The organism is Ottowia pentelensis, assembly GCF_964341695.1.
Genome location: NZ_OZ224513.1, coordinates 1,827,665 through 1,882,589, shown reverse-complemented (window position 1 = coordinate 1,882,589; position 54,925 = coordinate 1,827,665). Strand labels below are relative to the sequence as shown.

52 protein-coding genes, 1 pseudogene and 1 riboswitch (2 of these 54 cut by a window edge) are annotated in these 54,925 nt (G+C 70.1%); of the genes and pseudogenes, 18 read left to right on the top strand and 35 right to left on the bottom strand.

All coding sequences use genetic code 11. The features are described 5' to 3' along the window. Positions 1-1,321, top strand: the 3' portion of a protein-coding gene (lysS, locus tag ACWHMB_RS09160) for a lysine--tRNA ligase (protein ID WP_447648513.1). The gene continues 242 nt to the left of window position 1, outside the view; only the last 1,321 of its 1,563 coding nucleotides appear in the window; the start codon falls outside the window, past its left edge; it ends in the stop codon at positions 1,319-1,321. 72 nt (positions 1,322-1,393) lie between these two features. Here lysS and ACWHMB_RS09155 read toward each other — a convergent pair whose 3' ends face one another. The 3 genes from ACWHMB_RS09155 to acnA all read right to left on the bottom strand — a co-directional run bounded on the left by ACWHMB_RS09155 (position 1,394) and on the right by acnA (position 6,702). Beyond that, complete coding sequence (locus ACWHMB_RS09155) at positions 1,394-2,389, bottom strand: 2-hydroxyacid dehydrogenase (protein ID WP_377479584.1); 996 nt, start codon at positions 2,387-2,389, stop codon at positions 1,394-1,396. Between the two features lie 200 nt (positions 2,390-2,589). Continuing rightward, the gene (locus tag ACWHMB_RS09150; protein ID WP_377479587.1) at positions 2,590-3,801 is read right to left on the bottom strand and encodes an FAD-dependent monooxygenase; all 1,212 of its coding nucleotides are present in this window, start codon (positions 3,799-3,801) and stop codon (positions 2,590-2,592) included. Positions 3,802-3,837: 36 nt separating this feature from the next. Beyond that, positions 3,838-6,702, bottom strand: a complete 2,865-nt coding sequence (acnA, locus tag ACWHMB_RS09145; RefSeq protein ID WP_377479590.1) for an aconitate hydratase AcnA — start codon at positions 6,700-6,702, stop codon at positions 3,838-3,840. Between the two features lie 245 nt (positions 6,703-6,947). Here acnA and trhP point away from each other — a divergent pair, with 245 nt between their 5' ends. Next, positions 6,948-8,324: a prephenate-dependent tRNA uridine(34) hydroxylase TrhP gene (gene trhP / locus ACWHMB_RS09140; RefSeq protein ID WP_377479593.1), complete on the top strand. Its 1,377-nt coding sequence runs from the start codon at positions 6,948-6,950 to the stop codon at positions 8,322-8,324. 6 nt (positions 8,325-8,330) lie between these two features. Here trhP and ACWHMB_RS09135 read toward each other — a convergent pair whose 3' ends face one another. Then, on the bottom strand, positions 8,331-9,602 hold the full coding sequence (locus ACWHMB_RS09135) for an Nramp family divalent metal transporter (protein ID WP_377479596.1): 1,272 nt from the start codon (positions 9,600-9,602) through the stop codon (positions 8,331-8,333). Between the two features lie 141 nt (positions 9,603-9,743). Here ACWHMB_RS09135 and ACWHMB_RS09130 point away from each other — a divergent pair. Both ACWHMB_RS09130 and ACWHMB_RS09125 read left to right on the top strand, forming a co-directional pair. Beyond that, positions 9,744-9,812, top strand: a pseudogene (locus tag ACWHMB_RS09130) (zinc-ribbon domain-containing protein); the annotation flags it as partial. A 15-nt stretch (positions 9,813-9,827) separates the two neighbouring features. After that, a complete protein-coding gene (locus tag ACWHMB_RS09125; protein WP_377480829.1) occupies positions 9,828-10,478 on the top strand; it encodes a hypothetical protein in 651 nt (216 codons plus the stop codon). An 18-nt stretch (positions 10,479-10,496) separates the two neighbouring features. Here ACWHMB_RS09125 and ACWHMB_RS09120 read toward each other — a convergent pair whose 3' ends face one another. After that, on the bottom strand, positions 10,497-11,609 hold the full coding sequence (locus tag ACWHMB_RS09120; RefSeq protein WP_377479598.1) for a hypothetical protein: 1,113 nt from the start codon (positions 11,607-11,609) through the stop codon (positions 10,497-10,499). 186 nt (positions 11,610-11,795) lie between these two features. Between ACWHMB_RS09120 and ACWHMB_RS09115 the strand changes: the two genes are divergently transcribed. Further along, a complete protein-coding gene (locus ACWHMB_RS09115; protein ID WP_377479601.1) occupies positions 11,796-12,203 on the top strand; it encodes an MAPEG family protein in 408 nt (135 codons plus the stop codon). On the opposite strand, the gene rpiA is transcribed toward ACWHMB_RS09115, so the two are convergent. Next, entirely contained in the window at positions 12,181-12,870 is a 690-nt protein-coding gene (rpiA, locus tag ACWHMB_RS09110) for a ribose-5-phosphate isomerase RpiA (protein ID WP_377479605.1), read from the bottom strand. The two genes, ACWHMB_RS09115 and rpiA, sit on opposite strands and share 23 nt — an antisense overlap. A 43-nt stretch (positions 12,871-12,913) precedes the next feature. On the opposite strand from rpiA, the gene ACWHMB_RS09105 reads away from it, so the two are divergent. Beyond that, a complete protein-coding gene (locus tag ACWHMB_RS09105; protein ID WP_447648512.1) occupies positions 12,914-13,984 on the top strand; it encodes a quinone-dependent dihydroorotate dehydrogenase in 1,071 nt (356 codons plus the stop codon). 5 nt (positions 13,985-13,989) lie between these two features. On the opposite strand, the gene ubiD is transcribed toward ACWHMB_RS09105, so the two are convergent. The 12 genes from ubiD to ACWHMB_RS09045 form a co-directional block, all read right to left on the bottom strand. Next, the gene (gene ubiD, locus ACWHMB_RS09100) at positions 13,990-15,474 is read right to left on the bottom strand and encodes a 4-hydroxy-3-polyprenylbenzoate decarboxylase (protein ID WP_377479611.1); all 1,485 of its coding nucleotides are present in this window, start codon (positions 15,472-15,474) and stop codon (positions 13,990-13,992) included. 53 nt (positions 15,475-15,527) lie between these two features. Continuing rightward, complete coding sequence (locus ACWHMB_RS09095; protein ID WP_377479614.1) at positions 15,528-16,112, bottom strand: UbiX family flavin prenyltransferase; 585 nt, start codon at positions 16,110-16,112, stop codon at positions 15,528-15,530. Beyond that, on the bottom strand, positions 16,109-16,600 hold the full coding sequence (gene ubiT, locus ACWHMB_RS09090; protein ID WP_377479617.1) for a ubiquinone anaerobic biosynthesis accessory factor UbiT: 492 nt from the start codon (positions 16,598-16,600) through the stop codon (positions 16,109-16,111). The genes ACWHMB_RS09095 and ubiT overlap by 4 nt, the downstream gene beginning before the upstream one ends. A gap of 17 nt (positions 16,601-16,617) precedes the next feature. Next, a complete protein-coding gene (locus tag ACWHMB_RS09085; protein WP_377480761.1) occupies positions 16,618-17,517 on the bottom strand; it encodes a U32 family peptidase in 900 nt (299 codons plus the stop codon). Between the two features lie 14 nt (positions 17,518-17,531). After that, the gene (gene ubiU, locus ACWHMB_RS09080; protein WP_377479620.1) at positions 17,532-18,575 is read right to left on the bottom strand and encodes a ubiquinone anaerobic biosynthesis protein UbiU; all 1,044 of its coding nucleotides are present in this window, start codon (positions 18,573-18,575) and stop codon (positions 17,532-17,534) included. A 189-nt stretch (positions 18,576-18,764) separates the two neighbouring features. After that, positions 18,765-20,240, bottom strand: a complete 1,476-nt coding sequence (locus tag ACWHMB_RS09075) for an efflux transporter outer membrane subunit (protein ID WP_377479623.1) — start codon at positions 20,238-20,240, stop codon at positions 18,765-18,767. Continuing rightward, positions 20,237-21,376 carry an HlyD family secretion protein gene (locus ACWHMB_RS09070; protein WP_377479627.1) on the bottom strand — a complete coding sequence of 380 codons (1,140 nt, stop codon included), beginning with the start codon at positions 21,374-21,376 and terminating at the stop codon, positions 20,237-20,239. Before ACWHMB_RS09070 ends, ACWHMB_RS09075 begins: the two co-directional genes overlap by 4 nt. A gap of 34 nt (positions 21,377-21,410) precedes the next feature. Next, on the bottom strand, positions 21,411-23,216 hold the full coding sequence (locus ACWHMB_RS09065; RefSeq protein WP_377479630.1) for an MFS transporter: 1,806 nt from the start codon (positions 23,214-23,216) through the stop codon (positions 21,411-21,413). Between the two features lie 10 nt (positions 23,217-23,226). Further along, positions 23,227-23,829, bottom strand: coding sequence for a TetR/AcrR family transcriptional regulator (locus tag ACWHMB_RS09060; RefSeq protein WP_377479633.1), 603 nt, complete (start codon positions 23,827-23,829; stop codon positions 23,227-23,229). 113 nt (positions 23,830-23,942) lie between these two features. Then, entirely contained in the window at positions 23,943-25,112 is a 1,170-nt protein-coding gene (locus ACWHMB_RS09055) for an NAD(P)/FAD-dependent oxidoreductase (RefSeq protein WP_377479635.1), read from the bottom strand. Then, complete coding sequence (locus tag ACWHMB_RS09050; RefSeq protein ID WP_377479638.1) at positions 25,109-26,143, bottom strand: histone deacetylase family protein; 1,035 nt, start codon at positions 26,141-26,143, stop codon at positions 25,109-25,111. The genes ACWHMB_RS09055 and ACWHMB_RS09050 overlap by 4 nt, the downstream gene beginning before the upstream one ends. 26 nt (positions 26,144-26,169) lie before the next feature. Further along, the gene (locus tag ACWHMB_RS09045) at positions 26,170-27,078 is read right to left on the bottom strand and encodes a LysR substrate-binding domain-containing protein (protein WP_377479641.1); all 909 of its coding nucleotides are present in this window, start codon (positions 27,076-27,078) and stop codon (positions 26,170-26,172) included. Between the two features lie 113 nt (positions 27,079-27,191). Here ACWHMB_RS09045 and ACWHMB_RS09040 point away from each other — a divergent pair, with 113 nt between their 5' ends. Beyond that, positions 27,192-28,586 (top strand): FAD-binding oxidoreductase, encoded by a 1,395-nt coding sequence (locus ACWHMB_RS09040; RefSeq protein WP_377479644.1) that lies wholly within the window; start codon positions 27,192-27,194, stop codon positions 28,584-28,586. 24 nt (positions 28,587-28,610) lie between these two features. Here the strand turns inward: ACWHMB_RS09040 and thiD (ACWHMB_RS09035) are convergent, their stop codons facing one another. Genes thiD (ACWHMB_RS09035) through ACWHMB_RS09025 form a run of 3 tightly spaced genes read right to left on the bottom strand, consistent with a single transcriptional unit; the run spans position 28,611 to position 31,918 of the window. Then, positions 28,611-29,453, bottom strand: coding sequence for a bifunctional hydroxymethylpyrimidine kinase/phosphomethylpyrimidine kinase (gene thiD / locus ACWHMB_RS09035; protein ID WP_377479647.1), 843 nt, complete (start codon positions 29,451-29,453; stop codon positions 28,611-28,613). Positions 29,454-29,495: 42 nt separating this feature from the next. Further along, positions 29,496-31,088 carry a bifunctional hydroxymethylpyrimidine kinase/phosphomethylpyrimidine kinase gene (thiD, locus tag ACWHMB_RS09030; protein WP_377479650.1) on the bottom strand — a complete coding sequence of 531 codons (1,593 nt, stop codon included), beginning with the start codon at positions 31,086-31,088 and terminating at the stop codon, positions 29,496-29,498. 5 nt (positions 31,089-31,093) lie between these two features. Continuing rightward, entirely contained in the window at positions 31,094-31,918 is an 825-nt protein-coding gene (locus ACWHMB_RS09025) for a thiazole synthase (protein ID WP_377479653.1), read from the bottom strand. A 203-nt stretch (positions 31,919-32,121) separates the two neighbouring features. On the opposite strand from ACWHMB_RS09025, the gene ACWHMB_RS09020 reads away from it, so the two are divergent. After that, positions 32,122-33,468 (top strand): YXWGXW repeat-containing protein, encoded by a 1,347-nt coding sequence (locus tag ACWHMB_RS09020; RefSeq protein ID WP_377479656.1) that lies wholly within the window; start codon positions 32,122-32,124, stop codon positions 33,466-33,468. 40 nt (positions 33,469-33,508) lie between these two features. On the opposite strand, the gene thiS is transcribed toward ACWHMB_RS09020, so the two are convergent. The 3 genes from thiS to thiC all read right to left on the bottom strand — a co-directional run bounded on the left by thiS (position 33,509) and on the right by thiC (position 36,829). Continuing rightward, a complete protein-coding gene (gene thiS / locus ACWHMB_RS09015; protein ID WP_293225710.1) occupies positions 33,509-33,736 on the bottom strand; it encodes a sulfur carrier protein ThiS in 228 nt (75 codons plus the stop codon). Then, entirely contained in the window at positions 33,733-34,872 is a 1,140-nt protein-coding gene (locus ACWHMB_RS09010) for an FAD-dependent oxidoreductase (protein WP_377479659.1), read from the bottom strand. The genes thiS and ACWHMB_RS09010 overlap by 4 nt, the downstream gene beginning before the upstream one ends. A gap of 64 nt (positions 34,873-34,936) precedes the next feature. Further along, on the bottom strand, positions 34,937-36,829 hold the full coding sequence (gene thiC / locus ACWHMB_RS09005) for a phosphomethylpyrimidine synthase ThiC (RefSeq protein ID WP_377479662.1): 1,893 nt from the start codon (positions 36,827-36,829) through the stop codon (positions 34,937-34,939). An 80-nt stretch (positions 36,830-36,909) separates the two neighbouring features. Then, positions 36,910-37,017: riboswitch (TPP riboswitch) on the bottom strand. A 125-nt stretch (positions 37,018-37,142) separates the two neighbouring features. Between thiC and ACWHMB_RS09000 the strand changes: the two genes are divergently transcribed. Genes ACWHMB_RS09000 through ACWHMB_RS08990 form a run of 3 tightly spaced genes read left to right on the top strand, consistent with a single transcriptional unit; the run spans position 37,143 to position 38,440 of the window. Continuing rightward, entirely contained in the window at positions 37,143-37,532 is a 390-nt protein-coding gene (locus ACWHMB_RS09000) for a DUF488 domain-containing protein (protein ID WP_377479665.1), read from the top strand. A 30-nt stretch (positions 37,533-37,562) separates the two neighbouring features. Continuing rightward, positions 37,563-38,033 (top strand): carboxymuconolactone decarboxylase family protein, encoded by a 471-nt coding sequence (locus ACWHMB_RS08995; protein ID WP_377479668.1) that lies wholly within the window; start codon positions 37,563-37,565, stop codon positions 38,031-38,033. A gap of 44 nt (positions 38,034-38,077) precedes the next feature. Next, a complete protein-coding gene (locus tag ACWHMB_RS08990) occupies positions 38,078-38,440 on the top strand; it encodes a carboxymuconolactone decarboxylase family protein (RefSeq protein ID WP_447648511.1) in 363 nt (120 codons plus the stop codon). Positions 38,441-38,443: 3 nt separating this feature from the next. On the opposite strand, the gene ACWHMB_RS08985 is transcribed toward ACWHMB_RS08990, so the two are convergent. The 5 genes from ACWHMB_RS08985 to ACWHMB_RS08965 all read right to left on the bottom strand — a co-directional run bounded on the left by ACWHMB_RS08985 (position 38,444) and on the right by ACWHMB_RS08965 (position 43,868). Further along, positions 38,444-38,638 (bottom strand): hypothetical protein, encoded by a 195-nt coding sequence (locus ACWHMB_RS08985; RefSeq protein ID WP_447648510.1) that lies wholly within the window; start codon positions 38,636-38,638, stop codon positions 38,444-38,446. Further along, positions 38,638-41,031 carry a DNA topoisomerase IV subunit A gene (parC, locus tag ACWHMB_RS08980; protein ID WP_377479676.1) on the bottom strand — a complete coding sequence of 798 codons (2,394 nt, stop codon included), beginning with the start codon at positions 41,029-41,031 and terminating at the stop codon, positions 38,638-38,640. Before parC ends, ACWHMB_RS08985 begins: the two co-directional genes overlap by 1 nt. Before the next feature lie 65 nt (positions 41,032-41,096). Continuing rightward, positions 41,097-41,522 (bottom strand): putative toxin-antitoxin system toxin component, PIN family, encoded by a 426-nt coding sequence (locus ACWHMB_RS08975; protein WP_293225724.1) that lies wholly within the window; start codon positions 41,520-41,522, stop codon positions 41,097-41,099. Continuing rightward, positions 41,519-41,830: a type II toxin-antitoxin system prevent-host-death family antitoxin gene (locus ACWHMB_RS08970; RefSeq protein ID WP_293225726.1), complete on the bottom strand. Its 312-nt coding sequence runs from the start codon at positions 41,828-41,830 to the stop codon at positions 41,519-41,521. Before ACWHMB_RS08970 ends, ACWHMB_RS08975 begins: the two co-directional genes overlap by 4 nt. Before the next feature lie 73 nt (positions 41,831-41,903). Next, positions 41,904-43,868 carry a DNA topoisomerase IV subunit B gene (locus ACWHMB_RS08965; protein ID WP_293225728.1) on the bottom strand — a complete coding sequence of 655 codons (1,965 nt, stop codon included), beginning with the start codon at positions 43,866-43,868 and terminating at the stop codon, positions 41,904-41,906. Positions 43,869-43,963: 95 nt separating this feature from the next. Here ACWHMB_RS08965 and ACWHMB_RS08960 point away from each other — a divergent pair, with 95 nt between their 5' ends. From ACWHMB_RS08960 to ACWHMB_RS08945, 4 genes are all read left to right on the top strand, one after another. Continuing rightward, a complete protein-coding gene (locus tag ACWHMB_RS08960; RefSeq protein ID WP_293225730.1) occupies positions 43,964-44,536 on the top strand; it encodes a class I SAM-dependent methyltransferase in 573 nt (190 codons plus the stop codon). Positions 44,537-44,566: 30 nt separating this feature from the next. Further along, positions 44,567-45,499 carry a 4-hydroxy-tetrahydrodipicolinate synthase gene (dapA, locus tag ACWHMB_RS08955; protein ID WP_377479680.1) on the top strand — a complete coding sequence of 311 codons (933 nt, stop codon included), beginning with the start codon at positions 44,567-44,569 and terminating at the stop codon, positions 45,497-45,499. A 76-nt stretch (positions 45,500-45,575) separates the two neighbouring features. Then, on the top strand, positions 45,576-46,691 hold the full coding sequence (gene bamC, locus ACWHMB_RS08950) for an outer membrane protein assembly factor BamC (RefSeq protein WP_293225733.1): 1,116 nt from the start codon (positions 45,576-45,578) through the stop codon (positions 46,689-46,691). 23 nt (positions 46,692-46,714) lie between these two features. Beyond that, positions 46,715-47,491, top strand: coding sequence for an MBL fold metallo-hydrolase (locus ACWHMB_RS08945; RefSeq protein ID WP_377479684.1), 777 nt, complete (start codon positions 46,715-46,717; stop codon positions 47,489-47,491). An 87-nt stretch (positions 47,492-47,578) separates the two neighbouring features. Here ACWHMB_RS08945 and ACWHMB_RS08940 read toward each other — a convergent pair whose 3' ends face one another. The 3 genes from ACWHMB_RS08940 to ACWHMB_RS08930 form a co-directional block, all read right to left on the bottom strand. After that, positions 47,579-47,938 (bottom strand): hypothetical protein, encoded by a 360-nt coding sequence (locus tag ACWHMB_RS08940; protein WP_377479687.1) that lies wholly within the window; start codon positions 47,936-47,938, stop codon positions 47,579-47,581. A gap of 184 nt (positions 47,939-48,122) precedes the next feature. Continuing rightward, positions 48,123-48,623, bottom strand: coding sequence for a hypothetical protein (locus tag ACWHMB_RS08935; protein ID WP_377479690.1), 501 nt, complete (start codon positions 48,621-48,623; stop codon positions 48,123-48,125). Next, the gene (locus tag ACWHMB_RS08930; protein WP_377479693.1) at positions 48,610-49,800 is read right to left on the bottom strand and encodes a JmjC domain-containing protein; all 1,191 of its coding nucleotides are present in this window, start codon (positions 49,798-49,800) and stop codon (positions 48,610-48,612) included. The genes ACWHMB_RS08935 and ACWHMB_RS08930 overlap by 14 nt, the downstream gene beginning before the upstream one ends. Before the next feature lie 56 nt (positions 49,801-49,856). Here ACWHMB_RS08930 and ACWHMB_RS08925 point away from each other — a divergent pair, with 56 nt between their 5' ends. Next, positions 49,857-50,381: an FKBP-type peptidyl-prolyl cis-trans isomerase gene (locus ACWHMB_RS08925; RefSeq protein ID WP_377479696.1), complete on the top strand. Its 525-nt coding sequence runs from the start codon at positions 49,857-49,859 to the stop codon at positions 50,379-50,381. Between the two features lie 62 nt (positions 50,382-50,443). Here the strand turns inward: ACWHMB_RS08925 and ACWHMB_RS08920 are convergent, their stop codons facing one another. From ACWHMB_RS08920 to coaBC, 3 genes are all read right to left on the bottom strand, one after another. Next, positions 50,444-50,914: an outer membrane lipoprotein gene (locus ACWHMB_RS08920; RefSeq protein ID WP_377479699.1), complete on the bottom strand. Its 471-nt coding sequence runs from the start codon at positions 50,912-50,914 to the stop codon at positions 50,444-50,446. Between the two features lie 147 nt (positions 50,915-51,061). Beyond that, positions 51,062-51,508 carry a dUTP diphosphatase gene (gene dut / locus ACWHMB_RS08915; RefSeq protein WP_293225747.1) on the bottom strand — a complete coding sequence of 149 codons (447 nt, stop codon included), beginning with the start codon at positions 51,506-51,508 and terminating at the stop codon, positions 51,062-51,064. Continuing rightward, a complete protein-coding gene (coaBC, locus tag ACWHMB_RS08910; RefSeq protein ID WP_377479702.1) occupies positions 51,505-52,746 on the bottom strand; it encodes a bifunctional phosphopantothenoylcysteine decarboxylase/phosphopantothenate--cysteine ligase CoaBC in 1,242 nt (413 codons plus the stop codon). The genes dut and coaBC overlap by 4 nt, the downstream gene beginning before the upstream one ends. A gap of 104 nt (positions 52,747-52,850) precedes the next feature. On the opposite strand from coaBC, the gene ACWHMB_RS08905 reads away from it, so the two are divergent. After that, a complete protein-coding gene (locus ACWHMB_RS08905) occupies positions 52,851-54,551 on the top strand; it encodes a CTP synthase (protein WP_377479704.1) in 1,701 nt (566 codons plus the stop codon). Next, positions 54,548-54,925, top strand: partial view of a 3-deoxy-8-phosphooctulonate synthase gene (kdsA, locus tag ACWHMB_RS08900; RefSeq protein WP_377479707.1) — the start only. The gene runs 480 nt beyond the window's last position; 378 of the gene's 858 nt are visible here — the first part of the coding sequence; the start codon lies at positions 54,548-54,550; the stop codon falls past the right edge of the window. Before ACWHMB_RS08905 ends, kdsA begins: the two co-directional genes overlap by 4 nt.

The window sequence follows — 54,925 nt, the reverse complement described above, 5'->3', positions numbered from 1 at the left end:
CGTGGCCGGGCGCATGATGCTCAAGCGCGTGATGGGCAAGGCCAGCTTCGCCACGCTGCAGGACGCCACCGGGCGCATCCAGATCTACGTGGTGCGTGACGACGTGGGCGAGGATGCCTACGCCGCCTTCAAGCACTGGGACCTGGGCGACATCGTGGCCGCCGAGGGCCACGTGTTCAAGACCAAGACCGGCGAGCTGTCGATCCATGCCACGTCGGTGCGTCTGCTGACCAAGAGCCTGCGCCCGCTGCCCGACAAGTTCCACGGCATGCAGGACCAGGAGCTGAAATACCGCCAGCGCTACGTCGATCTGATCATGGACGAGACGGCACGCGCGCGCTTCGCCCTGCGCAGCCAGACGCTGGCCGCCATGCGCGCCTTCATGACCGAGGCCGGCTTCATGGAGGTCGAAACCCCCATGCTGCACCCCATTCCGGGCGGCGCCAACGCCAAGCCCTTCGTCACGCACCACAACGCGCTGGATCAGGACATGTTCCTGCGCATCGCGCCCGAGCTGTACCTGAAACGCCTGATCGTGGGCGGCTTCGAGCGCGTGTTCGAGATCAACCGCAGCTTTCGCAACGAAGGCATCAGCGTGCGGCACAACCCCGAGTTCACGATGATGGAGTTCTACGCCGCGTACTGGAACTACCAGGACCTGATGGACTTCACCGAGCGCCTGCTGCGCGACGCGGCGCTCAAGGCCGCGGGCACGCTGCAACTGACGTACCAGGGCAAGCCGGTCGACCTGTCGCAGCCCTTCGCGCGCCTGACCATCCGCGAGGCGATTGCCGCGCACACCGACATCGGCGCCGGCGTGGACGATGCGGCGGCGCTGATCGAGCGCTTGAAAAAGCTCGGCCTGTCGGAAGCCAAGGACAAGCTCGGCCGCCGCAGCCTGGCCAGCCTGCAGGTGCTGTACTTCGAGGAGGTGGTGGAGGAAAAGCTGTGGCAGCCCACCTTCATCATGGAGCACCCGACCGAGATCAGCCCGCTGGCGCGCGCCAACGACGCGCGCCCCGAGGTGACCGAGCGCTTCGAGCTGTACATCACTGGCCGCGAGATGGCCAACGGCTTCAGCGAGCTGAACGACGCCGAGGACCAGGCCGCGCGCTTTCAGCAGCAGGCCAACGCCAAGGAAGCAGGCGACGAGGAGGCGATGTTCTACGACCAGGATTTCGTGCGCGCACTCGAATACGGCATGCCGCCCACCGGCGGCTGCGGCGTCGGCATCGACCGCCTGATGATGCTGCTGACCGACAGCGCCAGCATCCGCGACGTGATCTTGTTTCCGGCGCTGCGGCGCGAAGCCAATTCATAGACGAATCGGCCTCTGGCGCTTTCCCAACAAGCGCCGGTAGCTACTGTTTCAAGAGCAACCGACGCTTGGGCGTCACGCCATCACCTCAGGGTTGATCGGCGTCTGCGCCTGGCCGTGCAGCAGGTAGCCGATCAGGTTGTCGGCCGCCAGGTGGGCCATGGCCAGGCGGGTGGGCAGGCTGGCGCTGGCGATGTGCGGGGTGAGTGCCACGTTGCTGCAGGCCAGCAGCTCGGGATGCACCTGGGGTTCGCCCTCGAACACGTCCAGCCCCGCCGCCGCGATGCGCCCTTCGCGCAGCGCCCGCGCCAGCGCGGCGTCGTCAACCACGCCGCCGCGGCCGATGTTGACCAAGGTGGCGCTGGGCTTCATCAGCGCGAGTTCGGCCGCGCCGACGTAGTGCCGCGTCTGGGGCGTCAGGGGCAGCACCACCATCACGTGGTCGGCGCGGCGCAGCAGTACGTCCTTGGCCACGTATTCGGCCCGCACGGCCGCTTCTTCATCGGCCGGCAGGCGGGTGCGGTTGTGATAGAGCACCTTCATGCCGAAGCCCAGCGCGCCGCGCCGGGCAATGGCCTGGCCGATGCGGCCCATGCCGAAGATGCCCAGGGTGGCGCCATGCACGTCCTGGCCCACCAGCATGTCGTAGGACCAGCGCTGCCACCGGCCGGCGCGCAGGTAGTGCTCGCCCTCGGTGACGCGGCGCGCCGCGGCCATCAGCAGCGCGAAGCCGCCGTCGGCGGTGGTCTCGGTCAGAACGTCCGGCGCGTTGGTGGCCAGCACGCCGGCGGCCGTCATGGCGGGGACATCGAAGTTGTTGTAGCCCACGGCCATGTTGGCGCAGATGCGCAGCCCGGGGCAGGCGGCCAGCAGGCGGGCGTCGATGCGCTCGCTGCCGGTGGTGAAAACGCCCTGCTTGCCCTGCACGCGGGCGATCAGCTCGTCGGGCGACAGGCGCTCGTCGGCCTGGTTGTGGCTGACGTCCAGCTGGGCGGACAGTTTCTCGATCACCTCGGGAAAGATGCGGCGTGCGACGAAGACGGCGGGCTTGGCGGATGCGGCGGTACTCATGAGTCGAGTTTAGGCGACGCTGAACAAGTCGGCGCGATGTGGCGCGCCCTGGATCGGGATGGGCTGCAAGGCGAAAACCGCAGCGATACCGGGCGGTATCGCGAGGATTTTCAACGCCGCAGACCGCCCGAGCCCAGGGTTGCGACGCGCGCGAGGACTGGTTCAGCGTTGCCTTTGGGCCCTCCCCCAGGCCGCGCGGCTCAGCGCGAATACAGCCAGGGCACGTCCAGCACGCGCTCGCCCAGCAGGCGGATGGAGGCGTCGCGCCCCATCCGCACCAGCCCGCGGGCATGAAAGATCTCGCCGTTGCGCATGGAGCGCGCCTGCACCCGCGCCACGCGCTGCCAGCGCGCCTGGGCGTAGCGGCGCAGGCGGGTGGGCACGTCCACTGCCGTCATGGCCAGCGACTGCGCCAACTCGGCCGCGTCCTCGATCGCCATGCCGGCGCCCTGCGCCATGTAGGGGCGCATGGGGTGGGCCGCATCGCCCAGCAGCGCCACGCGCCCGCGCGCCATCTCGGGCGCGCTGCCGACCGGGGCGCGCGCCGCCAGCACCCAGCGGCGCCAGGTCTGCGGATTGAGGCTGGCCGGCGCGGCGGCGTCCACCAGCTCGCGCAGCGGCGCGCAGATGACGCCCAGGCTGCCCAGCATGTGCGCCAACTCGCCCGACGGCACGGCGTCGTCGTCGTGCGCGGCCGGCACCCGGGGGGCGGCATGGCGCACGATGGCCACCACGTTCAGGGCCGCGCCGGCGCGCACCGGGTAATGCACCAGATGCAGGTCGGTGCCCATCCACACCGTGACCTCGTTGGCGTGCCAGGCGGTGGGCAGCGCGTCCATGCGCAGCATGGCGCGGTACGCCAGGTCGCCCACCGGCTGCGGCGGGCCGTCGGCCAGCAGTTGCTGGCGCACGGCACTCAGCAGGCCGTCGGCGCCCAGCAACGCATCACCCTCCACCTCGCCGGTGCCGCCCGTGCGCACGCGCACGGCGGCGCCGTCGTCCTGAAAGTGGGTCAGGGTCTGGCCCAGGCGGATCTGCACCTCGCCCGCCGTCTGGGCCAGGGCGTGCAGCAGGGCATGCAGGTCGGCGCGGTGCACCGTGACATAGGGTGCACCATAGCGCTGCAGCGCACGCTCGCCCAGCGGCAGTTCGCCCAGCTCGGCGCCCGATTCGGCGTTGCGCACCACCAGGCGCCGCGGGTAGGCCGCCACCGCGCGCAGGGCGTCTTGCTGGCCCCAGGCGTGCAGGATGCGCGTGACGTTGGGGCCCAGCTGCAGCCCGGCGCCCACCTCGGTGAACACCGGCGTGCGCTCGAACACCCGCACCTGCCAGCCGGCGCGCGCCACGGCACAGGCGGCGGCCATGGCGCCGATGCCGCCACCGGCCACCAGCAGTTGCGGTGCTGCGTTCAAGACCCGCTCCCTCCCGCGCCGGACCCAGGCCGGGCCTTACGCCAGCAACTGCTCCAGCACGTAGGGCAGGATGCCGCCGGCGCGGAAGTAGTCGACCTCGATCGGGGTGTCGATGCGCAGCGTCAGCTTGGCTTCCTGGCGCGAGCCGTCGGCGCGCTGGATGCGCAGGCGCGCCTCGCCCTGGGGCTTGAGCTCGGCCGGCAGCTCGATGTCGACCACCTCGTCGCCCTTCAGGCCCAGGCTGTCCCACGACTCGCCGCTCTTGAACTGCAGCGGCAGCACGCCCATGCCGACCAGGTTGCTGCGGTGGATGCGCTCGAAGCTGCGCGCCACCACGGCCTTGATGCCCAGCAGCTGGGTGCCCTTGGCGGCCCAGTCGCGGCTGGAGCCGGTGCCGTATTCCTCGCCGGCGAAGATCACGGTCGGCGTGCCGGCGTTCATGTAGTCCATGGCGGCGTCGAAGATGTACTTCTTCTGGCCCGAGGGCTGGGCCAGCGTCAGGCCGCCCTCCTCGCGGCTGCCGTCCGCCTTGGGCGGGATCATCAGGTTCTTGATGCGCACGTTGGCGAAGGTGCCGCGCATCATCACCTCGTGCTGGCCGCGGCGCGAGCCGTAGCTGTTGAAGTCCTGCTTTTGCACGCCGTGCGCCTGCAGCCACTGGCCGGCGGGCGAGCTGTCCTTGATGCGGCCGGCCGGCGAGATGTGGTCGGTCGTCACCGAATCGCCGAACAGCGCCATGATGCGCGCGCCGCGCACCGAGAAGCGCTCGCCCGCACCGGTCGCGCCGGCGTCGGTCTTGCCCTTGTTGCGCGTGAAGTCCTCGAAAAACGGCGGCTCGGCGATGTAGGTGCTGGTCGGCCAATCGTAGACCTGCCCCGTCACGCCCGGGATGGCCTGCCACAGCTTGCCTGGCTCGGTGGCGATCTTGGCGTAGTTCTCGCGGAAGGCCTTGCCCTTCATGGCGTACTTCAGCAGCTTCTGCACCTCGGAGCTGGTGGGCCAGATGTCGCCCAGGTACACGTCCCTGCCGCGCTTGCCCTTGCCCACGGGCTGGGTCATCAGGTCGACGCGCACGCTGCCGGCAATGGCGTAGGCCACCACCAGCGGCGGGCTCATCAAAAAGTTGGCCTTCAGGTTGGGGTGGATGCGCGCCTCGAAGTTGCGGTTGCCCGACAGCACGGATGCGCACACCAGTTCGTGGTCCAGGATAGCCTGGTTGATCTCGGGCGCCAGGTCGCCCGCGTTGCCGATGCAGGTGGTGCAGCCGTAGGCAGCGACGTCGAAGCCCAGCTTTTCCAGATAGGGCAGCAGGCCGGTTTCGGTCAGGTACTCGGTGACGATGCGCGAGCCCGGCGCCAGCGAGGTCTTGATGTGGCGCGACACCTTCAACCCCGCCTCCACCGCCTTCTTGGCCAGCAGGCCGGCGGCCAGCATCACGCTGGGGTTGCTGGTGTTGGTGCAGCTGGTGATGGCGGCGATCAGCACATCGCCGTTGCCGATGGAGTAGTCGTGGTCGCGGTTGTGCATCGCGTGCATCTGCCCGACCGGCTTGTTGTAGGCCATTTCGGCCACGTTGCGCGCGCCGTTGGCCACCGCATCGGTTTCGACGGCGTCCGGCCCCGCATCACCGGCGTGCAGCTGCACCCGCTCGTCCAGCGCCTGCGCCGGCCGGCTGAAGCCGCCCTGCTCCATCGGCGTGGTGAACAGCGCCTGGAAGCGCTCGGCCGCGCGGCCCAGCTCGATGCGATCCTGCGGGCGGCGCGGGCCGGCGATGCTGGGCGTGACGTCGCCCAGGTCCAGCGTGATGACCTGCGAGTAGTCGACGTCGCCCGCGCGCGCGGCGCCGAACAACCCCTGGGCGCGGAAGTAGGCCTCGAACACCTCGCGCTCGGCCTTGGTGCGGCCCGTGCCCTCGAAGTATTCGATGGTGCGCTCGTCGACCGGAAACAGCCCCATGGTGGCGCCGTACTCGGGCGACATGTTGCCGATGGTGGCGCGGTCGGGCACCGACAGGGACGCCGTGCCTTCGCCGAAGTATTCGACGAACTTGCCCACCACCTTGTGCTGGCGCAGGATCTCGGTCACCGTCAGCACCAGGTCGGTGGCGGTGCAGCCCTCGCGCAGCTGGCCCTTGAGCTCGAAGCCCACCACGTCCGGCGTCAAGAAGTACATCGGCTGGCCCAGCATGGCGGCCTCGGCCTCGATGCCGCCCACGCCCCAGCCCACCACGCCCACGCCGTTGATCATGGTGGTGTGGCTGTCGGTGCCCACCAGCGAGTCGGGGTAGTACAGGCCATCCTGGGTCTTGTGCACGCCCTTGGTCAGGTATTCCAGGTTGACCTGGTGGCAGATGCCGAAGCCGGGCGGCACCACGCGGAAGGTGTCGAAGGCCTGCATGCCCCACTTCATGAACTGGTAGCGCTCGTGGTTGCGCTGAAACTCCAGCTTCATGTTCTGCTGCAACGCGTTCTTGACGCCGTAGTAGTCCACCATCACCGAGTGGTCGACCACCAGGTCGACCGGCACCAGCGGCTCGACCTTGGCCGGGTCCTTGCCCACCTGGCGCGCCGCCGCGCGCATGGCGGCCAGGTCCACCAGCAGCGGCACGCCGGTGAAGTCCTGCAGCAGCACGCGCGCCACGGTAAAGGGGATTTCTTCGGTGCGTGCGGCGTTCGGCTGCCAGTTGGCCAACTGCTCGACGTGCTCGCGCGTGATCTTCTTGCCGTCGCAGTGGCGCAGCACCGACTCCAGCACGATGCGGATCGAATGCGGCAGCCGCTTGACGTTGGGAAACTCGCGCGCCAGCGCCGGCAGCGAGTAGAACTGCCCGGTCTTGCCGGAGGCGGTCTTGAAAGTCTTGCGGGTGTTGGCAAAAGCGCGGGCCGAGCGGGACGTCGCCATGGGGTTCTCCTTTTCCTTCGTCGATCGCAGTGGGTTTTGGGGCATTGTGCGCCGATTGTGGCAGCCTTGGCGGCCGCCCGCGCGGATCACCCCGCGCCATGCCGCTACAAGCAAAATGGGCTTTCAGCCCGCACCCACCCTTCGCCACCAGCTACCGATTGTGCAGCGTTGAAGAAGCCGGCCGATGCCACCAAGGCCCCGGCGGCACGCCGCGGGCGCGACGAAACCGGCGAAAATGCCGCCCCATGAAAGCCCCCGAACTGCTGCTGCCCGCGGGCAGCCTGGACAAGATGCGCGCCGCCTACGACTTCGGCGCCGATGCCGTGTACGCCGGCCAGCCGCGCTACTCCCTGCGCGCGCGCAACAACGAATTTCGCCTGGAGCAGCTGCAGCAAGGCATTGCCGAGGCGCACGCGCGCGGCAAGAAGTTCTTCGTCACCAGCAACCTGCTGGCCCACAACGACAAGCTGCGCACCTACCTGCGCGACCTGCAGCCGGTGATCGAGCTGGCGCCCGACGCGCTGATCATGGCCGACGCGGGCCTGATCATGCAGGTGCGCGAGAAGTGGCCGCACATCCCGATCCACCTGTCGGTGCAGGCCAACACCACCAACTGGGCGGCGGTGAAGTTCTGGCAGCGCGTGGGCGTGGCACGCATCATCCTCTCGCGCGAGCTGAGCCTGGCCGAGGTGGAGCAGATCCGCAACGAATGCCCCGACATGGAGCTGGAGGTGTTCGTGCACGGGGCCCTCTGCATCGCCTATTCGGGCCGCTGCCTGCTGTCGGGCTACTTCAACCGGCGCGACCCCAACCAGGGCACCTGCACCAACGCCTGCCGCTGGAACTACAAGACGCAGGACGCCGACGTCGACCCCAACACCGGCGAGGCGCTGGCGCGCGGCGAGCAGTTGCAGGGCTTCTCGTTCGGCGCCGAGCAGGAGCGCGCCGACGAGGCCGGCACCGCCCGGCCGGCACGCCACCCCGCGGCCGACAAGGTCTACCTGATCGAGGAAGAAGGCCGCCCCGGCCAGCTGATGCCGATCATGGAAGACGAGCACGGCACCTACATCATGAACAGCAAGGATTTGCGCGCGGTCGAGCTGGTGGAGAAGCTGGCCCGGATCGGCGTCGATTCGCTCAAGATCGAGGGCCGCACCAAGAGCCAGTACTACGTGGCACGCACCGCGCAGGTGTACCGCCGCGCCATCGACGACGCGGTGGCCGGCCGCCCCTTCGACCCGCACCTGATCACCGAGCTGGAAGGCCTCGCCAACCGCGGCTACACCAGCGGCTTTCTGGAGCGGCGCCCGGCTCAGAACTACCAAAACTACGAAACCGGCCACTCGGTGGCCACGCGCAGCCAGTTCGTGGGCGAGGTCAAGGCCGTGACCGGCGGCTGGGCCGAGGTCGAGACCAAGAACCGCTTTGCCGTCGGCGACTGGATCGAGATCATCCACCCCGCGGGCAACCGCACCGTGCAGCTCACGACCATGAAAAACGCCGAGGGCCAGGCCATCCAGGTCGCGCCGGGCAACCCGCTGCATGTGTGGATTCCGGTCGAAGGCCCGGCCGAGCACGCGCTGATCGCGCGCCTGCAGGCGCCGCCGGGCGTGCCCGCCTGAGGCTGCTCAAGACTTCCAGGTCAGGGCCAGCCCGATCACCGGCAGCGCCATGCACACGGTGGCCAGCCAGCCCAGCCAGCGCACGCGCCGGCCGATGACGTGCTCGCCCATCACGTCGGGGCGGCTGGCCAGGCGCATCAGCACGGCCATGATGGGCACGGCCACCACGCCGTTGATGACGGCCGACCAGAACAGCTCCTCGATGGCGGTGGTGGGCGTGAAGCACAGGATCACCCCGCCCACGGTGGACGCCGCGATCACGCTGTAGAAACCCCGTCCCTCGCCCCGGCGCAGCGTTTGCGACAGGCTGCCGTGCCAGCCCGCGGCGCCCGCCACCGCGTAGGCGGCCGAGCCCGCCAGCACCGGCACCGCCAGCATGCCGGTGCCGATGATGCCCAGGCCGAACACCAGAAAGGCGAAGTCGCCCGCCACCGGCCGCAGCGCCTCGGCCGCCTGGGCGGCGGTCTCGACGTCGCGCACGCCGGCGGCGTACAGCGTGGCGGCCGTGCCCAGGATGATGCAGAACGCCACCACCTCCGAGAAGCCCATGCCGATCACCGTGTCGGTGCGGATGCGCCGCAGGTGAAAGCGCACCTCCTCGGCGCTGTGCACGCCGGGCTTCTTGTCTTCCACCTCCTGACTGGCCTGCCAGAAGAACAGGTAGGGGCTGATGGTGGTGCCCAGCACCGCCACCACGGTCAGGAACACCTGGTGATCCATCGACAGTTGTGGCCACACCACAGCCCGCGCCACCGCCAGCCAGTCGATGTGCAAGGTGAGCACCACCGCCACGTAGGCGAACAGCGACAGCGTGAGCCACTTGAGCCAGCGCACGTAGCGCTCGTAGGGCAAGAACACCTGCAGCACCAGGCACAGCAGCCCGAAGGTGACCGCATAGATGTGCGCCGAGCCGCCCACCAGCAGGCGCAGCGCCTCGCCCATGGCGGCGATGTCGGCCGACAGGTTGAGCGTGTTGGCCATCACCAGCAGGCCCACGCACACGTGCACCACCCAGCGCGGGTAGGCGTCGCGCATGTTCTCCGACAGGCCGCGCCCGGTGACGTAGCCGATGCGCGCGCTCACCATCTGGATGGCCACCATCAGCGGCAGCGCCAGCACCACCGTCCACAGCATGTTCAGCCCGTACTGCGCGCCGGCCTGCGAATAGGTGGCGATGCCACTGGGGTCGTCGTCCGCCGCGCCGGTGATCAGGCCCGGGCCGAGCTGGCGCAGGCCGCGTTGCACGCGATCGAGGGATTCGGGCTTGGCAGCGGTCATGATGGGACGCGAGTATCCGCGAGTCCTTGGGCGCCGCCCGCCGCTTTTCGTACCCGTCTTGCGCCAAGCCACAAAAGCTTTACACTTTGAAGCAATTCATTCACCCGCCCGCCAACGCCATCCCCGCCGACCCCTGCACGCATGTCCCGGATCTGCCCCCAGTGCGGCGCTGAAAATCGCGACTCCGCCAAGTTCTGCCTCAAGTGCGCGCACCAGATGGTGCCCTTGAGCGCCGCGACCGAGCCCGCCGCCCTGGAAGCCCCCAAGCGCCGGCGCAAGCGTCGCCCCAAGGCCCAGCCCGAAGCGCCGCGCCGCCGGCGCATGCTGTTGGGCGCGGTGGTGGGGGTTGCCGTGCTGGCCGGGCTCCTCCTGGCGCTGGGGCCGTGGGGCACGCGCGCCGACGCCCCCGCGCCCGTCGCGCCGCCGCCCGCACTGGCCGCCGCGCAAGCCGCACCCCCTGCACCGACCGCGGAGCTGGTGCCCGCCCCCGAATCCGCCGCCCTGGCGCAGGCCGCTGCCGACCTGGAGCCGTTGCAGTCGCCAGCCGCCCAGCCCGCCGCCAGTGCCACCCCGGTGGCCGACGCGGCCCCCGCCGCCAAGCCCGCGGCGCGCCGGCGCCCGGCCAAGGCCAGCCCCGAGCCCGCGCCGCCACCGGCACCGGTGGTGGCCCAGCAAGCACCCGAGCCCCCGGCCCCGGTGCCGGTGCTGGCCCCGCGCCCCGCCCCGCCGCGCGAGCTGTGCGCGGACAAGAGCTTCGTCGCCAGGGGCTACTGCATGCAGACCGAGTGCAGCAAACCCGGCATGGGCAGCCACCCGCAGTGCGCGCGCATGCACGAGCAGCAGGACGCCATGCGGCGCGGCTCGGGCGAAGGCTGATCGCCCGCGCCGGCAGGCTCAGCGCGCCACGCCATCCATCCACGCGGCGCGGATCAGCCGCCCGCACTGCAGCGAATCGAAGCCGTGCCCCGCCGCGTCGGGGTTGTTCGGGTCGGCGATGCGGCTGCCGTCCTTGCGCGCCACGATGCCGTACCAGCTCTTGCTGGCGTCGATCCAGGGGTAAAAGCCGAAGGCCCCGGCGCTGCTGAAGGCGCCGTCGCCGTTGACCGGGTCGTCCTCCACCCAGTGGCCGATCGAGTAGTGATAGCTCTCGCTGGACGGCACCGGCGTGTTCAGCGCCTGCGCGCAGGTGGCGGGATTGGTGCACACCGCGTGCGTGCCCAGCGCCGCCTTCATCAGCAGCTGCCCCGACAGGATCTTGCGCAGGAAGACGGCGTAGTTGTCGGCGCTGGTGGCCACGCCGCCGGCCAGCTGCGGCTGGGTGTAGGTCAGCGCGATGTCGCTGCCCAGCTGCCCCTGCAGCGCCGCGGCCAGGCTCGCGTTGTCGGCCGGCCCCAGGCCGATCTGGCTGGCGTGCTTTTCCATGTGGCCGCCGCCGTACGAGAAATAGCCGTCGGTGCGGGGCGAATACACGCCGTTGTTCTGATAGGCCTCGCAGGCATCCACCGTCTGCCCCGGCAGGCAGCGCGAGAAGCTGGTGTAGCCGCTGCGAAAGGTGAGGAACTTGACGTCGCTGTCCGTCAGCTGCCCCTGGCGCCACTGCACCACGTAGGCGCCGTACAGCCACTTGGAGGCCGAGGCGATGGCCATCACCGTCGAGCCGGTGTAGACGGGCGCGCCGCCGGCTGCCGGCACCGAGCCCGAGGCCAAGCGCCCGTCCACGTCACCGACTTCCCAATAGAAGGGCTGGATCGGCGCGCAGGCGTTGGCACTGCCTTGCGCCGTGGCCGCTGCCGCGCTGCTGCGGGTGGCCAGGTCGGGGCCGGCGGGAGTTGGTGCGGGCGCCGGGGCCGGCGCGGGTGACGGCGCGGGCGCGGGCGGTGGCGCCGGCGTGTCGTCCGAGCCGCCGCCGCAGGCGCCCAGGCCCAGCGCCAGCAGCAACGCGCCGGCCGTGCACGCCGCCAAACGCCCGGCCGGCAACGGGCCAGGTCCCTCGTCGATCGTTCGCATGATGTGTCTCCTGATTGTTGTTTCCGTGCGGCACGTCCGCGCGTGCCAGAGCCGACGGTAGAGGGATGCCGTTTCCGGCCGATGAAGCGCGCGTGCCAATCGCAAGCAAACGTCACGCTTGCCGTCGCGCTCGCCCGGCGCTAGCCTTCGGGCCACCGGCCCCGCGCCACCTCAGGAGACTCCCCCATGTCGCCCTCCCTGCTGGCCCTGCTGGGCTTCATCGCCTGGACGCTGCTCTTGCTGGTGCTGATGGAGGTGCTGCGCACCCGCCTGGTAGTGACCGGCCGCGTGCCGGCCAACGGCTTCGATCCCGGCAACTCGCGGCTGTCGCCCTTCATGCAGCGGCTGGCGCGGGCGCACGCCAACTGCCTGGAGGGCTTGCCGATCTTCGGCGGGCTGTTGCTGCTGGCCGTGGTGGCGGGTCACGCCGCCGTCACCGACCCGCTCGCGCTGGCGCTGCTGGCGGCGCGGCTGGTGCAGTCGGTCATCCACCTGGTCTCGACCTCGGCGCGCGCCGTCAGCCTGCGCTTTACGGCCTTCGCGGTGCAGACGCTGATCGGCGTCTACTGGGTCATCCGCCTGTTGATGGCGTGAAGCGCAGGGTCTGCACCCCATCTGCCGTGCCCAGCAGGCAAACGCTGGCCCGCTGGTGCGCAAATACCCCCACCGTGACCACGCCAGGCCACTGGTTGACCGCGCTCTCGAAGCCCAGCGGGTCGGCGATCGCGAGGCCGCGCACGTCCAGAATGTGCTGACCGTTGTCGGTCACCAGGGGTGCGCCATCCTGCAGCCGCAGCGTGGCCTGCCCGCCCAGCGCGGCGAACTGCCGCACGATGCGCTGCGCCGCCATGGGGATCACCTCCACCGGCAGCGGAAAGTGCCCCAGCACCGGCACGCGCTTGCTGGCGTCGGCGATGCAGACGAAGCGCCTCGCCTGCGCCGCCACGATCTTCTCGCGCGTCAGCGCCGCGCCGCCGCCCTTGATCATGCAGCCCGCACCGTCGATCTCGTCGGCGCCGTCGATGTAGACCGCCAGCTCGCCCACCGCATTGCAGTCGAACACCGCGATGCCGTGCCGCGCCAGGCGCGCGGTGGACGCCTCGGACGAGGACACGGCGCCGGGGATGCGGTCCTTGATGCCGGCCAGCGCGTCGATGAAATGATTGACCGTGGAGCCCGTGCCCACGCCCACGATCTGGCCGGCCTCCACGTAGTCCAGCGCCGCGCGCCCCACCATGGCTTTCAATTCGTCCTGCGTCATTTGCGACAATTTCCTGTTTGATCCGACCAGCAAGAATTATCCGATGGCACTCGTTCCCTACGGCCTCGCGCGGCCCTTTCTGTTCAGCCTCGATCCCGAAACGGCGCACGAGCACACCATCGACATGCTGGCGCGCGGGGCCGGCACGCCCCTGCAATGGGCCTGGTGCAACGCGCGCGTTCACGATCCCGTCACGCTGGCCGGCCTGGCGCTGCCCAACCGCGTGGGCCTGGCCGCCGGGCTGGACAAGAACGCACGCGCCATCGACGGCCTGGCGGCCATGGGCTTCGGCTTTGTCGAAGTCGGCACCGTCACCCCGCTGGCGCAGCCCGGCAACCCGCGCCCGCGCATGTTCCGCCTGCCGGCGCGCGAGGCGCTGATCAACCGCATGGGCTTCAACAACGAGGGCCTGCAGGCCTTCGTGGCCAACGTCGAAAAGTCCCGGTTTCATAGCGACCCACGCAAGACTGGAGCGGGCCAGCGCATGATTCTTGGCCTGAACATCGGCAAGAACGCGGTGACACCGATCGAGCGCGCGACGGACGACTATTTGATCGGCCTGGCCGGCGTGTACCCGCACGCCAACTACGTGACGGTCAACATCTCCAGCCCCAACACCAAGAACCTGCGCGACCTGCAGAGCGACGCCGCGCTGGACGCCCTGCTGGCGGCCCTGAAGTCGCGCCAGGCCGAGCTGGCCGACGAGCACGCCCGGCGCGTGCCGCTGTTTCTGAAGATCGCACCCGACCTGGACGAGTCGCAGGTGCAGGCCATTGCCGACGCGCTGCAAAAGCACGCCATCGAAGGCGTGATCGCCACCAACACCACACTGGCGCGCGACGCCGTGCAAGGCCAGCCCCACGCCCAGGAGGCCGGCGGCCTGTCGGGCGCGCCGGTGCGCGAAGCCAGCAACCGCGTCATCCGCCAGCTGCGCGCCGCGTTGGGCCAGGGCTTTCCCATCATCGGCGTGGGCGGCATCCTGAGCGGGGCGGATGCGCTGGCCAAGATCGAGGCCGGGGCCGACGCGGTGCAGATCTACACCGGCCTGATCTACAAGGGGCCGGCGCTGGTGGCCGAGGTGGCGCAGGCGCTGCGGGCACACGCCAAGGCCTGAGCCGCCTACAAGCCCAGCGCATCGGCCAGCGCGTTCATGCGCCGGCTGACATCCGCATCCATGGCGATCGGGCGGCCCCATTCGCGCTGCGTTTCGCCGGGCCATTTGTTGGTCGCGTCCAGACCCATCTTGCCGCCCAGGCCCGCCACGGGCGAAGCGAAGTCGAGGTAGTCGATGGGGGTGTTCTCGATCAGCATCGTGTCGCGCACCGGGTCCATGCGCGTGCTCATGGCCCAGATGACCTCGGGCCAGGAGCGTGCGTCCACGTCCTCATCGACGACGACGATGAACTTGGTGTACAGAAACTGGCGCAGGTGGCTCCACACGCCCATCATCACGCGCCGGGCGTGGCCGGCGTAGGCCTTCTTGATGCGCACCACGGCCATGCGATAGCTGCAGGCCTCGGGCGGCAGGTAGAAGTCCAGGATCTCGGGGAAGGCGCGCTGCAGCAGCGGCACGAACAGCTCGTTGAGCGCCAGGCCCAGCATGGCCGGCTCGTCGGGCGGCTTGCCGGTGTAGGTGCTGTGGTAGATCGCGTCTTCGCGCTGCGTGATGCGTTCGACGGTGAACACGGGGAACTCGGCGCGTTCGTTGTAGTAGCCGGTGTGGTCGCCGTAGGGGCCCTCGAGCGCGTGCTGCCAGCCGCTGGCGTGGCTGGCGTCGGGGTGGATGTGGCCTTCGAGCACGATCTCGGCGCTGGCGGGCACCGACAGCGGCACGCTCAAAGCGGGCGCCACCTCGGTGCGCGCGCCGCGCAGCAGGCCGGCGAACTGGTATTCCGACAGCGTGTCGGGCACGGGCGTGACGGCGCCCAGAATGGTGGCCGGGTCGGCGCCAATGGCCACGGCCACGGGGTAGGGCTGGCCGGGGTGCAGCCGGCAGTGGTCGGCAAAGTCCAGCGCGCCGCCGCGGTGCGACAGCCAGCGCAGGATGAGCTGGTTCTTTGACAGCATCTGCTGGCGGTAGATGCCCAGGTTCTGGCGCTTCTTCAACGGCCCGCGCGTAATGGTCAGGCCCCAGGTGACGAGCGGCGCCACGTCGCCCGGCCAGCAGTGCTGGATGGGCAGGCGGGTCAGGTCGACGTCATCGCCCTCCCACACCACCTGCTGGCAGGGCGGGCGGCGCACCACGGCGGGGGCCATGCTCCACAACGTCTTGAGCAGATCGCGGCGGCCCCACAGGTCCTTCATGCCGCGCGGCGGCTCGGGCTCCTTGAGCTGCGCCAGCACCTCGCCGAAGGCGCGAACCTGGGCCAGCCCGGCCACGCCCAGCGCGCGTGCCACACGAGCGGGCGTGCCGAACAGATTCGCCAGCACCGGCATGGCATGGCCCGTGGGGTTCTCGAACAGCAGGGCCGGGCCGCCCGCGCGCAGCACGCGGTCGGCCAGCGCCGTCATTTCAAGGCGGGGCGATACGGGCTCGGCAATGCGGCGCAGTTCGCCCGCGGCCTCCAGCTGGGTCATGAAGTCGCGCAGGTCGCGGTACGGCATCTTGGTCAAATCTGGCTCTGGCGCCCGCCCATCAAGCGCGAGCAGCTATCAAATCAGGATTTTTGTGGCAAGCCCGGCCAGCGCGGCGCCAGGTCGTTGTCGAGGCCCAGCAGGTCCAGCGCGCGCGCCACGGCGTGCTGCACGATGTCATCTACCGTGCGCGGGCGCTGGTAGAACGCGGGCATGGGCGGGCAGACGATGGCGCCCATCTCGGTCACCGTGACCATGTTGCGCAGGTGCACCAGATGCAGGGGCGATTCACGCGCCAGCAGCACCAGGCGGCGGCGCTCCTTCAGCATCACGTCGGCGGCGCGCGTGAGCAGCGAATCCGACAGGCCGTGCGCGATGGCCGCCAGCGTGCGCATGGAGCACGGCGCCACCACCATGCCCTGTGCGCCGAACGAGCCGCTGGCGATGCTGGCGCCGATGGCGGCGTTGTCGTGCACCACGTGGGCCAGCGCCTCGACCTCGGGGCGCGCCAGCTCGGTCTCGTGCGCGATGTTCAGCCAGCCGGCGTCGGACACGACCAGGTGCGATTCGACGCCCGCCATGGCGCGCAGCGCCCGCAGCAGCGCCACGCCATAGACGGCGCCGCTGGCACCCGAGAGGCCGACGACGATGCGGCGCGGCGCCGTCATGGGCGCGCCCGGCGCGACGCCATGCCCGGCATGCGCGCCAGCACGGCGCGCGGGCTCCAATGCGCGGGGTCGAGCACGGGCAGCTCCAGCGCGTCGAGCGCGTTCTTCACCACCAGGCCCAGCTCGGTGTCGCCCTCCATCACCAGGCGGCGGTTGAAGAACAGGGTGTCCGGGTCCTGCCGGCGCTGGGCCAGCAGCAGGAAGTCCTGCGCGTTGGCGCTGATGGCAAGGTCCGGGTCAGCGTGCGGCGAGCTGGGCGCAAAACGCCGGCCGTTCCAGGTGAAGTCGAAGCCCAGGCGCGCGTCGCGCACGCGGATGGCCAGCTGCTTGCCCTGCAGCATGTCCTTCACGTCCTGCGGCAATTGCCGGGCCAGGGCCAAGTTGATCGCCGTCACCAGCAGCATGGAGCCGGGGTAGGCCGGCAGGCGCGCGAGCACGGCGCCCACGGGGCGCGGCAGGGTGAAGGGGTTCGGCAGAGAGGCGTTCATGGATGGGTCCTTGCGGTTCAGGCCAGCGCGGGCTCGATCAGGTCCAGCCCCGGCTTGCCGTGCCAGTAGCCGTTGCACGGCGCGTCGGGCATGAAGGGGCGCATGGCCTGCAGCGCCTCGGGCTCGGCCTGCCCCATGCGCCTGGCGCTGTCGAACGCGGCAATGACCTGCGCCATGTGCCGCGACTGCGGCGACAGGCGCAGGATCTCCACGCCCGCCGCGCGCAGCGAAGGGATGTCCTGGATCAGGTTGTGCACGCGCGCGGACTGGGTCTGGATGCCGTTGATGACCAGGAACGCTTCTTTCTCGCGCGTCTGCAGCAACTGGCCATCGGGGTGCTCGATGCAGCGAAAGCCGCAGTCGTCCTTCGGCAGGTTGTAGTGGCGCGCCGTGAAGCAGCGCGCCGAAAACGCCAGCGGCATGCGGCCGTAGGCGAAGACTTCGGTCTCCAGTCCTGCGGGCCGGTCCTGGAGCAGCAGGGCCAGGACCTTGTGCTGCATCTCCAGCGGCATGACCCAGCGGCGCGCGCCCAGGCCGGCCATCCAGGCCAGGGTATCAGCGTTGAAGACATTGAGCTGCGGCCCGGCGACGAACGCCCGCCTGCCAGCCAGCTTGTGCACGGCCCCCATGTCGTTCGCCTCGATGAGGAATTCCTCATCGCGCACGATCTTGTGCATGTCGGCCACGTCGGCGGTGGATTCGAGCAGCACCATGGTGGACATCACCGCTTCCTTGCCGGCGCCACGCAGCATGCGCGCGATGTCCAGCCAGTCGCTTTGCTTGAGCTCATGACGGCGTGAGCACACGGCCTCGCCCAGATAGACGATGTCGACCGGCGTTTCGGCCATGGCCTGGTAGAACTCGAAGACGGTGTCGCGGTGCCAGTAGTACTGCAGCGGGCCCAGGGCCAGTTTCATCATCTTGCTTTCCATCATTTCCACGGCCGGTGGTAGGCGCCCAGCGTGTGCTGCTGGCCCTCGGCGACCTGATCCAGGCTGGCCATCCAGGCGGTCTTGGGCGCGTACAGGTGGCCCTGGGCCATGCAGTGGTCTATGGCCTCGCGCCAGACCTGGGTGACCTGGGCCACGTAGGCGGGGCTGCGCTGGCGACCCTCGATCTTGAAGGCGCGCACGCCCATCTTCACCAGCTGCGGCAGCAGCTCCAGGGTGTTCAGGCTGGTGGGCTCCTCCAGCGCGTAGTAGTTGCTCTCGTCGCCGACGTCGAAGCGCCCCTTGCACAGCGTGGGGTAGCCGGCGTTCTCGCCCGTGCCATAGCGGTCGATGAGCACGCCGTTCAGGCGCGACTCGACGCCGGCGGGGGTCTCCTTCCAGCGCACGAACTTGGCCGGCGAGCACACGCCATGGGTGTTGGGCGACTCGCCCGTGGCGTAGGACGAGAGCGCGCAACGCCCCTCCACCATCACGCACAGGCTGCCAAAGCCGAAGACCTCGATCTCCACGCTGGTGCGCTGCGTGACCTGCTTGACCTGCTCCAGCGACAGCACGCGCGGCAGCACGGCGCGCTGGATGTTGAACTGCTGCTGGTACAGGTTGATGGCGTCGGCATTCGTGGCCGAGCCCTGCACCGACAGATGCAGGCGCAAGTCCGGGTGCTTGTCCGCGGCATGGCGCATCAGCCCCGGGTCGGCCAGGATCACGGCATCCACGCCCCAGGCGCTGGCGCGATCCAGGGCGCTGCGCCAGGGCGCGGGGTTGCTGGCCTGCGGGTAGGTGTTGAGCGCCATCAGCACCTTGCGCCCGCGCCCGTGGGCGTAGGCGATGCCGTTCTGGATCGCGGTTTCGTCGAAGTTCAGGCCCGCGAAGTTGCGCGCATTGGTGGCGTCGCGCAGGCCCAGGTAGACGCAGTCGGCGCCATGGTCGATGGCGGCCTTGAGCGCCGGCAGGCTGCCGGCGGGGCAGACCAGCTCGGGGGCGGTGCGGGTGGCGGATGCGGGCGGGCTGGCGGATGCGGTCACGATGGTGTGGGTCGAAGAGGAAAGCCCGGCTACCTTAGGCAGCCTGCAAAGACCTTGATCTGACTTCGATCAACGGACCGCGCAATGACCCCTGCCCTACCGCATTCCGCCGCGGCGCGGAAACCATCGAGACACCGCCCAAGCGCCCCGAACACTCTGTCGGCGCTGCCGCCGACCGGCGCCATCGGCTCAATGCATACCGACTTGTCCGGCCGCCGCCGAGGCCTGCCAGCCACCGCCCAGCGCCTTGTACAGCGCCACGCGGTTGTCCAGCTCGGCCTGGTGCAAGCGCACCACCTCGAGCTGGGCGGCATAGAGGTTGCGCTGGGCGTCCAGTTCCTCCAGATAGGACGCATAGCCGGCCTCGTAGCGGTCGCGGGCGTAGCCCAGGCTTTGCTGCAGCACGTCGCGCCGCTGGGTGGCGTGCACCGTCTGGGCCGCCAGGCGGGCGGTGCCGGTGAGGGCGTTTTCGACGTCGGCAAAGGCGTTCAGCACGGCGCCGCGGTAGGCGTAGGCGGCCTGGTCGCGCTGGGCGGTGGCGGCGTCGACCTGGGCCTCCAGGCGGCCGGAATTGAACAGCGGGGCCAGCAGGCTGCCGCCCAGGCTCCAGACGGTCAGCGGGTTGTAGTGCAAGGCGTTGATGACCAGGCTGCCAGCGCTGGCGCTCAGGTTGACCTGCGGCAAAAAGGCGGCGCGCTGGGCGGCCAGGGCGTGGTCGCTGGCCGCCAGCAGGTAGCCGGCACGCGCGATGTCGGGCCGGCGCTCCAGCAGCTGCGAGGGCAGGCTGGCGGGCACGGCGGGCAAGGGCAAATCCTGCAGACGATGAGCCGGGGGCGCCGCCAGGTTCTCGTGGCCGCCGGCCTGGCCGAGCAGCAGGTTCAGCGTCGCCCTTTGCTTGTCGATCTGCCATTGCAACTGCTGCACCTGCTGCTGCACGTTGTCGTATTCGGCCTGGGCCTGGGTCTGCTGCAGCAGCGAGATGTAGCCCACGCGCACCTGGTCGCGCGCCAGTTGCAGCGCCTGCTCGCGCGAGCGCACCGTGGCCTGGCTGATGGCCAGCTGCTCCTGCAGCGCACGCAGGCCCACGTAGGCTTGCACCGTGGTGGCGGCCACGCTCAGCTGCACGGCGGCGCGGTCGGCATCACTGGCCTGCACGCGGGCGGCGGCGGCCTGGCTTTGCTGGGACAGGCGGCCCCACAGATCCAGCTCCCAACTGGCTTGCAGGCCGGGCTGCAGCGAGCGGGTTTGCGAGGGTCCGAAGGGGCCCAGGCTGCGCCCGACCTGCGCGCCCAGCGCGGCGTTGACGCTGGGGCCGCGCGCGGCATCGGTCACCGCCAGGCTGGCCTGGGCCTCACGCACGCGCGCCAGGGCGGTCAGCACGTCGGTGTTGTTGGCCAGGGCTTGCGCCACCAGGTCGTCGAGTTGGGTGTCCCCCAACTGGGTCCACCAATCCGCTGCGATCGGCGTGCCGGCCTGCGCGTCGGCCGCGCGCGCGGCCGGCACGCTCCACTGCGCGGGCAGCTGCACCTGCGCGTTGTCCGGCACCGCGCGGGGCAAGGGGGCGCAGGCGGCCAGCAGGGCGCCGGCGATGGCCATGACCAGTGGCAGCCGCCGTGCCCGGCGCATCGACGCCGCGGCGGCATGGGCCAAAACTCGGGGCGTCATGGTTTCGATCCTTCGTCGGCCGTGTCCACATGCGCGATGACGGACATGCCGGGGCGCAGGCGCGCGGCCAGGGTCTGGCCGGGGTCGATGGCGATCTTCACCGCCAGGCGCTGCACCACCTTGGTGAAGTTGCCGGTGGCGTTGTCGGCCTTGAGCACCGCGAATTCCGACCCGGTGGCGGGCGCGATCTCCAGCACCTTGCCGCTGAGCCGGGCCCCTTCCAGGGCATCGACGGTGAAGCTGGCCGGCTCGCCGATGCGCACATGGGCGGTTTGCGTTTCCTTGAAGTTGGCCACCACCCACAGCTGCGGCGGCACCACGTACATCAGCTGGCTGCCCGCCGCCACGTACTGGCCCTTGCGCACCGTCACCTCGCTGGCCTGGCCGTCGCTGGGGGCGTGCACCGTGGTGTTGTCCAGGTTGATGCGCGCCAGGCGCACCTGGGCCTCGGCCATCTGCACGGCGGCGTCCAGCGCGCCGCGGTTGACCGACGTGGCCTTGATGGCTTCGTTGCCGATGGAAATGTCGGCCTGGGCCTTTTCGACATTGGTTGCCGCCAGGCGGGCGGTGGCACGCACCTTGTCGCGCTCGTTGAGCGACACCGAGCCGCGCTGGGCCAGCTCTTCCACCCGGTGCAGCTCGGCCTGGGCGCGCGCCGATTCGGCCTTGGCCGCCGCCAGGCTGGCCTGCCGGGCCTGCAGCGTGGCGTGGTTCTGGGCCTGGGTCTGGGCCGAATTGGCCCGTTGCGCCCTGGCGTTGGCCAGTTGGGCCTCGGCCTGGGCCAGGTTGGCCTCGTAGATGCGCGGGTCGATCTTGACCAGGGGCTGGCCGGCGCTGACCCGTTCGTAGTCCTTGACCAGCACCTGCGTGACATAGCCGTTGACCTGCGGCGCCAGCACGGTGACCTGGCCGCGCACGTAGGCGTTGTCGGTCGAGATGTCGCCGGTTTGAAACGGCCCCACCTGCCAGGCACGCAGCACCAGCGTGATGCCCACCAGGCCCACGGCGGTCATCAGCAGCGCGCTGCGCAGGCTGGGGCGCACCTTCTTGGGCGTGGGCGAGGGGCCGGGCGCGGGCGCGGCCGGAGCGGCGGCGGGAGGCGCTGCCGCGGTGGAGGGAGTGGGTGTGGCGCTCATGGGGGTCGTCAAAAGGAATCGATCGGAAGACGCATCAGGGGGTGGCCAGGCTGCCGGCGCCGCGGGGCGGCGGCGCATCGGGCGGCGCGGCCGGGGCCTCATCGGCCGTGGCGGCGTCATCGCGCGGTGGGCCGGCGATGTCGTCGGCGGGCATGGCCGCATCGGCGCCGCCCTCCTGCGCCGCCTGCACCAGGTTGTGGCCGGTGCGCGCGGCCTCGAGGGCGGCGGCCCGGCGCGCCTGGCCCACCAGCAGCAGCGCCCAGGCCAGGTGCGCCAGGGCCACCAGCGCCACCAGGTGAAAGACGTCGTTGTAGGCCAGCACGTTGGCCTCGCGTCGCACGATTTGCGACAGCTGCGCCGCCCCTTGCGCGGCGCGCAGGGCGGGGTCGGTGATGGTGCTGGCCAGGGCCTGCTGCTGCAATTGCAGGCGCTGCGCCACCATGGGGTCGGCCGGATTGATTTGCTGCACCAGCGCCACGGAGTGGGCTTGTTCGCGTTCGATCTGGTAGGTGCCCAGCAGGGCCGAGCCCAACAGCCCGCCGAAGGCCTGGGTCATGGACAGGGTCAGGATGGCCGTGATCATGTGGTTGGGGCCGTTCTTCAGGCCCTGCCGCACGCCGGTCAGCATCAGCGGCCCCATGAAGACGCCCGAACCCATGGCCAGCAGGAACTGGCTGAGCTCGAAGTCGGCCGGCCGATCCAGGCTGGTGCGGCCAAAGTCCATGAAGGCCGCCGCGCCCAGCAGCACGATGGCGGCCACCAGTTGCTTGCGCAGGTTTTCCATGCCGAAGGTCGCGGCCGACAGCACGATGCCCGCCAGCGTGCCGGCAAAGATCACCACGAACAGCGGCTGCATCTGGTCGGGCGTCATGCCCAGGGTGCGCAGCATGCCGACCACGCCATAGCTCTGCTCGGTGGTCAAGAACCGCAGCACGATGGCGCCGATCACGAAGCGGATGGTGGCGCTTTCGGTGAACCAGCGGGTTTGAAACAGCGGGTTGGCGCGGTGGTGCTCCAGGTACAGACCGGCAAACAGCAGCACGATGGCGCCGACCAGCATCCAGGCCAGCTCGGGGGCGTTGAACCACCAGCGCGTGGTGCCCTGCACCAGCACGGCCACCAGCAGGCCGACACCGGGGACCAGCAGCGCCATGGTCAAAAAGTCGAGCTTCTCGAACGCCTTGACGTGCACGCCGGTGGGCAGCTTGAGCAGCACCACGGCGGCAAAGGACATCAAGGCCAGCCCGGCTTCCAGAAAGTACAGGTTGTGCCACTGGCCGTGGTTGAGCAGGCTGGGCGACAGCAGCCAGGCCAGCGGCGCGGCCAGTTGGGTGACGCCCACGCCCAGCACCAGCATCTTGAGCACGTAAGGGCGCGGCATGCCCTGCAGCATGTACAGCGTGCCCAGCGAGGTGCAGGCCGCCGCGGCCAGTCCGCTGGCGGCGCGCAGCCACAACAGGCTGTGCGCGCTGCCCACCACCAGGTGCAGCAGGCACAGCGTGGCGTAGATGCCCAGGCTGATTTCGCTGAACAGCCGCATGCCGAACTGCTGCCTGAACTTGTAGATCAGGATGTTGGCGGTCATGTTGAAGAGCACGTAGGCACCCGACAGCCACGCCGCTTCGCTGGGGGTCAGGCCCAGTTGCCCCTGTATCGTGGGCATGTTGACGGTGAACAGCGCGTTGCCCATGCCGCCGGTGATGCCCACCAGCACGGCCACCAGCACATAGCAGGCCCGCTCCCACGGGGCGTGGTAGGGCATGGCGGGCGAGCCGGGCAGGGCCGGTTTCTCGTGCTCCTCCCAGTCGGGCGGGCGCTTCAGGTAGACGGGTTCGGCCATGCGCGGGGGCTCAGTCGGCGCGAAGCTTCGTGCCTGTGTCTGCGTCCGCTTCCGTTTCGGGCCGCAGGCCGCGGCGCACGATGTCCAGCGCCTGGCGCACCAGGCGACGGCGCTCGGCGTCGGTCGGGCCGCGCAGCGCGGCACCCAACATGCCGGACAGCAGCGACAGGTCGCGAATCTGCACATCGGGGCGCACCAGGCCATGGGCCTGGGCACGCGCCAGGGTGGGCGCGAACGCATCCCGGATCTGCTGGCGCGCGGGGGCGAAGCGCGGGTCCTTCAGGCTGGTGATGCGCCAGTAGTCGGACACGGCCGGCGAGCGCACGATGCGCTCGGCCTGGTATTCCAGCAGCGCAAAAAAGGCATCGGGGCGGTCTTTCAGGCTTTGCGCCCGGTCTTGGGTGCGCTGCGCCGAGCGCTCCAGCAGCGCCAGCAGGATGGCGTGGCGGTCGGGAAACTGGCGGTACAGGGTGGCGCGGCCCACGCCGGCGTGCTGCACCACCAACTCCAGCGGGGCGTTCACACCGTGGGTGGTGAACACCGCGTCGGCGGCGTCCAGCAACTGCGCGCGGCGCGTGGCCGGGTCCGAGCGCTTGGTGGTCGATGAAGGCATGACGGCGAATTATCGGACAAAATTGTCCGGTCTGCTGGCGCCGCCGCCTGGCTGGGCCGCGCCGGGCGCCAGCACTCGCGATTTTTCAGAACCGAATGGGGACCCAGCCGTGGTCAAGCCGCCAGAGGATCGCCGCCCTGCCCCAGTTCGGCCGCGACCTGCCGGGCCAGCGCCAGGCAGCTGGTCAGCCCCGGCGACTCGATGCCCAGCAGGTTGACCAGGCCGGGCACGCCGTGCTGGCGTGGCCCCTGGATGACGAAATCGGCCGCGCGCTCGCCCGGCCCGGTCAGCTTGGGGCGGATGCCGGCGTAACCCGCCTGCAGCGCGCCATCGGGCAGGCCCGGCCAGTAGCGGCGCACCTCGTCGTAGAAGGCGTCGGCGCGCGCGGCATCGACGCGGTAGTCGTCGGGCGAATCCTGCCACTGCACGTCGGGGCCGAACTTGGCCTGGCTGCCCAGGTCCAGCGTGAGGTGCACGCCCAGACTGGGCGAATCGCGCTCGACCACCGGGTAGATCAGGTGCGTGAAGGGCGCGCGGCCCGCCAGGCTGAAGTAGTTGCCCTTGGCCCAGCGCGTAGGCAGCGGCGGGCGGTGGCGCGGCGCCAGGCCCTGCGTGCGGTGCGCCAGCGCGATGGCGCCCAGGCCGGCGGCGTTGACGACCTGGCGCGCTTGCAGCTCCAGTTCATCGCCCTCCTGGCTGGCCGTTGAAACCCCTATTTTGATAGCTGCTCGCGCTTGTCCAGACTGCGCTGCAAGCCAATTTGCCTTGGAATGAACGGCCAGCACGCCACCCGCGTTCTCCACCTCGCCCAGCAGCGACAGCATCAGGCCGTGGCTGTCGACGATGCCGGTCGAGGGCGATAGCAGGGCGGCGTCGCAGTTCAGCGCCGGCTCCAGCGCCAGCGCCTCGTCGCGCGTCAGCCACTGCAGGTCGCCCACGCCGTTGGCGACGGCGCGCTGCTGGATGGCGCGCAACTCGTCGATCTGGCCGGCGCCGCTGGCCACGATCAGCTTGCCGCAGCGGCGGTGGCCGATGCCGCGCTCGGCGCAGTAGTCGTACAGCAGTTGCCGGCCCGGCACGCACAGCCGGCTTTTGAGCGAGCCCGGCGGGTAGTAGATGCCGGCGTGGATCACCTCGCTGTTGCGCGAGCTGGTCTGGGTGCCGAAGGTCTCGCACGCCTCCAGCACCAGCACCTCACGCCCGGTCAGGGCCAGCGCGCGCGCCACGGCCAGGCCGACCACGCCGGCGCCGATGACCACGGTGTCGACCCGCTCTGCGCTCACGACTCGAAGCCCTGCAGCACCTGCGCGGCGTTGTGCCCCAGTTCGGCCGCGGCGTAGCCGCCTTCGAGGATGAAGGCCGTGGGCAGGCCGGCTTGCGCCAGGCGCTGGCCCAGGCGCGTGAAGTCGTCCGCCTGCAGCTGGAAGGTGCTGATCGGGTCGCCGGCGAAGGTGTCGAGGCCCAGCGAAACCACCAGCGCATCGGCGCCGTGGCGCGCGATGCGCGCCAGCGCGTGCTCCAGCGCGTCGAACCACACGGCCGCCGTGCTGCCGGCGGGCAGCGGCAGGTTCAGGTTGAAGCCCTGCCCCGCGCCCGCGCCGGTCTCGTCGGCGTGGCCCAGGTAGAACGGATACTCGGTGCGCGGGTCGCCGTGGATGCTGGCGAACAGCACGTCGGCGCGCTCATAAAAAATGGCCTGCGTGCCGTTGCCGTGGTGATAGTCCACGTCCAGCAGGGCCACACGCGCCGCGCCGCCGTTGCGCAGCGCCTGCGCCGCGACGGCGGCGTTGTTGATGAAGCAATAGCCGCCCATGAAGTCCGGCCCCGCGTGGTGGCCCGGCGGGCGCGTGGCGCAGAACACCGCGCGCTCGCCCGCCAGCAGCGCCTGCGCCGCGCTGGCCGCCGCATCGGCCGCGGCCTTGGCAGCGCTCCAGGTGCCGGCCGCCATGGGGCTGCCGTTGTCCATCGAATAAAGGCCCAGCCGCGCCACGAAGTTGGCCGGCTCGACGTCGCTGCGCAAGGTGCGCACCGGCCACACGCTGGGAAAGGGCTGCAACTGGGCGTTGGCCGCATCCAGCGCCAGCCACTCGTCCCACGCGCCGCGCAAAAAATCGAGGTAGCGCGGCGCGTGCACCTGCGCCAGCAGCGGCGCGCTGTCCACCGTGGGCGGGCGCAGCGCGTGGCCGTGGGCGCGCAGGGCGTCTTCGACAAAGCGGGCGCGCGTGGGGTTCTCCAGGCAGGGCACGCGCTGGCCACGGAAAAACTCATCGGCGGGCGCGTGCAGCGCCTGCTCGGGTGTGACGAAGGTCAGCATGGGATCAGGAACGAAGGCGCTCGGCGTCAACCGAGCGCCCGCATCCAGGTCGAAAAGGTTTCGATGGCCGCCGCCCGCGGATGGCGCGCGATGGAGACGAGGTAGTACCCATAGCCCGGCAGCGAAAGCGGATGCGCCCGCACGAGCAGCCCGCGTCGCAGCTCATGGCCGACAACCACGTCGCTGCAGATGGCCACGCCCTGGCCGTCGAGCACGGCGTCGATCGCGTGCAGTTCCTCGCGAAAGCTCAGATCCCAGGCCTTCGCCAAACGGCTGAAGCTGGGATCGATCGAGCGCGCGAGTGCCAGCCACAGCTGCCAGGTGGGCGCGTCCGGGTCGCGGCTCATCCAGTCGTAGTGAATCCAGGGCAGCCGCACAAGATCGGCCGCCCGCGTGATCGGGCCATGGCGCTCCAGCAACTGCGGGCTGCAGACGGGAACATAGGCGTCGCGGAACACCTCGCGCGCCACGAGGTCGAGCGGCGGCTTGCGCGCATAGCGGATCGCGACATCGGCGGCGCCCGCCCGCAGGTCGAGCACCGCGTCGGTGCCGATGATTTCCAGCGGCACCGCGGGATGCTGGGCGCGCCATTTCGGCAGTTGCGGCACCAGCCATTTGCTGGCGAAGGCACTCGGGCTGGTCACGCGCAGCGGCGCCTGCTGCGCTTGGCCCTCGCTCAGCAGCGCCACGGCCGAAGCCAGCATGTCGAAACCGTCGCGCAGGGCCGGATAAAGGCGCGCCCCGGCGCTCGTCAACACCAGCGGGCGCGGACGACGCTGAAAAAGTTCGACGCCGCAGGCCGATTCCAGCTGCCGAATCTGATGGCTGATGGCCGTCGGCGTGACGCAAAGCTCCTGCGCCGCCGCGCCGAAACTGTGGTGTCGGGCGGCGGCTTCGAAGGCATGAAGGGCACGAAGAGGCGGCAGCTTCCTCATGGCACCAGTGTAGGTGAGGTTTTCTCATCCAGCACCTGAAATCTATGAATTTGCAATCGCCTGGCGCCCGGTGGAATGATGGCACACCCCTCACACCGCCTGGAGCAAACCACATGCAACGGCAACCAGCACTTGACGAACCGGCGGGCCTCAGGCGCGCCGAATCCGTGGCCGATCGGCCCCTGCGGCTCAAGGGCAGCCTGATCCTCGAGGGCGACGCCGCTTACGACAGCGCGCGCAAGGTGTGGAACGGCGCCGTCGACAAGCGGCCGGCCATGATCGCCTATTGCGCGGACGTCTCGGACGTGGTGGCGGCGGTGACGTTCGCCCGTGCCCGCGCCCTCCCGGTGGCCGTGCGCAGCGGCGGGCACAACATCGCCGGTCTGTCGGTGTGCGACGGCGGCCTGGTCATCGACCTGTCGCGCATGAAAGGCATCGAGGTCGACCCGGTGCGCCGGATCGCGCGCGCCCAGGCCGGTCTGGATCTGGGCGAATTCGACCGCGCGACCCAGGCGCACGGCCTGGCGACCACCATGGGCGTCAACAGCGACACCGGCATCGCCGGGCTCACGCTCGGCGGCGGCTTCGGCAAGCTCGGGCGCAAGTTCGGGCTGAGCTGCGACAACCTGCTGGCGGCCGAGGTGGTGACGGCCGACGGCCAGGTGCTGCGGGCCAGCGCGACCGAACACCCCGACCTGTTCTGGGGCCTGAAAGGCGGCGGCGGCAATTTCGGCATCGTCACCCGCTTCGAATACCAGCTGCACGCGATCGGCACCTCGCTGCTCGTCGCGTCGGTGCTGCATCCGTATGCGCAAGCGCGCGCGGCGATGCGCTTCTACGACGAATTCGCGCGCTCCGCCGCCGATGACATCGCGGTCGATGCCGGCCTCGTCACCCTGCCCTCGGGTGAGCGCTTCTTCAGCGTCTCCGCCTGCCACGTCGGCCCGCAGCCCGAGGGCGAGCGCGCCCTCGAGCCCCTGCTCAAGTTCGGCTCGCCCGCCGAGGCGAGCCTGGCCGTTGTCCCCTACATCGAACTCCAGTCGGGCGGCGACGCCCTGTTTCCACGCGGGCGCCGCTACTACTGGAAGGCGCAGTTCCTGCGCCAGATCGGCGCCGACGCCATCGAGGCGCTGCTCGACGCCTATGCGATCGCGCCCGCCGGCGCCACCACCCTGCTGGCTTTCCAGCACGTCGGCGGCGCCATTGCACGGGTGCCGGTGCAGGATTCGCCCTACGCCAACCGCGACGCCGCCTTCGACTGCTTTCCGATCGCGATCTGGGACGACCCGGCCGACGACGAAGCCAACAGGCGGTGGGCGCGCCAGCTGTGGAGCGCCGCCAGGCCTTATTCGACCGGCGGCGTCTACGCCAACAACCTTGGCGACGAGGGCGAGGATCGCGTCCGCGATGCCTACGGCCAGAACTACGCCCGCCTGGCGGCGCTCAAGAAGACATACGACCCGAGCAACTTCTTCCGTCTCAATCAAAACGTCAAGCCCGCGGCCTGAGGCCGGCGCGGCGGCGTTCGTTGTTCAGGACTCGCCCGTGCGCAGCACGGTGGCCTTGGGTGCAAAACCATGATCCAGCGGCCCCACGCCCTGCCCCGTGCGCACCGTCGCGCCGGCCGCCAGCGCCTGGCGCACGTAGTGCCGCGCGGCCTGCACGGCGGCGGGCAAGTCCAAGCCCAGCGCCAGCTGCGCGGCGATCGCCGAGGACAGCGTGCAGCCGGCGCCGTGCAGGTTGTGGGTGGCGATGCGCGCGTCCGTCATGCGCAGCGGCGGCTGGCCGGCGATGGCCAGCACGTCCTGCACGGCGTCGCCCGGCAGGTGGCCGCCCTTGAGCAGCACGGCGCGCGCGCCCAGCGCGATCAGTGCCTGCGCCGCCCCCTCCAGTTCGGCCGCGCGGGTGACGGGCCGGCCCAGCAGCAGCGCGGCCTCGTCCAGGTTGGGCGTGATGAGCGCAGCGCGGGCGAACAGCTCGCGCACCACGGCCTGCACCGCGGCGGGCTCGATCAGTGGCGCGCCGGTGGCCGAGACCATCACCGGGTCGAGCACCACCGGGGCCATCGCGTGGCGGTCGATGGCGGCGGCCACGGTGTGCACGATGTCGCTCGCGTGCAGCATGCCGATCTTGACCGCGTGCGCGCCGATGTCGCCCATCACCGCGTCGATCTGCGCCGCCAGGAAGTCGGCCGGCGCGGCATGGATGGCCGTCACGCCCCGGGTGTTTTGCGCCGTCAGTGCGGTGATGGCGCTCATGCCGTAGCAGCCCAGCGCGGCAAAGGTCTTCAGGTCGGCCTGGATGCCGGCGCCGCCGCCCGAGTCGCTGCCGGCGATGGTGAGCACGCGAACGTATTGCTGCGTCATGGTTTTCATGGATGAAATGGGCTCAAGCCCGCATTCGACAAGCGCGGACAGCTATGAATCGAGGAGCGTCGGATGCGGCAGCGCAGGCACCGGCAGGCGCTCGCCGGCGCGCCCCTGGGCCAGGGCCGCCTGCCACGTCGGCACGCTGCGCGCGGGCTCGGCGCCCAGGCCGCGCACCACGCACACGCCGGCCGCGCCGCAGGCCGCCGCCTGCGCGGCCTGCGCCGGCTCCAGGATGCCGCCGATGGCCACCACCGGCAGGCCCGCCATGCGCACCCACCAGGCCAGGTTGTCCAGCCCCTGCGGCCGCCAGGGCATGGCCTTGGTCAGCGTGGGCCACACCGGGCCGCAGGCCACGTACCAGGGCGCCAGGGCGCGCGCGCGCGCCAGCTCCCACAGGCTGTGGCTGCTGATGCCCAGACGCAGGCCGCTGGCGGCCAGCTCGGCCCGGCCCGCTGCGCCCAGCGCCAGCAGGTCTTCCTGCCCCAGGTGCACGGCCACGTGCGCCCTGTCGCCCGCCGCCAGTTCGGCCGCCAGGCGCCAGTGGTCGTTGACGACCAGCGTGGCGCCCGCCGCGCGACAGGCAGCCAGCGACTGCGCGATGGCGGCGCGCAGCGCAGCGTGCCATTCGGCGTCCGGCCGCGGCGGGGTCTTGATGCGCAGCTGCACCGTGCGCACGCCGGCCTGCACCACGGCGCGCACGCGCTCGGGGGCATCGACGATGGCGTACACGCCCAGGCCCGCATCTTCAAACGAAATCGGGCTCTGGCCCGCATCCATCAAGCGCGAGCAGCTATCGAAATTGCAGTTTTCATCCCAGGACAGGCACGGCATCCGCTCGGGCTGCGTGGCAAAACCGGCACGCGCCGCCACCGGCCCCGCGCCCTGCCCGGCCGCGTGGCCATGCGCGATGGCGTGCGTGGCCGCCATCTTGGCCAGCACCAGCGCGTCGGCTGCGACAAAGCCCAGCGCCAGCGCGCAGGCGGCGCTGGTGGCGAAGGTGCAGCCAGTGCCATGAGTGTGCTTTGTTCCGATGCGCGGCAGCGCCAGCCAGCCGCGCGCGTGCGGGGTGTCGATCCAGTCGAGCGACCAACCTTCGGCCTGGGCGCTGTCGCCGCCGGTGATGGCAACGGCCGCCGCGCCGCCGGCGCGCAAGGCTTGCGCCAGGCCAGGCACGGCGGCGCCTTCGTCGGCCACCAGGCGCCGCGCCTCACGCTCGTTGGGCGTGACCAGCGTCGCGCGCGGCAGCAGCAGCTCGCGATAGGCGCGCAAGACCGACTCGTCGCCAAAGGCGGCGCCGGTGCTGGCGCGCAGCACGGGATCGATCAGCAGTGCCACGGGCCCGCGCGCGCGCAGCCGGTCGACCCAGCGCGCCACCACGGCCACGTTGTCGGCGCTGCCCAACAGCCCCGTCTTGATCGCCGCCGGCGGCATGTCGTCGGCCAGCGCGGCCAGCTGGGCGTCGAGCAGATCGGGGGTGACCGGCGCGACGCGCGTCACCGCGCGCGAGTTCTGCGCCGTGACGGCCGCCACCACCGGACACAGGTGCGCGCCGAAGGCTTCGGCCGCGCGGGCATCGGCCGACAGGCCCGCGCCGCCGCCGCTGTCGTTGCCGGCGATGCTCCACACGACGGGCCGGGGCACGGCGCTCATCCGATCAGCAGCGGGTTGCCCGTCACCGGCGTGCTGGCGACGGCAAAATCCTGCCGCGCCATCACGCCGGCCCGATACGCGGCGCGCCCGGCCTCGATGGCCTGCCTGAAGGCGCCCGCCATGCGCACCGGCTCGGGCGACTGGCTGACGGCGCTGTTGAGCAGCACCGCGTCATAACCCAGCTCCAGCGCCTGCGCCGCGTGGCTGGGCGCGCCGATGCCGGCGTCGACGATCAGCACCACGCCCGGCAGGCGTTCGCGCAGCAGGCGCAGCGCAAAGGGGTTGATGAGGCCCTGGCCCGAGCCGATGGGCGCGCCCCAGGGCATCAGCAGCGGGCAGCCGGCGTCGAGCAGGCGCTTGCAGGTGACCAGGTCGTCGGTGCAGTAGGGGAACACGGTGAAGCCGTCGCGCGCCAGTTGCCGCGCGGCCTCGACCAGCTCCAGCGGGTCGGGCTGCAGCGTGTAGTCATCGCCCACCACCTCCAGCTTGACCCAGGGCGTGTCGTACAGCTCGCGCGCCATGTGGGCCAGCTGCACCGCCTCGCGCGCCGTGGTGCAGCCGGCGGTGTTGGGCAGCAGGCGCGCGCCCTGCGTGCGCAGGGCGGCGCGGATGATGTCGACAAAGCCGTTGTCCGCGCCCGCGGCCAGCTGGCGCTTGAGCCCCACGGTGACGATCTGCGTGCCCGACGCGGCGATGGCGTCGGCAAGAATCTGCGGCGAGGGGTAGCCGGCGGTGCCCAGCAAAAAACGGCTGGACAGGTCGACGGCGCCGACGCGCCAGGGGTCGTCGACAGGAGCAAGACAGGCAGGCAATTCAGTCATGGAAGAAGCATCGAGGGTTCGCACAGTCTATGGCACGGCCGCGGTTTGGGCGGCTGTCAACGCGCCCCGACGGGAGGCCGTTGAAGGGGCGACGACGATCGTCCCGTGCCCTTGGCGGGCACCGCACGGCAGAACCCCAGAGTCCTTTCGGCCGCCGATTTTCCGATCGCCCCACAGGACTTTCACGGCCTTCAAGGATCATCATGTCGTTCCCGCATTTCGCCGCGGCGCCGCGCGCGCCATACCGCTTCGGACGCTGGCCGCTGAGCGCGCTCGGCTTGGCCGCCGCGCTGGCCGGCTGCACCACGGTGGTCGAGCAGCCGGTGGCCGTTCGTGCGGCGCCGCCGGTCGTTGCCGCGCCGGCGGTGGTCGAGCCGGGCCCGGTGGTCAGCGTCTACGTCGACCCGCCGCTGGTGCAGCCGCCGGCCGTGCTGGTGCCCTGGGCGCCACCGCCCCTGCTGGTGCAGGCGCCCCCGCCGCCGCCCTTTGCCGACGCCATCTGGGTGGGCGGCTACTGGGCCTGGCAAGAGCGCTGGGTGTGGTCGGCCGGCTACTGGGACCGCCCGCCGCACCCCGGCTACACCTGGTGCGAGCCGTACTACGAGCATCGCGGCGGCGCGGTGGTGTTCGTCAACGGCTTCTGGGCCGCGCCCGGCATCGCCTTCGTGCCGCCGGCGCCCACGCTGCATCTGTCGCTGTCGATCACGCTCGCCGGCGCGGCCGGCCTGGCGCCCATCGGGCCGGCCGGCGTGTTCGTGCCGGCGCCGCCCGGCTCGCGCCTGGGCCTGATCGTGCCGGCCCCCATCGGCACGGCGCCGGGGGTGGTCACCGCTGCGCCCGCCATCGTGCGCGAGGGCATGCGCGTGACCAACAACATCCATGTCGTCAACAACGTGACGCAGGTCACCGAGATCAACCGCACGGTGAACCAGGTGACGATCGAAGCACCGGCCAGCGCCACCGTCAACCACCAGGCCTTCCACGGCGCCGCACCGGCGCGCGCCGCGCTGGCGGCGGCCGCCCCGCCGCTGGCGCACTGGCAGGCCCCGCTGCCGCAATCGCGCGAGCGCATCAAGCTGGCGCCCGCCGGTCAGGCGCCCGTGGCCCTGCCGGCCGCGCAGCCGGTGCACGTGCTGCGCGCCGGCGCCGAGCCCCGTCCGCCCACGCCCCAGGCCCGCATGCCCGAGCCGCGCCGCCCCGAGCCACTGGCCACGCTGCCGCATGAGGAGCGTGCCGCGCCCGCGCCAGCGCACGTCGAACGCGCGGCGACCGAACCCGAACGGGCCCGCGCGCCGCAGCCAGCCAACCCGCGCGAGGCCATGGTCGAGAGCACGCGCCCCAAGAACATCGAAGCCAGGCCCGACGAGCAGGCCGCCCGCCTGCCGAAGCTCGACGAAGCACCACGCGAAGAGCGCACCCGCGAGCCACGGCCACGCGTGGCGCAGGCGCGTGAGCTGGAACCCCGCCCCACCCCGCGCGCGCCCCGCGCCACGCCGCCGCATCGGCCGGCACCGGCCCACCGGCCGGAGAAAAAGCGCGTCGAAGAGTGAGCCCATCGGCGCGGTGCATCGGCCTGCCATGCACCCGCCCTCAGCCGCCGACGATGGGCTGAAACAGCAGCACCTGGTCACCCGCGCGCAGCACGCGATCGCCGCGCGCGGCGCGCGCCACGAACTCGGCGTTGACCGCCGTGCTGACGGCCTGCGGCGCGTGGCCCAGCGCCTCGACCAGCTGCGCCAGCGTGGTGCCCGGCGCCACGTCGCGCGCGTGGCCGTCCACTTGAAGCGTGACGGTTGATGTTGACGGCGATGGGCTCATGCCAACTCCTGCTCGGTGTTCATCGCGGGCGCCCAGCCGGTCGACCGCAGGGCCTGCTCCACCAGCGCGGGCGCCAGCAGCCAGCCGTGACGAAACAGGCCGTTGATGCGCAGCAGGCGCGCGCCGTGTTCGACCAAGGGATTGTTGTCGGGCAAGGCCGGGCGCAGGTTGACGTCCAGCCGCTCGATGCGCGCCTCGGCCAGGGCCGACAGCACGCTGTGCGCGGCGGCCATCAGCTCGACCGCGCTGCGCAGGCTGACCGGCGAGCGGTCCTCGCTCTCGATCTCGCTGGCGCCGACAATCAGCTGGCGCGCCGAGCGCGGCACCACGTACACGCGATGGCGCGGGTGCAGCAGGCGCACCGGGCGCGTCAGGCCGTGGCCCGGGCAGTCCAGCGTGATGACCTCGCCGCGCACGCCGCGCACCGGCAGTGCGGCCTGGGCACCGACGCCGCGCACGTCGATCACGGCATCGAATGCCAGCACGCGCCCGTCGGCCAGGCGCAGCGTGCCGCCGCCCTCGCCCGCCTCCACGGCCAGCACGCGCCGGCCCCAGTGCCAATCGGCGCCGACCGCTCCTGAATACAGAGCAGCCATGGTGGCCACGGTGTCGATGAAGCCCTCGCCCGGCAGCAGCCAGGCGTGCGCCGGGCCCTGAATCGACGGCTCCAGCGCGCGCAGCGTGGCGGCGTCCAGCGGCTGCACGCCCTCCGTCGGACTGGCGGCGCGCCACTCGGGCGTGGCCACGGCCGCCTGCATGCGGGCCAGCACGCGCTGCGCCGCGCCCAGGTCGGCACGGTGCGCCAGCAGCAGGCTGCCTTGCACCGAGAAGAGCGGCCTGGGTTCAGGCAGCGCCGCCACGATCGACCGCCACAGCGCGATCGAGCGCCAGCCCAGGGCCGCGACCGCCGGCTCGGCGTTGTCCAGCTCGGCGATCGGGCTGAGCATGCCGGCCGCGGTAAAGCCGGCGGCGGTGGGCACATGGCCGGCATCCGGCGCCTGGCTGCGAAACACCGGCTCGGGGCCAGCGGCGGCGTCGAACATCTGCACCGCATGCCCGGCACGCGCCAGCCGCCAGGCCAGCAGGCGCCCCAGAAGGCCGGCGCCGGCAATGCCGACGCACAGTGATGAAGCCATGGACTTACTATGGTATCGATAGCTGCCCGCGCTTATCCAGCAAGCGCAGAACAGCGATTTGGCTTCAAATCTTGGTGATGGGGATGTAGAACTCGCCACCCTGGGCCGCGAACTCCTTCGACTTCTCCATCATGCCGGCCCGCAGTGCGTCGGCCTCGCTCAAGCCCTTGGCCGCAGCGAACTCGCGCACCTCCTGCGTGATCTTCATCGAGCAGAACTTGGGCCCGCACATGCTGCAAAAGTGTGCCGTCTTGCTGCTGTCCTTGGGCAGGGTTTCATCGTGAAACTCGCGCGCCGTGTCGGGATCGAGCCCGAGGTTGAACTGGTCTTCCCAGCGGAACTCGAAGCGCGCGTGGCTGATGGCGTCGTCGCGCGCGCGCGCCGCCGGGTGGCCCTTGGCGACGTCGGCCGCATGCGCGGCGATCTTGTAGGCGATGATGCCCTGCTTGACGTCGTCGCGGTCGGGCAGGCCCAGGTGTTCCTTGGGCGTGACGTAGCACAGCATGGCGGTGCCCATCCAGCCGATCATGGCGGCGCCGATGGCGCTGGCGATGTGGTCGTAGCCCGGTGCGATGTCGATGGTCAGCGGCCCCAGGGTGTAGAACGGCGCCTCGTGGCAGTGCTTCAACTGCTCGGTCATGTTGGCCTGGATCATGTGCATGGGCACATGGCCGGGGCCTTCGATCATGGTCTGCACGTCGTGCTTCCAGGCGACTTGCGTCAGCTCGCCCAGGGTGCGCAGTTCGGCGAACTGGGCTTCGTCGTTGGCATCGGCCGCGCAGCCGGGGCGCAGGCCGTCGCCCAGACTGAAGGACACGTCGTACGCCTTCATGATGTCGCAGATGTCCTCGAAGTGCGTGTACAGAAAACTCTCCTGGTGGTGCGCGATGCACCACTTGGCCATGATGGAGCCGCCGCGGCTGACGATGCCCGTCACGCGCTCGGCCGTCAGGTGGATGAAGGGCAGGCGCACGCCGGCGTGGATGGTGAAGTAGTCCACGCCCTGCTCGGCCTGCTCGATCAGCGTGTCGCGGAAGATGTCCCAGGTCAGGTCTTCGGCCACGCCGCCCACTTTTTCCAGCGCCTGGTAGATCGGCACGGTGCCGATGGGCACGGGGCTGTTGCGCACGATCCAGTCGCGCGTGGTGTGGATGTTCTTGCCGGTGCTCAAATCCATCACCGTGTCGGCCCCCCAGCGGATGGACCACACCAGCTTTTCGACCTCTTCCTCGATGCTGCTGGTGACCGCGCTGTTGCCGATGTTGGCGTTGATCTTCACGCGGAAGTTGCGGCCGATGATCATCGGCTCGATCTCGGGGTGGTTGATGTTGGCGGGGATGATGGCGCGGCCTTTTGCCACCTCGCCCCGCACGAATTCGGGCGTGATCACATCGGGGATCGTGGCGCCCAGCGGGTTGCCGCGCCGACGTGCCTCGCGCCTGGCGTCGCCCAGCAGTTCGCGCGTCCATTCCAGGCGGCCGTTCTCGCGCAGCGCGACGTATTCCATCTCGGGCGTGACGATGCCGCGCCGCGCGTAGTGCATCTGCGTGACGTTGCCGGTGTGGTTGGCGCCCGCCCTGGCGCGGCGCGGCTGGCGCTGCAGGCCGGCGGCGTCGGCGCGCAGTTGGGCGATGCGTTCGGCGCCCTGTCCACCCTGCTTGCCGCCGTCGTCCCCGATGTGGGCCAGGCGGCCTTCGTAGCATTCGGTGTCGCCGCGCTCGGCGATCCAAGGCGCGCGCACGCTGCCCAGGCCGCGGCGCACGTCGATGTCGGCCTGCGGGTCGGTGTAGGGCCCCGAGGTGTCGTACAGCGAGGCCGTGCGCCCGTTGGTCAGCCGCACGTCGCGCACCGGCACGCGGATGTCCGGCCGGCTGCCGGCGATGGCGCCCTTGGCGGACGCGGGCAGGGGCGCGCGCGTGACGGCGAGCAGTTGGTCGAGCTTTTCGGGGGCGTTCATGGCAGGTGTCTCCGGTGGGGTTGCCTCGGGTCGGGGCTCCGGGTCGCCTGCCGCGCCGGGCCTCGTCGAGAGGGGCCGGGCGCCGGGTGCGCTGCTCATCCTTACGCCGGTACTAGCCGGATCAAGTTGACGGGTTCGGCCACTGTGGCCATCTCAGCTCGCTCGCGCGGGCACCCCGGAGTGGCGGCCATCATAGCGCAGCGCGCCGTGCCACGCCATGCGCGCCGCCCGATCGCGCCAATACCCCTACAGCGCTTGACGGCCCGGCCGCGGCGTATCCTGATCAGCGACCGATGAACCCATCGCCGATGCCATGACCCAGGCCATTCCCGCCCACAACGTCCGCATCAAGCGCGCCTACGACGCGCCCGCGCCCGAGGACGGCGCGCGCATCCTGATCGACCGCCTGTGGCCGCGCGGCATCAAGAAGGAAAACCTGGCGCTGGCCGAATGGGACAAGGACCTGTCGCCCAGCACCGAGCTGCGCCAGTGGTACGGCCACGAGCCCGCGCGCTGGGACGAGTTTCGCCGCCGCTACGCGGCCGAGCTGCGCCAGCACGCGGATCGCTTCAATGCCCTGCGCGAGCGCGCGCGGCACGGCGTGGTCACGCTGGTGTTCTCGTCGCACGAGGAAAAGCTGAACAACGCCGGCGCGATGCGCGAATTTCTGCTGCATCCCGGCGGCCTGGACGACGTGCGCTGACGCCGCCGCCAAAACCTTGAAGGACACACCATGACGCAACGCATCAACTACGGCCAGGTCGCCCCCGATGGCCTGAAGGCCATGCTGGGACTGGAGAACTACGCGCGCGGCAGCGGCCTGGAGCATGCGCTGCTGGAGCTGGTCAAGACGCGCGTGTCGCAAATCAACGGCTGCGCCTTTTGCCTGGACATGCACACCAAGGACGCGCGCGCCGCCGGCGAGACCGAGCAGCGCCTGTACATGCTGGGCGCCTGGCGCGAGGCGGGCGCCATCTACACCCCGCGCGAGCGCGCCGCCCTGGGCTGGGCCGAGGCCGTGACCAAGCTGACCAACCAGGAGGTGAGCGACGCGGTCTACGACGCGGCGCGCGCGCAGTTCAGCGAAAAGGAGTTGGTCGACCTGACGCTGGCCACCATCGCCATCAACGGCTGGAACCGGCTGTCGATCCCGTTTCGCGTCGAGGCCGGCCACTACCAGCCGGCACAGCGCCACAAGGCCTGAGCCCGGCCCTTGCCCGCACGCCAGCACAAAACCCAGGAGCCCCCATGGACGAGCACCGCATGTACCCCAAGGTCGACGCCAACATCGCGCGCAAGCGGCGCGAGTTGGCGCCCAAGCAGATGGAGGCGTTTCGCGCCTTCAGCGCCGCCTGCTTTGCCGACGGCGCGCTGCCGGGCAAGATGAAGCAGCTGATCGCCGTGGCCGTGGCGCACACCACGCAGTGCCCCTACTGCATCCGCGGCCACACCGAGGCGGCGCTCAAGGCCGGCGCCAGCGAGGCCGAGATCATGGAAGCCATCTGGGTGGCTGCCGAGATGCGCGCCGGCGGTGCCTACGCACATTCGGTGCTGGCCATCGACACCATGGCCGCGCACGCGCAGGCCCACGGCGGCACGGCTGGCGGCTGACGTTCAGCGCCTGCGCTTTTCTCCGCGTTCGCGCGCCCGCCGCGCCTGGCGGCTTTCCTGCGCTCGCTTCGCCTCATCTTCCCGCTGGCGCCAACGCTGCTGCCAGCGGCGCGACAGCGAGCGCCCCAGCCAGAAGGCGCCCACCCCCGTGATGGCCGCGATGGCCACGCCCAGCGCGGAAAGGTCCTGGCCCCACATCACAGCACCCGCACGATGTCGCTGGGCTTGAAGCCCAGGTCCGCCGCCTTGCCCTTGCGCCCGCGCGCCGCGCGGGCGTTGTTCAGGCTGCGGATTTCAAGCTGCTCCTCGCGCGGTTTGCCGCCGCGCCCCACGCCGCTGATGCGCACGCTGCGCACGTAGGCCGCCGCGCCGGCCAGGCTGTCCTTGGCCTCCAGCTCGATCAGCTTCAGGCCGCGCCCGCCCTTGTCCATCACTTTCAGCTCGGCGATCTCGAAGGTGAGGATGCGCCCGCCGGTGGAGGCGCAGGCCACGTGTGTGGCCGCTATCGCGCCGATAGCTGCTGACGCTTGATCCACGGGCACTGGAGGCGTTTTTTGCTCTGAATCGAGCACGACGACCGAGGGCCGGCACACGCGCTCGCCCTCGCTCACGCTGACGAAGGCCTTGCCGCTGCGGTTGCGCGACAGCATGTCGCCCACGCGCGCCAGAAAGCCGTAGCCGCCCGAGCCCGACAGCAGCAGCACGGCGCCTTCGGGGCCGGCAAAGTAATGCAGCGCCTCGGTGCCCGATTCGAGTTCGATCAAGGTGGTGATCGGCTGCCCGTCACCCCGCCCGCCCGGCAGGCCCGCCACCGGCACGCTGTACACGCGGCCGTTGCTGCCGAACACCAGCAGTTGGTCGACGGTGCGGCATTCGAAGGTGGCATACAACGCGTCGCCCGACTTGAAGGCAAAGCCCGCCGCGTCATGCCCGTGGCCCTGGCGCGCACGCACCCATCCCTTGCTGCTGACCACCACCGTCACCGGCTCGTCCACCACCTTCACCTCGGCCACGGCCTTTTTCTCGGTCTGGATCAGCGTGCGGCGCGCGTCCTGAAATTCCTTGGCGTCGGCCTCGATTTCTTTCACCATCAGGCGGCGCAAGGTCGCGGGGCTGGCCAGCACGTCTTCCAGGCCGCCCTGTTCCTTGCGCAGCTCGGCCAGCTCCTGCTCGATCTTGATCGCCTCCAATCGGGCCAGTTGCCGCAAGCGAATGTCGAGGATGTCGTCGGCCTGCCGCTCGCTCAAACTGAAGCGCGCGATCAGCGCCGCCTTGGGCTCGTCCGCCTGGCGGATGATGGCGATCACCTCGTCGATGTTGAGCAGCACCAACTGTCGCCCTTCGAGGATGTGGATGCGCTCCAGCACCTTTTGCAGGCGATGCTGGCTGCGCCGCGTGATGGTCTGCTGGCGGAACGCGACCCACTCCTCCAGCATCTGCCGCAGGCTTTTTTGCACCGGCCGGCCATCGAGGCCGATGCCCGTCAGGTTGATGGGGCTGGACGTCTCCAGACTGGTGTGCACCAGCAGCGTGTTGGCCAGATCGTCGGGGGCTATGGTGCGGCTCTTGGGCTCGAACACCAGGCGCACCGGCGCGTCCTTGCTCGACTCGTCGCGCACGCCGTCCAGCACCGCCAGCACTGTGCCTTTGAGCTGGTTCTGCTCCTGCGTCACCGCTTTCTTGCCGGCCTTGAGCTTGGGGTTGGTCAGCTCCTCGATCTCTTCCAGCACCCTTTGCGACGAAGTGCCGGGCGGCAACTCGGTCACCACCATCTGCCACTGGCCGCGCGCCAGGTCTTCGATCTGCCAGCGCGCGCGCACCTTCAGGCTGCCGCGCCCGCTCTCGTAGGCCGCGCGGATGTCGCTTGAGGGGCTGATGATCTGCCCGCCGCCCGGGTAGTCCGGCCCCGGCAGCAGCGCGAACAACTCATCGTCGGTCAGTTTGGCGTTCTTCACCAGCGCCACGCAGGCATCGGCCACCTCGCGCAGGTTGTGGCTGGGGATTTCGGTGGCCAGGCCCACGGCAATGCCGCTGGCGCCGTTGAGCAGCGCAAACGGCAGGCGCGCCGGCAACTGGCGCGGCTCTTCGGTCGAGCCGTCGTAGTTGGGCACGAAATCCACCGTGCCCTGGTCGATCTCGGCCAGCAGCAGGCGCGTGATCTTGGCCAGGCGCGCCTCGGTGTAGCGCATGGCCGCCGCGCCATCGCCGTCGCGGCTGCCGAAGTTGCCCTGCCCGTCGATCAGCGGATAGCGCTGCGAAAAATCCTGCGCCATGCGCACCAGCGCGTCGTACGCGGCCGAGTCGCCATGCGGGTGAAAACGCCCCAGCACGTCGCCCACCACGCGCGCGCTCTTCACCGGCCGCGCCGGCACGTTGCCGCCCGCGCCGCCATAACCCAGCCCCATGCGCTCCATGGCGTAGAGGATGCGCCGCTGCACCGGCTTCTGCCCATCGGCCACGTCGGGCAGCGCGCGGCCCTTGACCACGCTGAGCGCGTATTCGAGATAGGCGCGCTGGGCGTACTGGCCCAGCGCAAGTTGGTCGCCGTCGTCCTCGGGGACGAACAGGTCGGGGGTGGTCAAATCATTCATGCTTCAGAAACACAAGTGGCAAGCGTCTCATTGACAAGCGCTACAAGCCAGCAAATCCAATACGTTCACATTGCCAAATAAGCTGCTGCCGTGCAAATGCCGATACCCCGCCAAGGATGCAATGCAAGCAAGTCGGTGTCGCCGCTGACGATAGTGCCTGCCCGCGCTGCGAGCGCCAACGAAAGGAACAGCTCGTCATCCGGATCGCGGCACACGCCGTGCGCTGCAGCCAGGTCACCCGCCGCCACGGTGACAAACACCGCATGTGCACGGATCAACGCAAGGATTTCGGCGCGCCGCTCGCGCGTCGCATAGCGATCGAACTTTGGCCGCAGGAGTGTGGCCTGCAGTTCAGCAATGGATTGATCGCAGGCCACCAGTGCGCCCGCTGCCAATGCGAAATCAAGCGCCTGCCACGGAACCGAATGCGGTCGCAGCGCAGCACTGACCAAGACGTTGGTGTCCAGAACAACCCGTGCGCTCCGGCTCATGCGCGCTGCCGTTTTTGCAGTGCACGGCGCTCAGCGCGCACGGCCTTGATTTCCTGAGCGATTTCTTCGTCGGTGATCTGCGGTGCATCGGCGGCGCGCTCCGCTTCAAAAAGCCGCGCATAGTCCTCCAACGCCTGTTGCGCCTGGGTACGACGCTCTAGCGCCGCCATCAGAATCTGCATGTCGGCAGGCCCGATGACATAGCCCGCCGTGCGCCCATGGCGCGTGACGGCCACAGGTTCGCGCTGCGCCATGTCAAGCAGTTGACCAAAGCGGTTCTGCGCCTCGGCGGAAGTAACTTGCTGCATCAGGAACTCCTAGGAAGATCAGATCAATCTCCCTATTTTAGCTATTTTGTACAAATTAGCCAAATTATCGAAATCACACATCCACATCCACCGCATCCCCATGCAACTCCATCAGCTCGCGCCGGGCGGCGGCCTCGCCCTTGCCCATCAGGCGGGTCATCAGCTCTTGCGTCGGCTGCAAGCCCAGCGCGCCCAGCTGGATGGGCAAGAGGCGCCGGGTGTCGGGGTTGAGGGTGGTGTCCCACAACTGCTCGGCGTTCATCTCGCCCAGGCCCTTGAAGCGGCTCACGCTCCACTTGCCTTCGGGCACGCCGTCCTTGCGCAGCTTGTCCTGGATGGCGGCCAGCTCGGCGTCGTCCAGCGCGTAGAGCTTGGCGGCGGGCTTCTTGCCACGCGCGGGGGCATCCACACGGTAGAGCGGTGGGCGGGCGACGTAGACATGCCCGGCCTCCATCAACCTGGGGAAGTGGCGGAAAAACAGCGTCAGCAGCAGCACCTGGATGTGCGCGCCGTCCACGTCGGCGTCCGACAGGATGCAGATCTTGCCGTAGCGCAGGTTGCTCAAATCCACCTCGTCGCCCGGCCCGTGCGGATCGACGCCGATGGCGACCGAGATGTCATGAATCTCGGTGTTGGCGAACAGGCGGTCGCGCTCGACCTCCCAGGTGTTGAGCACCTTGCCGCGCAGCGGCAGGATGGCCTGCGTTTCCTTGTCGCGACCCATCTTGGCTGAACCGCCCGCGCTGTCGCCTTCGACCAGGAACACTTCGTTCAATGCGATGTCGCGGCTTTCGCAATCGGTCAGCTTGCCCGGCAGCACCGCCACCCCGCTGCTCTTGCGCTTTTCCACCTTCTGGCCGGCGCGCTGGCGCGTTTGCGCGGCCTTGATGGCCAGCTCGGCCAGCTTCTTGCCCCACTCGACGTTGGCGTTCAGCCAGAGTTCGAGCGCCGGCTTGACGAAGCTGCTGACCAGCCGCACGGCGTCGCGCGAATTCAGGCGCTCCTTGATCTGGCCCTGGAACTGCGGGTCGAGCACCTTGGCCGAGAGCACATAGCTGGCGCGCGCAAACACGTCCTCGGGCATCAGCTTGACGCCCTTGGGCAGCAGCGCATGCAGCTCGATGAAGCCCTTGACGGCCTGAAACAGCCCATCGCGCAGGCCGCTGTCGTGCGTGCCGCCGGCGGTGGTCGAAATCAGGTTGACGTAGCTTTCGCGCACCGGGTGGCCGTCCTCGGTGAAGGCCAGCACCCATTGCGCGCCCTCGCCTTCGGCAAAGCTGTCGTCGTCCTTGCCGGCGTAGCCCTCGCCCTCGAACAGCGGGATCACCGCGTCCGCCGTCAGGCTTTGCTCCAGATAGTCGCGCAGGCCGCCCTTGTATTGCCAGCTTTGCGTGTCCTTCTTTTTCTCGTCGATCAGCTCGACCTTCACGCCAGGCAGCAGCACGGCCTTGCTGCGCAACAGGTGCACCAACTCGGCGTGCGGAATCTGCGCCGATTCAAAGTACTTGGGGTCGGGCCAGACGCGCACCGTGGTGCCCTGGCGGCGATCGCCCTCGCCCTGTTTGCGCAGCTGCAGCTTTTGCACCACGTCGCCACCCTCGAAGGCCATGGCGGCCACCTGGCCCTCGCGGTGGCTGGCCACTTCCATGCGCTTGCCCAGCGCGTTGGTGACCGACACGCCCACGCCATGCAAGCCACCCGAGAAGCTGTAGGCGCCGCCCGCGCCCTTGTCGAACTTGCCGCCGGCATGCAGGCGGGTGAAGACCAGCTCCAGCACCGGGGCTTTCTCTTCAGGATGCAGGCCGTAGGGGATGCCGCGGCCGTCGTCTTCCACGCTGACCGAACCATCCGCGTGCAGCGTCACGCGAATCTTCTTGCCGAAACCCGCCAGCGCCTCGTCGGCGGCGTTGTCGATCACTTCCTGGATGACGTGCAGCGGATTGTCGGTGCGGGTGTACATGCCCGGGCGCTGCTTGACGGGCTCCAAGCCCTTGAGGACGCGGATGGAGCCTTCGGAATACGTGGATGCGGATGCCATGGGCGGCGATTCTAGCGACGGGCCGGCGGCTGGCTGGGTTTAATCACAGTTGGCAAGCCGCCGTGCACGGGCCGCGCCCCTGCACAATCAAGACCATGACGCCCTCTCCTTCGGCCTCGACCCCTTCGCCCTCGCCCTGGGTGCGGCGCTTCTCCGCGCTGCTGGCGCCCGGCGCCTCGGTGCTCGACGTGGCCTGCGGCAGCGGCCGCCACATGTGCTGGTTTGCGCAGCGCGGCCATCCGGTCACGGGGGTGGATCGCGACCCGCAGGCGCTGGCCGCCGCACGCGCCTGGGGCGAAGTCGTCGAGGCCGACATCGAAGGCGGCCCCTGGCCCTTGCCCGGCCGGCGCTTTGGCTGCGTGGTCGTCACCCACTACCTGTGGCGCCCGCTGCTGCCGGCCATCGTCGGCAGCGTCGCGCCCGGCGGCGTACTGCTGTACGAGACCTTTGCCGCCGGCAACGAGACCGTCGGCAAGCCGTCGCGGCCCGACTTTCTGCTGCAGCCCGGGGAACTGCTGCGCGCCTGCCAGGGTCTGCACGTGGTGGCCTACGAGGACGGCTTTCTCGATGCGCCGGCGCGCTTCGTGCAGCGCATCGCTGCCGTGCGCGAGCTTGACGGCGCGCCGGCGACGCAGCCGCCGCCGCGCCATCCGCTGGCCGCCGTCTGAACCCGCCGGCCCGCCCCGCGCGGCACTAAAATGCCTGTTTCTTCCGACCAGACCCCACCGGACCCCATGACCCCCATCACCGGCAGCACCGTCGCTCTCGTCACCCCCATGCACGAAGACGGCAGCGTCGACTACCCCACCCTGCGCAAGCTGATCGACTGGCACATCGAGCAAGGCACCGACTGCATCGGCGTGGTCGGCACCACGGGCGAGTCGCCCACCGTCGACGTCGAGGAGCACCAGGAGATCATCCGCGTGTCGGTCGAGCAGACGCGCAAGCACACGGCGCGTCACGTGCCCGTCATGGCCGGCTGCGGCGCCAACTCCACGGCCGAGGCGATCGAGCTGGCGCGCTACGCCAAGAAGGTCGGCGCCGACTGCCAGCTGCAGGTGGTGCCCTACTACAACAAGCCCACGCAAGAGGGCCAGTACCGCCACTTCAAGGCCATCGCCGAGGCCGTGGGCGACCTGCCCATGGTGCTGTACAACGTGCCCGGCCGCACGGTGGGCGACATGCTGCACGACACCGTGCTGCGTTGCGCCCAGGTGCCGGGCATCATCGGCATCAAGGAGGCCACCGGCAACCTCGAGCGCGCGCAGTGGCTGATCCGCGACGTGCCCAAGGGCTTTGCCGTCTATTCGGGCGACGACCCCACCGCCGTGGCGCTGATGCTGTGCGGCGGCCAGGGCAACATCAGCGTCACCGCCAACGTGGCGCCGCGCCTGATGCACGAGCTGTGCGTGGCCGCCGTCGCCGGTGATCGCCGCACCGCCATGGACATCCAGTTCAAGCTGATGCCGCTGCACAAGCACCTGTTCGTCGAGGCCAACCCCATCCCCGTCAAGTGGGCGATGGCGCGCCTGGGCCTGTGCGGCCCCACGCTGCGCCTGCCCATGACCGAGCTGGCCGACGCCCACCAGGCCGTGGTGGAGCAGGCGCTGAAGAGCGCCGGCCTGCTCTGATCAATATCGTTTTCATAGCATCTTGCGCTTGCTTGGCGGGCGCAAACGCCCGGTTTCACTCAAAGGATCACTCCACGTGACGTTCGCTCAACGCCCTCTGCACGCCGCCCCGATCGTGGCCACGCTGGTGCTGGCCCTGGCCGGCTGTTCGAGCCTGGAGCCGGACAAGATCGACTACCGCAGCTCCGGGCGCGGCGTGTCGCTCGAGGTGCCGCCCGACCTGACGCAACTGCCCGGCCAGTCGCGCTACAGCGTGCCCGCCACCGTCACCGCCAGCGGCTACCAGGCCGGCCAGGCGGCCACGGCCGGCGCCACCAAGACCACCGTGCCCAACACCATCGCCGACGTGCACTACATGCGCGCGGGCGACGAGCGCTGGCTGCAAGTCGACCGCCCGCCCGAAAAGGTCTGGCCCCTGGTGCGCGACTTCTGGCTCGACAACGGCTTCCTGATCGCCGTCGACAACCCGACCACCGGCGTCCTGGAGACCGACTGGGCCGAGAACCGCGCCAAGATCCCGCAGGACATCATCCGCAACACGCTGGGCAAGGTGTTCGACTCGCTCTATTCCACCGGCGAGCGCGACAAGTTCCGCGTGCGCGTCGAGCGCGACGCCAAGGGCGGCACCGACATCTACATCACCCACCGCGGCATGGAAGAGGTCTACAACTCGGCCCGCCGCGACAGCACCGTGTGGCAGCCGCGAGCGCGCGACCCGGGCCTGGAAGACGAGTTCCTGCGCCGCCTGATGGTGGCCCTGGGCGTGTCGCAAGAGCAGTCCAAGGCCGCGCTGGCCAGCGCCTCGGCCGCCGCCGCGGCGGCCGGCCCGCAGGCGCGCGTCGTCAACCAGAACGGCGCCCCCGCCATCGCGCTCAGCGACGACTTCGACCGCGCCTGGCGCCGCGTCGGCCTGACGCTGGACCGCACCGGCTTCACCGTCGTCGACCGCGACCGCGCCAAGGGCATCTACTACGTGCGCTACGTCGACCCGACGATCGAGAAGAAGGAGCCCGGCTTCTTCAGCAAGCTGTTCGGCGGTGCCAGCGCGCAATTGCCCGCCATCCAGTACCAGATCGGCGTGCAGTCGCAAGGCAACGCCAGCCTGGTGACGGTGCAGGGCAGCCAGGGCGCGACGGTGCCCGAGAGCGACGTGCAGCGCATCATCAAGGTGCTGGCCGACGACCTGAAGTAAGAGCCGGGCGCGGATCGAAGGCAATGCTGCGCTTTCGCAGCCTGGCCAGCGGCAGCTCCGGCAACGCCACCCTCGTCGAGGCGCGCGCCGGCAGCGGCGCCCCCACCCGCGTGCTGGTCGATTGCGGGCTGGGCCTGCGCCAGCTCGCCGCGCGCCTGGCCGCCGCCGGGCTGGGGCCGGGCGACCTCGACGCCATCTTCATCACCCACGAGCACGGCGACCACGTGGGCTGCGCGCTCGCCCTGTCCGGCCGCCACCGCATCCCCCTCTGGACCAGCCCCGGCACCTGGGCCGCGATCGCGGACGAGCGCTTCGAGCCCATCGTGCACCTGACCGCCGACGGCCAACATGTCGCCATCGGCGCCCTGCAAGTCAGCCCATTCACCGTGCCACACGACGCGCGCGAGCCGCTGCAACTGCGCTGCAGCGACGGCGCGCGTCACCTGGGCATCCTGACTGACCTGGGCCACGTCACGCCGCACGCGCTGGCGCAGTTGGCGGGCTGCCACGCCCTGCAGATGGAGAGCAACCACGACCCGGCGCTGCTGGCGCACTCCCGCTATCCCGATTTTCTCAAGCGCCGCATCGCCGGCGAGCGGGGCCACCTGAGTAACGAGCAGGCCGCGCAGGCCCTGGCGCAACTCGCGCACGCCCAACTGCACTGCGTGGTGGCCGCGCACCTTAGCGAACGCAACAACCGGCCCGAGCACGCCCGCGCCGGCTTTGCCCAGGCCCTGGGCTGCGCGCCGCACGAGGTGCAGGTGGCCACGCGCGAGGGGCTGGAGTGGATGACGGTTTGATCCGACCATGAAAAATGCCACCGCATCGGGTGGCATTTTTCATAGTCGGGGCGCAGCGGCCGATGGGCCGCGCGCCTCACGCGTTCATCACTGCTTGGCAGCGCTGGCGGCCTCGGCAGCAGCGGTGGCGGCGGCCGAAGCCGCCGAGCCCACGGCGTCGGCGGCCTTGTCGGCGGCGTTGCTGACGGCGGCACCGGCCGCGGCGCCGGCTTCGGCGGCCTTGTCGGCAGCCTGGTTGGCGGCAGCGCCAGCGGCCGAGGCGGCCTCGGTCACGGCGGCGCCGGCAGCCGAAGCGGCGTTGGCGGCGGCGGTGGCCGCCTCATTGGCGGCAGCGGCGGCGGGCGCCTCGGCGGCCGGAGCGGGCGCCGGCGCGGCTTCTTCCTTCTTGCCGCAGGCAGACAGGGCAACGGCGGCCACCAGGGCGGCGAGAACGAGCGACTTGTTCATTTTGGCAATTCCTTGCTAGAGATCGATGACTGGGAATTTGAAAAGGCGCGGCCCGGTGATTGGCCGGGCGCATCGGCCGAAGAAAAGAGCCTCCCAAGCCTCTTTCCTGCACCCAAAATTATAGTGAAAACCCTAGACAATCATGGCCTTCCCCGATGCGTGGGCACGACAAATTGACAATGTTTCACAAACCTAACGTGGTTGCAGCAAATGCCGGGCTGCTGCGCTCCAGCCAGCCGTCCAGCAGCTCGCGCAGGCGCAGCAGCCGCGCCGCTTCGTCGCCGCACACGCCACTGGAACGCAGCACCTCGTGCCGCTGCAAGGCCCATGCGGGCGACCACAGCACGCTGGGCATGACCAGCGCGTCGGCCGTCGGAACACCCCGGCATTCGATCCGGTGCGCGCGCTGGCGCCGCCAGTGCACGAACAGCGGGTGGCGCCGCTCCAGCTCGTCGTAGCGGCGCGCCAACAGCGTCAGGCGCTGGCCGCCGCGCGCCCAAGCCTCCAGTGCGTCCACCACCGTGCGCTCGCCCAGGGGCCAGTCCTCGAAGCTGGCATCGCACAGGATCAGCTCGCGCCAGCCGGCGCGGCCGGCCGCGACCAGGCCCGCGCGCACCCGCATGCGAAAGCTCTCGCGGCCGATGAAGGGGCCGGCCGGCAGTGCGTCGTCGTCAGTCGTGTTCACTGGATTTGCCTCCGCGCTTGCGCGCTGCTGGATTCGCGCCTGGGAGCGGCCCGGCGCACTCGTGCAACCACCCCGCTTGCAACCACTCCGTAAGCAGCTCGCGCGCCGGCGCGCTCAGGCGCCGCCGCTGGGTCGCCGGCAGCACGCGCTCGTCGGCCAGGCGGCGCATCAACTCCGCATCGCGCCCGCTGGCGCGAAAGCCCTCGCCGTTGATGAACACGTGCTGCGCGCCGTACATCATGCGGGTGCGGCGATCCAGCCGCAAGCCGCGGGCGGGGTCGGCGCCGGCATCGGGCGCGACGTCGAACCACACGTCGGGCTTGGGCTCGGTCAGCCACTCGCTCAGCAGCATCGCCAGCGTGTCCTCGTCGCCGGCCAGCTGCCGCACCGCCGCGCGGGCGAAGTCGACCATGGCTTCGGGCACGGCGCCGGGCGTGCCGGTGGCGCCCTGACCCGGGTCGCGGTAGGGCGCGTCGCCCAGCGCGTCGCCCGCCTCGTCGGCCAGGCGCTGCAGCAGCTCGCGCGCCAGCTCGCCGCGGGCCGGCTGGCGAAAGCCGATCGAATACGTCATGCACTCGCCCAGCGCCACGCCGTCGTGCGCCCAGCCGGGGGGCAGATAAAGCATGTCGCCCGGCTCCAGCACCCATTCCTGCTCGGGCTCGAAATGCGCCAGGATCTTGAGCGGCAGCCCCTCGACCAGGCGTTGGTCCTTTTGCCGCCCGATGCGCCAGCGCCGCCGCCCCTGCGCCTGCAGCAGGAACACGTCGTAGCGGTCGGTGTGCGGCCCCACGCCGCCGCCGTCGCTGGCATAGCTGATCATCACGTCGTCCAGCCGCGCGTCGGGCACGAAGCGAAAGCGCTGCATCAGCGCATGCACCCCGTCGTGGTGCAGATCGACCCCCTGCACCAGCAGCGTCCATTCGCGCTGGCCCAGCGGCGGCAGCGCGCGGCGCGGCAGGGGCCCGCGCCGCAGCGTCCAGCGCCCGCCGCCGTGGCGCAGCAGGCGCGACTCCACGCCCTCGCGCGCCGCCAGCGCGAACAGCTCGGCGCGCGGCAGCAGGGGCGTGAAGCCAGGCATGGCCTGGCGCACCAGCAAGGGTTTTTTCTGCCAGTGGCGGCGCATGAACCGGGCGGGCGACAGGCCGCCCAGCAGCTCAAGGGATTGATCGACGTTCATGGGGGGCGAGCATACGGAAGTCGGCGCGGCGGGTTCTGCGATGCGACAATCCGGCGATGGAAATTTCCCCTCAATGCGTGGTCGCGCTCACCTGGGTGCTGAAGGACAGCCTGGGCGAGACGCTGGACGAACTGGCCGAACCGGTCGAATTTCTGGTCGGCGGCGACGACCTGCTGCCGGCCATCGAAACGGCCCTGCAAGGCCACGAGGCCGGCGCGCGGCTGAGCCTGAACCTGGAGCCCGAGAACGCCTTCGGCGACTACGACGAAACGCGCGTGCATTGGCTGGCGCGCGCCGCCCTGCCCGCGGGCATCGAAGAAGGCATGCTGCTGGAGGCCGCCTCGCTGCCCGAGGGTGCCGTGCCCGATGCGCCGCGCGATGCGCTGCTCACCATCACCGAGATCTACCCCGACCACGTGGTGATCGACGGCAACCACCCCCTGGCCGGCATCGCCCTGCGCCTGCACCTGAAGGTGGAGCGGGTGCGCGAAGCGACGGTGGACGAAGTGGGCCGTGGCAGCGTCGGCACCGGATTCTTCCGGCTGCAGGCCAGCGCCCCGGCCAGCCCGCGCCTGCACTGATCAAAAATTCAAAAAAAACGGCGCCCGAAGGCGCCGGAGTACTTGGAGAAACCGTTCTTCAATCAGCGATACAGCTGGTTGCCATCCGCCCGCACGCGATCGCCCACCTGCACGCTGGGCGCGTCGGCATAGTCGAAGGTGCGCGTGCCGCCGTTGTCCATTTGCACCGTGACGCGATACACGCCCTGCCCGCCGCGGCTGGTGTTCTGCTCGACAGCACGGCCGACCAGGGCGCCGCCGACGGCACCGATGATGGTCGCGGCCGTCTTGCCGCTGCCCCCGCCGACCTGGTGGCCGGCCAGCCCGCCGACCGCGCCGCCGATGACGGTGCCGGCCACGCCTGAGGAGCCACTGCCCTGCACGTAGCGCACATCGGCCACGCGGCCGAACTGCGAGTAGCCGGCGCTGGCGGGCTGGCCCGCGGGGTACGCGCCCTGCCCGGGCTGGTAGTAGCCCGGCGCCGCGCATCCGGCCAGAGCGACCGCGGCCACCGCGGCGCCCGCGAACGAAACCCAGCGTTGTCGAAAAATCATGTCAATGCTCCTGTTTTTGTTGCACCTGCCGCGCAGCCATCATGGGCGCGGCGCCTGATTCATTAACGCACGAAAAGCGTGTGGCGGCGACCAAGGCCGCATGAAGAAGTCGGCGCAATCGCTTCGAAACGTAATCGATGCCCGGCCTCAGGCTCGGCCGGTGGAGCCATAGCCGCCCTGCCCGCGCGCGGACGGCTCGAAGCCATCGACCCAGTTGAATTGCGCCTGCACCACCGGCACCACGACCAGTTGCGCGATGCGCTCCATGGGCTCGATGCGAAAGGCCGTGGCACCACGGTTCCAGCAGCTCACCATCAGCTCGCCCTGGTAGTCGCTGTCGATCAAGCCCACCAGGTTGCCCAGCACAATGCCGTGTTTGTGGCCCAGGCCCGAGCGCGGCAGGATCACGGCCGCATAGCCCGGATCGGCCAGGTGCATGGCCAGGCCGGTGGGCAGCAGCTCGCACGCGCCGGGCGCCAGCAGCAGAGGCTCCTGCAAGCAGGCGCGCAAATCCAGGCCGGCGCTGCCCGGCGTGGCATAGGCCGGCGGCTGGGCGCGCAGGCGCTCGTCCAGCATGCGGACGTCGACCCTCATGCCGACCACCCCGACACGCGCCGCGCGATCTCGGCCACCAGTTGCTGGGCCAGCATGCGCTTGCTGGCGCGCGGCAACTCGATGGCCGCCTCGTCGTCGACCAGCAGCAGCGCGTTGTCGTCCTGGCCGAAGGTGGCCGGGCCGATGTTGCCCACCAGCAGCGGCACGCCCTTGCGCGCGCGCTTGGCCTGCGCGTTGGCCAGCAGGTCCTGGCTCTCGGCGGCAAAGCCGACGCAAAACAGCTCGCCAGCCTGCGCGCGCGCGCCGTGCGCCACCTCGGCCAGGATGTCGGGGTTCTCGACAAACGTCATCTGTGGTACCACGCCCGAGCCGTCCTTCTTGATCTTGTGCTCGGCCGCCGTGGCCGGCCGCCAGTCGGCGACGGCCGCTGTAGCTATGAAAATATGAGCGTTCTGCGCAGACTCCATCACCGCGTCATGCATGTTCTGTGCTGAAACCACGTCCACGCGCTGCACCCCGCGCGGCGTCGGCAAGGCCACCGGGCCGGCCACCAGGGTGACCTGCGCGCCGGCCTCGCGTGCGGCCCGCGCGATGGCAAAGCCCATCTTGCCGCTGGAGCGGTTGGTGATGCCGCGCACCGGGTCGATGGCCTCGAAGGTCGGCCCGGCGGTGATCAGCACGTGCTGGCCGACCAGCACCTTGGGCGCAAGTTCGGCAATCAGTTCTTCCATCAACTCGGTCGCTTCCAGCATGCGGCCGTCACCGAATTCGCCGCAGGCCTGATCGCCGCGCGCCACGCCCAGCACCTGGGCGCCGTCCAGCGCGATCTGGCGCAGGTTGCGTTGAGTGGCCGGGTGCGCCCACATCTCGCGGTTCATCGACGGCGCCAGCAGCAGCGGCACGCGCTCGGCCGGGCGCGCCAGGCACAGCAGCGCCAGCAGCTCGCCGGCCCGGCCCTGCGCCAGCTGGGCGATGAAGTCGGCGCTGGCCGGCGCCACGACGATGGCGTCGGCCGCGCGGCTGAGGTTGATGTGGGCCATGTTGTTATCGGGCCGCGCATCCCACTGGGACACATACACGGGCTGGCCCGACAGCGCCTGCATGGCCACCGGCGTGATGAACTGGCCCGCGGCCTCGGTCATCACCACCTGCACCGTGGCGCCGGCCTTGACCAGCAGGCGGCACAGCTCGGCCGCCTTGAAGCAGGCCGCGCCGCCCGTCAGGCCCAGCACGATGCGCCGGCCGGCCAGCTCGCCGGCATAAGGGTTTGCGTTCATGGCGCGCAATGTAGCAAACCGGGCGTAGGGCCGCGCGCACGGTGGGGGCGCTTCTATAATCGGAATTTCCCACCGAGCGCAGGCAACGCGCCTTCGCAATCGACATGACCAAATTCGTCTTCGTCACCGGCGGTGTGGTGTCTTCCCTGGGCAAGGGAATCGCCTCGGCCTCGCTGGCCGCGATCCTCGAGTCGCGCGGCCTGAACGTCACCCTCATCAAGCTCGACCCCTACATCAACGTCGATCCGGGCACCATGAGCCCGTTTCAGCACGGCGAGGTCTTCGTCACCGACGACGGCGCCGAGACCGACCTGGACCTGGGCCACTACGAGCGCTTCGTGACCGCGCGCATGAAGAAGGCCAACAACTTCACCACCGGCCAGATCTACAAGAGCGTGCTCGAGAAAGAGCGCCGCGGCGACTACCTGGGCAAGACGGTGCAGGTCATCCCGCACGTCACCAACGAGATCCAGGACTTCATCCGGCGCGGCGCCCGCGTCGGCACGCCCGAAGAGGTCCAGGTCGCCATCGTCGAGATCGGCGGCACGGTGGGCGACATCGAGTCGCTGCCCTTCCTGGAGGCGGTGCGCCAACTCAGCCTCAAGCTCGGCGCCAACCACAGCGCCTTCGTGCACCTGACCTACCTGCCCTGGATCGCCGCCGCGGGCGAACTCAAGACCAAGCCCACGCAGCACACGGTGCAAAAGCTGCGCGAGATCGGCATCCAGCCCGACGCCCTGCTGTGCCGCGCCGACCGCAGCATTCCGCAGGACGAGCGCGAGAAGATCAGCCTGTTCACCAACGTGCCCGAATGGGGCGTGATCAGCATGTGGGACGTGGACACCATCTACAAGGTGCCGCGCATGCTGCACGAGCAGGGTCTGGACGGCCTGATCTGCGACAAGCTGCGCCTGAACACCCCGCCCGCCAACCTGGCGCGCTGGGACGCGCTGGTGCACGAGGTGGAGCACCCGCAGCGCGAGGTCACGATCGCCATGGTGGGCAAGTACGTCGACCTGTCGGACAGCTACAAATCGGTCAACGAGGCGCTGCGCCACGCCGGCATGCAGAACCACGCCCGGGTGCGCATCGAGCACATCGACTCCGAAACCATCACCCCGGCCAGCGCGGCCCAGCTGGCCAAGTACGACGCCATCCTGGTGCCCGGCGGCTTCGGTGCGCGCGGCATCGAGGGCAAGATCGCCACCGCCCGCTATGCGCGCGAGCACAAGCTGCCCTACCTGGGCATCTGCCTAGGCATGCAGGTGGCCACCATCGAATACGCCCGCGACGTCGCCGGCCTGGAAGGCGCCAACAGCACCGAGTTCGACCCGCAGTGCAAGTACCCGGTGATCGCCCTCATCACCGAATGGAAGGACGCCGACGGCAGCATCAAGACGCGCAGCGAAAGCTCCGACCTGGGCGGCACCATGCGCCTGGGCGCCCAGTCGTCCGACGTGCTGCCCGGCACGCTGGCGCACAGCATCTACGGCGACGTGGTGACCGAGCGCCACCGCCACCGCTACGAGGCCAACGTGCAATACCTCGACCAGCTGCGCAATGCCGGCCTGGTGATCTCGGCCATGACCCAGCGCGAGCACCTGACCGAGATCATCGAGCTGCCGCAAAGCGTGCACCCCTGGTTCATCGGCGTGCAGTTCCACCCCGAGTTCAAGAGCACGCCCTGGGACGGTCACCCGCTGTTCAACGCCTTCGTCAAGGCCGCGCTGGCACATCAGGACCAGCGCGCGCCCGCCGCCAAGGCCCCGGCCGACAAGGCCAAATCCGACAAGGCAACGGCATGAAACTCTGCGGCTTCGAGGTCGGGCTGGACCAACCCTTCTTTCTGATTGCCGGCCCCTGCGTCATCGAGTCCGAGCAGCTTCAGATGGACGTGGCCGGGCAGCTGAAGGACATCACCGCCAGCCTCGGTGTGCCCTTCATCTTCAAGAGCAGCTTCGACAAGGCCAACCGCTCCAGCGGCACCAGCTTTCGCGGCCCGGGCCGCGACAAGGGCCTGGACATCCTGGCCAAGGTGCGGCGCGACATCGGCGTGCCGGTGCTGACCGACGTGCACAGCGAGGACGACATCGTCGCCGCTGCCCAGGTCTGCGACGTGCTGCAAACCCCCGCTTTTTTGTGCCGCCAGACCGACTTCATCCGCGCCGTGGCGCAGTCG

Bases quoted from the DNA above. Each gene is read 5' to 3' on its own strand.
- ACWHMB_RS09155 (WP_377479584.1), bottom strand. From the start codon at position 2,389: ATGAGTACCGCCGCATCCGCCAAGCCCGCCGTCTTCGTCGCACGCCGC.
- acnA (WP_377479590.1), bottom strand. From the start codon at position 6,702: ATGGCGACGTCCCGCTCGGCCCGCGCTTTTGCCAACACCCGCAAGACT.
- trhP (WP_377479593.1), top strand. From the start codon at position 6,948: ATGAAAGCCCCCGAACTGCTGCTGCCCGCGGGCAGCCTGGACAAGATG.
- ACWHMB_RS09135 (WP_377479596.1), bottom strand. From the start codon at position 9,602: ATGACCGCTGCCAAGCCCGAATCCCTCGATCGCGTGCAACGCGGCCTG.
- ACWHMB_RS09120 (WP_377479598.1), bottom strand. From the start codon at position 11,609: ATGCGAACGATCGACGAGGGACCTGGCCCGTTGCCGGCCGGGCGTTTG.
- ACWHMB_RS09115 (WP_377479601.1), top strand. From the start codon at position 11,796: ATGTCGCCCTCCCTGCTGGCCCTGCTGGGCTTCATCGCCTGGACGCTG.
- rpiA (WP_377479605.1), bottom strand. From the start codon at position 12,870: ATGACGCAGGACGAATTGAAAGCCATGGTGGGGCGCGCGGCGCTGGAC.
- ACWHMB_RS09105 (WP_447648512.1), top strand. From the start codon at position 12,914: ATGGCACTCGTTCCCTACGGCCTCGCGCGGCCCTTTCTGTTCAGCCTC.
- ubiD (WP_377479611.1), bottom strand. From the start codon at position 15,474: ATGCCGTACCGCGACCTGCGCGACTTCATGACCCAGCTGGAGGCCGCG.
- ACWHMB_RS09095 (WP_377479614.1), bottom strand. From the start codon at position 16,112: ATGACGGCGCCGCGCCGCATCGTCGTCGGCCTCTCGGGTGCCAGCGGC.
- ubiT (WP_377479617.1), bottom strand. From the start codon at position 16,600: ATGAACGCCTCTCTGCCGAACCCCTTCACCCTGCCGCGCCCCGTGGGC.
- ACWHMB_RS09085 (WP_377480761.1), bottom strand. From the start codon at position 17,517: ATGAAACTGGCCCTGGGCCCGCTGCAGTACTACTGGCACCGCGACACC.
- ACWHMB_RS09075 (WP_377479623.1), bottom strand. From the start codon at position 20,240: ATGACGCCCCGAGTTTTGGCCCATGCCGCCGCGGCGTCGATGCGCCGG.
- ACWHMB_RS09070 (WP_377479627.1), bottom strand. From the start codon at position 21,376: ATGAGCGCCACACCCACTCCCTCCACCGCGGCAGCGCCTCCCGCCGCC.
- ACWHMB_RS09065 (WP_377479630.1), bottom strand. From the start codon at position 23,216: ATGGCCGAACCCGTCTACCTGAAGCGCCCGCCCGACTGGGAGGAGCAC.
- ACWHMB_RS09060 (WP_377479633.1), bottom strand. From the start codon at position 23,829: ATGCCTTCATCGACCACCAAGCGCTCGGACCCGGCCACGCGCCGCGCG.
- ACWHMB_RS09050 (WP_377479638.1), bottom strand. From the start codon at position 26,143: ATGCTGACCTTCGTCACACCCGAGCAGGCGCTGCACGCGCCCGCCGAT.
- ACWHMB_RS09045 (WP_377479641.1), bottom strand. From the start codon at position 27,078: ATGAGGAAGCTGCCGCCTCTTCGTGCCCTTCATGCCTTCGAAGCCGCC.
- ACWHMB_RS09040 (WP_377479644.1), top strand. From the start codon at position 27,192: ATGCAACGGCAACCAGCACTTGACGAACCGGCGGGCCTCAGGCGCGCC.
- thiD (WP_377479647.1), bottom strand. From the start codon at position 29,453: ATGAAAACCATGACGCAGCAATACGTTCGCGTGCTCACCATCGCCGGC.
- ACWHMB_RS09025 (WP_377479653.1), bottom strand. From the start codon at position 31,918: ATGACTGAATTGCCTGCCTGTCTTGCTCCTGTCGACGACCCCTGGCGC.
- ACWHMB_RS09020 (WP_377479656.1), top strand. From the start codon at position 32,122: ATGTCGTTCCCGCATTTCGCCGCGGCGCCGCGCGCGCCATACCGCTTC.
- thiS (WP_293225710.1), bottom strand. From the start codon at position 33,736: ATGAGCCCATCGCCGTCAACATCAACCGTCACGCTTCAAGTGGACGGC.
- ACWHMB_RS09010 (WP_377479659.1), bottom strand. From the start codon at position 34,872: ATGGCTTCATCACTGTGCGTCGGCATTGCCGGCGCCGGCCTTCTGGGG.
- thiC (WP_377479662.1), bottom strand. From the start codon at position 36,829: ATGAACGCCCCCGAAAAGCTCGACCAACTGCTCGCCGTCACGCGCGCG.
- ACWHMB_RS09000 (WP_377479665.1), top strand. From the start codon at position 37,143: ATGACCCAGGCCATTCCCGCCCACAACGTCCGCATCAAGCGCGCCTAC.
- ACWHMB_RS08995 (WP_377479668.1), top strand. From the start codon at position 37,563: ATGACGCAACGCATCAACTACGGCCAGGTCGCCCCCGATGGCCTGAAG.
- ACWHMB_RS08990 (WP_447648511.1), top strand. From the start codon at position 38,078: ATGGACGAGCACCGCATGTACCCCAAGGTCGACGCCAACATCGCGCGC.
- ACWHMB_RS08985 (WP_447648510.1), bottom strand. From the start codon at position 38,638: ATGTGGGGCCAGGACCTTTCCGCGCTGGGCGTGGCCATCGCGGCCATC.
- parC (WP_377479676.1), bottom strand. From the start codon at position 41,031: ATGAATGATTTGACCACCCCCGACCTGTTCGTCCCCGAGGACGACGGC.
- ACWHMB_RS08975 (WP_293225724.1), bottom strand. From the start codon at position 41,522: ATGAGCCGGAGCGCACGGGTTGTTCTGGACACCAACGTCTTGGTCAGT.
- ACWHMB_RS08970 (WP_293225726.1), bottom strand. From the start codon at position 41,830: ATGCAGCAAGTTACTTCCGCCGAGGCGCAGAACCGCTTTGGTCAACTG.
- ACWHMB_RS08965 (WP_293225728.1), bottom strand. From the start codon at position 43,868: ATGGCATCCGCATCCACGTATTCCGAAGGCTCCATCCGCGTCCTCAAG.
- ACWHMB_RS08960 (WP_293225730.1), top strand. From the start codon at position 43,964: ATGACGCCCTCTCCTTCGGCCTCGACCCCTTCGCCCTCGCCCTGGGTG.
- dapA (WP_377479680.1), top strand. From the start codon at position 44,567: ATGCCTGTTTCTTCCGACCAGACCCCACCGGACCCCATGACCCCCATC.
- ACWHMB_RS08945 (WP_377479684.1), top strand. From the start codon at position 46,715: ATGCTGCGCTTTCGCAGCCTGGCCAGCGGCAGCTCCGGCAACGCCACC.
- ACWHMB_RS08940 (WP_377479687.1), bottom strand. From the start codon at position 47,938: ATGAACAAGTCGCTCGTTCTCGCCGCCCTGGTGGCCGCCGTTGCCCTG.
- ACWHMB_RS08930 (WP_377479693.1), bottom strand. From the start codon at position 49,800: ATGAACGTCGATCAATCCCTTGAGCTGCTGGGCGGCCTGTCGCCCGCC.
- ACWHMB_RS08925 (WP_377479696.1), top strand. From the start codon at position 49,857: ATGGAAATTTCCCCTCAATGCGTGGTCGCGCTCACCTGGGTGCTGAAG.
- ACWHMB_RS08920 (WP_377479699.1), bottom strand. From the start codon at position 50,914: ATGATTTTTCGACAACGCTGGGTTTCGTTCGCGGGCGCCGCGGTGGCC.
- dut (WP_293225747.1), bottom strand. From the start codon at position 51,508: ATGAGGGTCGACGTCCGCATGCTGGACGAGCGCCTGCGCGCCCAGCCG.
- coaBC (WP_377479702.1), bottom strand. From the start codon at position 52,746: ATGAACGCAAACCCTTATGCCGGCGAGCTGGCCGGCCGGCGCATCGTG.
- ACWHMB_RS08905 (WP_377479704.1), top strand. From the start codon at position 52,851: ATGACCAAATTCGTCTTCGTCACCGGCGGTGTGGTGTCTTCCCTGGGC.